This is a genomic window from Mycolicibacterium psychrotolerans (genome assembly GCF_010729305.1).
GTDB lineage: Bacteria > Actinomycetota > Actinomycetes > Mycobacteriales > Mycobacteriaceae > Mycobacterium > Mycobacterium psychrotolerans.
In genome coordinates, this window is sequence record NZ_AP022574.1 from 2486611 (window position 1) to 2544281 (window position 57671).

General features: G+C 67.4%; 50 protein-coding genes, 1 tRNA gene and 3 rRNA genes (1 of these 54 running past the window's edge). 33 read left to right on the forward strand and 21 right to left on the reverse strand.

Annotated features, from left to right (window positions below; translation table 11 throughout):
• Positions 1 to 485: 485 nt before the first annotated feature.
• The 9 genes from G6N45_RS12310 to G6N45_RS12350 form a co-directional block, all read right to left on the reverse strand.
• Positions 486 to 1343 (reverse strand): phage major capsid protein, encoded by an 858-nt coding sequence (locus G6N45_RS12310; RefSeq protein ID WP_163722591.1) that lies wholly within the window; start codon positions 1341 to 1343, stop codon positions 486 to 488.
• A 176-nt stretch (positions 1344 to 1519) separates the two neighbouring features.
• The gene (locus tag G6N45_RS12315; RefSeq protein ID WP_163722592.1) at positions 1520 to 2092 is read right to left on the reverse strand and encodes a hypothetical protein; all 573 of its coding nucleotides are present in this window, start codon (positions 2090 to 2092) and stop codon (positions 1520 to 1522) included.
• Between the two features lie 4 nt (positions 2093 to 2096).
• On the reverse strand, positions 2097 to 2321 hold the full coding sequence (locus tag G6N45_RS12320) for a hypothetical protein (protein WP_163722593.1): 225 nt from the start codon (positions 2319 to 2321) through the stop codon (positions 2097 to 2099).
• A 334-nt stretch (positions 2322 to 2655) separates the two neighbouring features.
• On the reverse strand, positions 2656 to 2943 hold the full coding sequence (locus G6N45_RS12325) for a hypothetical protein (protein WP_163722594.1): 288 nt from the start codon (positions 2941 to 2943) through the stop codon (positions 2656 to 2658).
• Complete coding sequence (locus G6N45_RS12330; protein WP_163722595.1) at positions 2936 to 3106, reverse strand: hypothetical protein; 171 nt, start codon at positions 3104 to 3106, stop codon at positions 2936 to 2938. The genes G6N45_RS12325 and G6N45_RS12330 overlap by 8 nt, the downstream gene beginning before the upstream one ends.
• Positions 3103 to 4470: an AAA family ATPase gene (locus tag G6N45_RS12335; RefSeq protein WP_163722596.1), complete on the reverse strand. Its 1368-nt coding sequence runs from the start codon at positions 4468 to 4470 to the stop codon at positions 3103 to 3105. Before G6N45_RS12335 ends, G6N45_RS12330 begins: the two co-directional genes overlap by 4 nt.
• Complete coding sequence (locus G6N45_RS12340) at positions 4463 to 4855, reverse strand: hypothetical protein (protein ID WP_163722597.1); 393 nt, start codon at positions 4853 to 4855, stop codon at positions 4463 to 4465. The genes G6N45_RS12335 and G6N45_RS12340 overlap by 8 nt, the downstream gene beginning before the upstream one ends.
• Positions 4856 to 5009: 154 nt before the next feature.
• Positions 5010 to 5210, reverse strand: coding sequence for a helix-turn-helix domain-containing protein (locus G6N45_RS12345; RefSeq protein ID WP_163722598.1), 201 nt, complete (start codon positions 5208 to 5210; stop codon positions 5010 to 5012).
• A 429-nt stretch (positions 5211 to 5639) separates the two neighbouring features.
• Positions 5640 to 5712, reverse strand: a tRNA-Arg gene (locus G6N45_RS12350).
• Positions 5713 to 5812: 100 nt separating this feature from the next.
• Between G6N45_RS12350 and argS the strand changes: the two genes are divergently transcribed.
• The 6 genes from argS to rho all read left to right on the forward strand — a co-directional run bounded on the left by argS (position 5813) and on the right by rho (position 14535).
• Positions 5813 to 7465 (forward strand): arginine--tRNA ligase, encoded by a 1653-nt coding sequence (gene argS / locus G6N45_RS12355; RefSeq protein WP_163722599.1) that lies wholly within the window; start codon positions 5813 to 5815, stop codon positions 7463 to 7465.
• Positions 7462 to 8880, forward strand: coding sequence for a diaminopimelate decarboxylase (gene lysA, locus G6N45_RS12360; protein WP_163722600.1), 1419 nt, complete (start codon positions 7462 to 7464; stop codon positions 8878 to 8880). Before argS ends, lysA begins: the two co-directional genes overlap by 4 nt.
• Positions 8881 to 8884: 4 nt before the next feature.
• Complete coding sequence (locus tag G6N45_RS12365) at positions 8885 to 10213, forward strand: homoserine dehydrogenase (protein WP_163722601.1); 1329 nt, start codon at positions 8885 to 8887, stop codon at positions 10211 to 10213.
• The gene (gene thrC / locus G6N45_RS12370) at positions 10210 to 11289 is read left to right on the forward strand and encodes a threonine synthase (RefSeq protein WP_163722602.1); all 1080 of its coding nucleotides are present in this window, start codon (positions 10210 to 10212) and stop codon (positions 11287 to 11289) included. Before G6N45_RS12365 ends, thrC begins: the two co-directional genes overlap by 4 nt.
• Before the next feature lie 11 nt (positions 11290 to 11300).
• On the forward strand, positions 11301 to 12245 hold the full coding sequence (thrB, locus tag G6N45_RS12375; RefSeq protein WP_163722603.1) for a homoserine kinase: 945 nt from the start codon (positions 11301 to 11303) through the stop codon (positions 12243 to 12245).
• Between the two features lie 307 nt (positions 12246 to 12552).
• A complete protein-coding gene (gene rho, locus G6N45_RS12380) occupies positions 12553 to 14535 on the forward strand; it encodes a transcription termination factor Rho (RefSeq protein WP_179965314.1) in 1983 nt (660 codons plus the stop codon).
• Positions 14536 to 14537: 2 nt separating this feature from the next.
• Here the strand turns inward: rho and G6N45_RS12385 are convergent, their stop codons facing one another.
• Positions 14538 to 14972 carry a MarR family winged helix-turn-helix transcriptional regulator gene (locus G6N45_RS12385; RefSeq protein WP_163722604.1) on the reverse strand — a complete coding sequence of 145 codons (435 nt, stop codon included), beginning with the start codon at positions 14970 to 14972 and terminating at the stop codon, positions 14538 to 14540.
• A 64-nt stretch (positions 14973 to 15036) separates the two neighbouring features.
• Between G6N45_RS12385 and G6N45_RS12390 the strand changes: the two genes are divergently transcribed.
• The gene (locus tag G6N45_RS12390) at positions 15037 to 15639 is read left to right on the forward strand and encodes a maleylpyruvate isomerase family mycothiol-dependent enzyme (protein ID WP_163722605.1); all 603 of its coding nucleotides are present in this window, start codon (positions 15037 to 15039) and stop codon (positions 15637 to 15639) included.
• A 1-nt stretch (position 15640) separates the two neighbouring features.
• Here the strand turns inward: G6N45_RS12390 and G6N45_RS12395 are convergent, their stop codons facing one another.
• Complete coding sequence (locus G6N45_RS12395) at positions 15641 to 16288, reverse strand: TetR/AcrR family transcriptional regulator (RefSeq protein ID WP_407664337.1); 648 nt, start codon at positions 16286 to 16288, stop codon at positions 15641 to 15643.
• Positions 16289 to 16393: 105 nt separating this feature from the next.
• Between G6N45_RS12395 and fadD1 the strand changes: the two genes are divergently transcribed.
• From fadD1 to G6N45_RS12475, 16 genes are all read left to right on the forward strand, one after another.
• On the forward strand, positions 16394 to 17974 hold the full coding sequence (fadD1, locus tag G6N45_RS12400; protein WP_163722606.1) for a fatty-acid--CoA ligase FadD1: 1581 nt from the start codon (positions 16394 to 16396) through the stop codon (positions 17972 to 17974).
• A gap of 133 nt (positions 17975 to 18107) precedes the next feature.
• Positions 18108 to 18335 (forward strand): 50S ribosomal protein L31, encoded by a 228-nt coding sequence (rpmE, locus tag G6N45_RS12405; protein ID WP_163722607.1) that lies wholly within the window; start codon positions 18108 to 18110, stop codon positions 18333 to 18335.
• A gap of 90 nt (positions 18336 to 18425) precedes the next feature.
• Positions 18426 to 19502 carry a peptide chain release factor 1 gene (prfA, locus tag G6N45_RS12410; protein ID WP_057148121.1) on the forward strand — a complete coding sequence of 359 codons (1077 nt, stop codon included), beginning with the start codon at positions 18426 to 18428 and terminating at the stop codon, positions 19500 to 19502.
• A 23-nt stretch (positions 19503 to 19525) separates the two neighbouring features.
• A complete protein-coding gene (gene prmC, locus G6N45_RS12415) occupies positions 19526 to 20353 on the forward strand; it encodes a peptide chain release factor N(5)-glutamine methyltransferase (protein WP_179965366.1) in 828 nt (275 codons plus the stop codon).
• A gap of 13 nt (positions 20354 to 20366) precedes the next feature.
• Positions 20367 to 21029 (forward strand): L-threonylcarbamoyladenylate synthase, encoded by a 663-nt coding sequence (locus tag G6N45_RS12420; protein ID WP_163722609.1) that lies wholly within the window; start codon positions 20367 to 20369, stop codon positions 21027 to 21029.
• Positions 21030 to 21031: 2 nt separating this feature from the next.
• Complete coding sequence (locus tag G6N45_RS12425) at positions 21032 to 22222, forward strand: glycosyltransferase family 4 protein (RefSeq protein WP_407664322.1); 1191 nt, start codon at positions 21032 to 21034, stop codon at positions 22220 to 22222.
• Positions 22223 to 22497: 275 nt separating this feature from the next.
• Positions 22498 to 22962 (forward strand): ATP synthase subunit I, encoded by a 465-nt coding sequence (locus G6N45_RS12430; protein WP_057148119.1) that lies wholly within the window; start codon positions 22498 to 22500, stop codon positions 22960 to 22962.
• Positions 22963 to 22981: 19 nt separating this feature from the next.
• Positions 22982 to 23770, forward strand: a complete 789-nt coding sequence (gene atpB, locus G6N45_RS12435; protein WP_057148118.1) for a F0F1 ATP synthase subunit A — start codon at positions 22982 to 22984, stop codon at positions 23768 to 23770.
• Between the two features lie 72 nt (positions 23771 to 23842).
• A complete protein-coding gene (locus G6N45_RS12440; protein WP_011893196.1) occupies positions 23843 to 24088 on the forward strand; it encodes a F0F1 ATP synthase subunit C in 246 nt (81 codons plus the stop codon).
• 9 nt (positions 24089 to 24097) lie between these two features.
• Entirely contained in the window at positions 24098 to 24604 is a 507-nt protein-coding gene (locus G6N45_RS12445; RefSeq protein ID WP_163722610.1) for a F0F1 ATP synthase subunit B, read from the forward strand.
• On the forward strand, positions 24604 to 25941 hold the full coding sequence (locus G6N45_RS12450) for a F0F1 ATP synthase subunit B/delta (RefSeq protein ID WP_163722611.1): 1338 nt from the start codon (positions 24604 to 24606) through the stop codon (positions 25939 to 25941). The genes G6N45_RS12445 and G6N45_RS12450 overlap by 1 nt, the downstream gene beginning before the upstream one ends.
• Positions 25942 to 25990: 49 nt before the next feature.
• Entirely contained in the window at positions 25991 to 27637 is a 1647-nt protein-coding gene (gene atpA / locus G6N45_RS12455) for a F0F1 ATP synthase subunit alpha (protein WP_057148115.1), read from the forward strand.
• Positions 27638 to 27662: 25 nt separating this feature from the next.
• Entirely contained in the window at positions 27663 to 28592 is a 930-nt protein-coding gene (locus tag G6N45_RS12460; RefSeq protein ID WP_057148114.1) for a F0F1 ATP synthase subunit gamma, read from the forward strand.
• Between the two features lie 37 nt (positions 28593 to 28629).
• Entirely contained in the window at positions 28630 to 30063 is a 1434-nt protein-coding gene (gene atpD, locus G6N45_RS12465; protein WP_163722612.1) for a F0F1 ATP synthase subunit beta, read from the forward strand.
• A gap of 33 nt (positions 30064 to 30096) precedes the next feature.
• Positions 30097 to 30462, forward strand: coding sequence for a F0F1 ATP synthase subunit epsilon (locus G6N45_RS12470; RefSeq protein WP_057148112.1), 366 nt, complete (start codon positions 30097 to 30099; stop codon positions 30460 to 30462).
• An 11-nt stretch (positions 30463 to 30473) separates the two neighbouring features.
• On the forward strand, positions 30474 to 30920 hold the full coding sequence (locus G6N45_RS12475) for a DUF2550 domain-containing protein (RefSeq protein WP_057148111.1): 447 nt from the start codon (positions 30474 to 30476) through the stop codon (positions 30918 to 30920).
• Here G6N45_RS12475 and G6N45_RS12480 read toward each other — a convergent pair.
• Positions 30914 to 31489, reverse strand: a complete 576-nt coding sequence (locus G6N45_RS12480; RefSeq protein WP_163722613.1) for a cob(I)yrinic acid a,c-diamide adenosyltransferase — start codon at positions 31487 to 31489, stop codon at positions 30914 to 30916. The genes G6N45_RS12475 and G6N45_RS12480 overlap by 7 nt on opposite strands.
• Positions 31490 to 31569: 80 nt before the next feature.
• Here G6N45_RS12480 and murA point away from each other — a divergent pair, with 80 nt between their 5' ends.
• The 4 genes from murA to rrf all read left to right on the forward strand — a co-directional run bounded on the left by murA (position 31570) and on the right by rrf (position 38458).
• Positions 31570 to 32823 (forward strand): UDP-N-acetylglucosamine 1-carboxyvinyltransferase, encoded by a 1254-nt coding sequence (murA, locus tag G6N45_RS12485; protein ID WP_163722614.1) that lies wholly within the window; start codon positions 31570 to 31572, stop codon positions 32821 to 32823.
• 340 nt (positions 32824 to 33163) lie between these two features.
• Positions 33164 to 34683, forward strand: a 16S ribosomal RNA gene (locus G6N45_RS12490).
• A 433-nt stretch (positions 34684 to 35116) separates the two neighbouring features.
• Positions 35117 to 38240 (forward strand): 23S ribosomal RNA (locus tag G6N45_RS12495).
• 104 nt (positions 38241 to 38344) lie between these two features.
• Positions 38345 to 38458, forward strand: a 5S ribosomal RNA gene (gene rrf, locus G6N45_RS12500).
• Together the 16S, 23S and 5S rRNA genes form the textbook arrangement of a ribosomal RNA operon.
• 63 nt (positions 38459 to 38521) lie before the next feature.
• On the opposite strand, the gene G6N45_RS12505 is transcribed toward rrf, so the two are convergent.
• From G6N45_RS12505 to G6N45_RS12515, 3 genes are all read right to left on the reverse strand, one after another.
• Positions 38522 to 39025 carry a methylated-DNA--[protein]-cysteine S-methyltransferase gene (locus G6N45_RS12505; protein WP_163722615.1) on the reverse strand — a complete coding sequence of 168 codons (504 nt, stop codon included), beginning with the start codon at positions 39023 to 39025 and terminating at the stop codon, positions 38522 to 38524.
• A complete protein-coding gene (locus G6N45_RS12510; RefSeq protein ID WP_163722616.1) occupies positions 39025 to 40506 on the reverse strand; it encodes a DNA-3-methyladenine glycosylase 2 family protein in 1482 nt (493 codons plus the stop codon). The genes G6N45_RS12505 and G6N45_RS12510 overlap by 1 nt, the downstream gene beginning before the upstream one ends.
• 74 nt (positions 40507 to 40580) lie before the next feature.
• The gene (locus G6N45_RS12515) at positions 40581 to 42194 is read right to left on the reverse strand and encodes an adenylate/guanylate cyclase domain-containing protein (protein WP_163722617.1); all 1614 of its coding nucleotides are present in this window, start codon (positions 42192 to 42194) and stop codon (positions 40581 to 40583) included.
• 45 nt (positions 42195 to 42239) lie between these two features.
• On the opposite strand from G6N45_RS12515, the gene nucS reads away from it, so the two are divergent.
• A complete protein-coding gene (gene nucS, locus G6N45_RS12520) occupies positions 42240 to 42902 on the forward strand; it encodes an endonuclease NucS (RefSeq protein WP_163722618.1) in 663 nt (220 codons plus the stop codon).
• Positions 42902 to 43192 carry an Rv1322 family protein gene (locus G6N45_RS12525; protein WP_057147846.1) on the forward strand — a complete coding sequence of 97 codons (291 nt, stop codon included), beginning with the start codon at positions 42902 to 42904 and terminating at the stop codon, positions 43190 to 43192. The genes nucS and G6N45_RS12525 overlap by 1 nt, the downstream gene beginning before the upstream one ends.
• 20 nt (positions 43193 to 43212) lie before the next feature.
• Here G6N45_RS12525 and mce read toward each other — a convergent pair whose 3' ends face one another.
• A complete protein-coding gene (mce, locus tag G6N45_RS12530; protein ID WP_163722619.1) occupies positions 43213 to 43686 on the reverse strand; it encodes a methylmalonyl-CoA epimerase in 474 nt (157 codons plus the stop codon).
• A gap of 93 nt (positions 43687 to 43779) precedes the next feature.
• Here mce and G6N45_RS12535 point away from each other — a divergent pair, with 93 nt between their 5' ends.
• The 3 genes from G6N45_RS12535 to G6N45_RS12545 are packed head-to-tail and all read left to right on the forward strand — an operon-like array spanning position 43780 to position 46298.
• Positions 43780 to 44961, forward strand: coding sequence for an acetyl-CoA C-acetyltransferase (locus G6N45_RS12535; RefSeq protein WP_163722620.1), 1182 nt, complete (start codon positions 43780 to 43782; stop codon positions 44959 to 44961).
• A 52-nt stretch (positions 44962 to 45013) separates the two neighbouring features.
• Positions 45014 to 45388: a DUF3817 domain-containing protein gene (locus G6N45_RS12540; RefSeq protein WP_163722621.1), complete on the forward strand. Its 375-nt coding sequence runs from the start codon at positions 45014 to 45016 to the stop codon at positions 45386 to 45388.
• Positions 45389 to 45401: 13 nt separating this feature from the next.
• Positions 45402 to 46298, forward strand: coding sequence for a tetratricopeptide repeat protein (locus tag G6N45_RS12545; protein WP_163722622.1), 897 nt, complete (start codon positions 45402 to 45404; stop codon positions 46296 to 46298).
• 78 nt (positions 46299 to 46376) lie between these two features.
• On the opposite strand, the gene glgB is transcribed toward G6N45_RS12545, so the two are convergent.
• Together glgB and G6N45_RS12555 are read right to left on the reverse strand one after the other, a co-directional pair.
• Positions 46377 to 48605 (reverse strand): 1,4-alpha-glucan branching protein GlgB, encoded by a 2229-nt coding sequence (gene glgB, locus G6N45_RS12550; RefSeq protein ID WP_163722623.1) that lies wholly within the window; start codon positions 48603 to 48605, stop codon positions 46377 to 46379.
• Between the two features lie 4 nt (positions 48606 to 48609).
• On the reverse strand, positions 48610 to 50700 hold the full coding sequence (locus G6N45_RS12555) for an alpha-1,4-glucan--maltose-1-phosphate maltosyltransferase (protein ID WP_163722624.1): 2091 nt from the start codon (positions 50698 to 50700) through the stop codon (positions 48610 to 48612).
• A gap of 198 nt (positions 50701 to 50898) precedes the next feature.
• Between G6N45_RS12555 and glgP the strand changes: the two genes are divergently transcribed.
• Positions 50899 to 53538 carry an alpha-glucan family phosphorylase gene (glgP, locus tag G6N45_RS12560; RefSeq protein WP_163722625.1) on the forward strand — a complete coding sequence of 880 codons (2640 nt, stop codon included), beginning with the start codon at positions 50899 to 50901 and terminating at the stop codon, positions 53536 to 53538.
• Here the strand turns inward: glgP and G6N45_RS12565 are convergent, their stop codons facing one another.
• The 3 genes from G6N45_RS12565 to G6N45_RS12575 form a co-directional block, all read right to left on the reverse strand.
• Positions 53539 to 54987 (reverse strand): neutral zinc metallopeptidase, encoded by a 1449-nt coding sequence (locus G6N45_RS12565; RefSeq protein WP_163722626.1) that lies wholly within the window; start codon positions 54985 to 54987, stop codon positions 53539 to 53541.
• A 105-nt stretch (positions 54988 to 55092) separates the two neighbouring features.
• Positions 55093 to 57084 carry an ATP-dependent DNA helicase gene (locus G6N45_RS12570; protein ID WP_163722627.1) on the reverse strand — a complete coding sequence of 664 codons (1992 nt, stop codon included), beginning with the start codon at positions 57082 to 57084 and terminating at the stop codon, positions 55093 to 55095.
• Between the two features lie 4 nt (positions 57085 to 57088).
• Positions 57089 to 57671: the end of a nicotinate phosphoribosyltransferase gene (locus G6N45_RS12575; protein WP_163722628.1), read on the reverse strand. Its footprint extends 773 nt past the window's final position; the window shows 583 of its 1356 coding nt (coding positions 774-1356); its start codon lies off the right edge, out of view; it ends in the stop codon at positions 57089 to 57091.

A 57671-nucleotide genomic window follows, 5' to 3' on the forward strand; every position in this document is an offset into this window, starting at 1 on the left:
CAACGGGTTTGCGGAGCCGCTCGACTGCGCCGTCCTTGCGGAGATGGCAACTCACACAACGGGGTTCGTAATGCTCGGGGTGGCAGCAGTAGGGCGGGGAGACCACACGTCCGGCGGCGTCGCGGCGGCGCGGCTTCTCGGCCTCACAACCTGAGAAGCTCCAGTGCTTCGCGGGTTGCTCACAGTCGACGCACGGGTGGTCGCGGGCGCTGCCCCGAGCAGACCGCAGCCGGTAGTGGATCGCGTTGTAGCTGGCGTCGTCGCCTCGCCAGTTCGGGTGCTGCTGGCCGGGCTTGAATCGTGGTCTCGGCATGAGGCTCCTCTCGCGGGGTGCCCCGGCCCCCGGCGTCACAAGGAGAGGAGTGTCGCCGGGGGCCGAGGGCCTGGAGAGCACACCGGCCGGCGCGGAGGATCAGGACGCAGGCTAGGTGCTCTCGGTTCCCGCGAAACAGGCTGCTGCTCCACCAGTCTCGCGGGCTACCGTGCTAGCTGCCGTCGGAACCGATGTGGACCACGGACGCGGCGTGCGGGAAGGCGAAGTCCAGTCGCATCACGCACCGCACGGCGAGGCTGTCGGAGCCGAAGAAGAAGCTCGGGTCGACCTGCAGGTCAACGTCTTTGCGCAGCACCACGAACACCTTCGAGCGGTCGTATGCCCACACCTCGTCGTCGTCGAGCGCGGTGTCCGGTGTGGTCCACAGCCTCACGCCGAGGAGCTGGCGCTCGATGCGCTGCGTCGCGCCGGTCGCCAGGTTCGGGCTCAGCAGGGGCTCGTTGGAGCCGCTGGCCTTCTTCAGCTTGGACAGCGCCAGCACGGTGGAGGCGTTCGCCACGAACGCGGTCGGCGTCGAGCCGGTCTGCTCGATCAGGCTGATGGCCTCGGCGAAGTCGTCGGCGTTGGCGTAGGAGCCGCCCGGCACAGCGCCTGCGGTGCCGATCAGCGACGCCAGGCCTGCCGGGCCCTTCGGTGTCGAGGCGGCGAACCAGGCCTGGTCGATCTTGCGTGCCATGTCGCGGGCCACGCTCGCGCCGACCAGAGCGGTCGCCTCGGGTGAGCTGTCCTCGGCCAGCTCTCGTGACACCTTCGTCAGCGACGCGATCTTCTTCGGGCGGGCGACCAGCTCGTCGACCGTCGGGTCGGTGAGGGTGATGTCCTCGCCCTCGTTGTACCAGGCCGTTCCGGCGTCGTCGGTGACGACAGGGAAGCGGAACTCAGCCGAGCTGGTGGGGACGACGGTCGCCGTCGACATCGCGACCGAGGCTTCCTGGGTGGGTTGAACGATGAGTGCGTGGACCTCTTCAGGCTTGAGAATGCCTGCAGCACTGGAGGATAGAAACGTCATGTGGTGACTCCCGGTGGACCGGGCCCGGCGCATGCACAGGCCCGACGTGTGATTCACGCGAGGGCCACGGGCCGGTCGCGGTGTCCACCAGGGACATTCGTGTCAGCCGGTCGGCCACGGGCCGGTGATCGGGTGACAGATGCCAGTGTGCGGCAGGATTGCCGCGCTCACAACCCTCAACCGGCCTCGACGGTGCCGGTGCGGGCGCGGGTGAACACGTCGCCCCACGTCGTCGTCGAGGCGTCGTCGTCGCCCGAGGTGTCGGGTTTGCGTGCGCCGGGTGTGACGCTGCCCGCCGGGGCTGCGGCGTTCTTGCACCAGTGCGGCCTGGAGGCGGCGAGGTCGCGCACCGCCTGCGCGACGCGGACCGGGTCGACCTGCCCGGCGTCGTTGAGCAGTGAGTCCAGCGTGGCACCGCCCGCCCAGAAGTCGCGGGCGTCGATCAGCCGCGAGGAGGCGAGGCGTTCGACCTCGGCGCGGTGGTAGCTCTCGACCTGGGTGGCCAGCCGGTCCCGTTCGGCCTCGGTGTCGCGAAGCTGCCGCCTGTAGCGAGCCGCTTCGCGGTCGGCCTTCGGCTCCTCGGATTCCTCAGTTGCAGCATCGGTTTCGTCAGCCTCACTGCCGGTGCTGTCGTCGCTGTCCACGCTCGGCTCGGCGGTCGCGGAATCCGTTGCGGCAGTGGCGGTTTCACCCTCGGTCGGTTCGCCGGCGGTTTCGGAATCGGTTGCGCTGTCGGTGTTTACGGTCATGGTGTCAGTGCCTTGCTGTGGCGGTGCGGTGTGAGAGGTCGAGCACTTCGAGGTAGTCGAAGAGCGAGCTGCGGGCGGCGTCGCAGCGCAGGCGCGGCTCGGCGTTCAGGCCGATGCGGGCCATGCCGAGGGCGATGCCGCGCACCTCGGGGTCGTCGGGCAGCAGGGCCAGGGCCCGCGTGATGGCGTCGTCGTCACGGTCGAGGACTGCCAGCCAGAGCATCGTCATGGCGATCTTCGTGCAGAGCGGTGTCGCGGCCCGCAGTGCGGCACGCCTCGATGTAGGCGGCGCGGCGCTGCTGGGCGATGCGGGTGGGGTCGGTGTGTGGCCGTTGGTCGATGACATTTCGCCTTTCGATGATTCGTGGGGTGGGGGGTTCGATGTGCAGGCCGCTGCACGGTGTGCAGGGGGCTTGTCTGAGGTGGCGGGTGCCGGTGGGCCGGTGGTTGTGGAAGCCTCGGCATAGCGGGCACCAGACGCGCCAGATGGTGGCGACTGAGCCGTCGGGCCGCACCCGCACTTCGATGCCGGTGACGGTCGCGGTCGGGTCGCGGCGCATCGGTCAATCGTCCTCCTCGGTGGCGGCGACGGCGGCGATCATGGTGCGGAGCGCACCCACGACGGCGTCCTCCCCGTGGAAACGTGCTTGCTGGTCGAGTTCCCTGTTGAGCAGGAACAGCAGCGCGGCGACGACGTGGGTGGTGCGGTGCTCGGCGGCGGCTTCGTCCAGGACCATGCCGACGCCTGATATGTCCTGGTCCCGGTACAGCAGTACGGCCTCGACGGCGCGTCGCAGGTCTGCCGCCTTGGGCACCTCCAATGAGCTCGGGTCAAATGCGTTGTCAGGCATGGCGTTTCCTCTCGTTAGAACACTGTGAGCTGCAGAACCTGGTGTTGCGGCGCTTCGCGTAGAAGTTGCCGCCGCAGTGCTCGCACGTCAGCAAAGCCGCCGGGGTGCTGGCGGCGAGTCGGATCACTGCGTCGCGGAGGGTGGCGTTCACCTCGTCGGTCACGCGGTGTCTTCCTGCGGGGCGTCGAGCGCGGCCTTGTTGCGGGCGATCACTACGCGGCGGCAACTGATGTGTGTGTCGCCCTGGGCGGCGACGACGGGTTTGCCGCAGACGGAGCATGGAGGGCCGAAGTTGTCCTCGGGGCGGTCGGTGGCGTTGCCCTGAATCGGGCTGACAGAGTGACCGCTTCGGGCTGTGGGAGTGCCAGTGGGGCCAGTACTCATACGTTGGCCCGACTGTGCAGTGGGGCCAATCGGCTCGCCGCGTTCGTCCTGGTCAGACCCAGCTGGGCCAGTTGGGCCAGTTGGGCCAAGCCCTATAGGTGCTGTGGGCTGGTGACCCGACTGTGTATTCGACTGCGGCAGTGACCAATGCGTGCGACGCGGAAAGCCATATGACTCGGCGGCCACACCCAATTTGCTCGCCACCCTCTTGATGGTGCGTTCGGAGAACCCGGCTTTGCGGGCGGCGACCTTCACCTCGGCAGAGGGTGCCCGGCCCTCCTGCTGCAGATAGTCGTGCAGCCACTCCTGCGCCGCGTGGGGTGTGTCGCCCTCGTCTGTAGCGTCGAGCAAATCCCTCGCGCTGTGGTCACTCTCGCCCATCCACTCCACGCGAGCCACGCCACCCTCGGTGCTCACAAGCCGGTAGGTCATCGCGGGGGCGATGGCAGCGAGGTTGTTCTTGACGGTCGCCAGCACGCGCACGTTCTCGTCGTCAGGGTGCGGTGCGACGACCATGCCGACCCGTGACGCGCCGACGATGCCGATGGAGCCGCCGCCGCGATACAGCGGATCGCCCTTGCCCTTGTTGAGGTGGCGCAGAAGCAGGATGGTGCAGCCGGTTTCGTCGGCGAGCCGGGCCAGCGGTGCGAGGATGCGGCGCACGTCCTGGTCCCGGTGAGAGTCGGTCCCTGACGGCAGGTAGGCCATGAGCACGTCGACCACCAGCAACACGGCCCCGGTGTCCTCGATGAGGTCGCGCATGGCACCGATGTCGGTCAGCACCGCCATCCGCAGGTCGCCGTGCTCGCCGGGCAGCGGGACGCCGCGCACCGCGTGGACCCTGGTCGTGTCGGCGTCGGCTGCAATCAGCCTGGGAACGATGGTGTCGGCCAGGCCGTCCTCAGCCGACATCAGGATCACGTCGCCGACGATGGGGCAGCCGGTGCCGTCCGGCCAGCGACCGCCGTTGGTGACGGTCGAGGCGAACGAGAGGGCCAGCGTGGACTTTCCGACGCCGGGGTCGCCATCGAGGGTGACAACCTTGCCCCGTGGAAGATGGTGCGGCCAAAGCCATTCCACCCGTTCGGGTTTGACATTGGAGAGGGTGATGGCGTCGAAGTGAAAGCCGTTGAGGTCACTCACCGGCCTCACCCCGCAGGAGGGCGAGGCGGTGTCCGCACTCGGCGACAGAGGCGGCGATATGGGCGACCATCGGCACCAAGTCGGTCTCGTTCTCGGCGTAAGCGGCCGATTGCATTGCGTGTCCGGCTGATTCGATGCGGCGGCGCAGTGACCGTGCCACCACGGCGGCCCCGAGGTCACGGGCGGCCTCGGGGCACACCCTGCGTGTGGTGGCGTCGCGCAGCGCCGCGAGAACTGCGGTCGTGGGGCCGTTCGCCGGGCGTCGCATCAACTGGTCGCTGACGGTCGCCGGGCTCACGGCGCGCCCGTCGGTGCCCATCTGTCGGATCGTGGCGACGATGCGGTCGGCGGGTGGGTCGAGGTCGTCATCGACGACCAGGCGCAAGACGGCCTGGTCTCCACCCCACAGCAGCGCACAGATTAGGTCGAGGCCTACGTCGAGCCTGGGGGCGTCGGTATGCGGCGGTAGGCTGAGCGCGCTTCGGGGAGAAGCCGGGGCGGCACCGACGCAGGTGCCCCCCCTCAGCGTTTCAGCCGCCCTAGGCGACACCCAGCACCCCGCTGCGCATCAGGTTGTCCAGCTCGTCGAGGTCGACGCGATAGGTCTTGGGGCCGATCCGGTAGACGGGCAGCTTCCCGGCTGCGATGAGGCCGCGCAGCGTGCGCACCGAGCAGCCCGCATACTCGGCTGCCTGTGTGACGTTGACCCGGCGGGGTCGCTGATAGGTGACGGGCGGCATGTGAACTCTCCTCTGGTGTACCGAGCGACCGCCGTGGCCGCTGTTTGCTCTCCAATTGCCAATGACACCAGTGAAATTCGTTGCTCGCAAGGCTCTTCGTGGTCAGCTAGCAGGCATTACCGTGTATGTCACACGGTGTGGGAAGAGAACGGTTATCCACAGGGTGGGGTTAGCTGTAAGGCATTACAGACCGGTCGGGGGAGCGACTGAACGCGAGACGGCTGTGGATAACTGAGGGGTGGCTCGCAGGGCCAGCGGAGCGCAGTGGCGGCCAAATTGGTGGCCCGGCAAAGGGCCGCGTCAGCGCGCCGGTGAGGGTCTCGGGCCAGCAAACATAGGAGGCCGTTTCGGCGGCCATCGTGATCGGTCGCAGATCGTGCAGAGCCCAACGGGATTCAGGAATTGCAGGCTGACCTGCAGGTTCGTGGGTGCCCCCGGCAGGATTCGAACCTGCGGCCTTCTGCTCCGGAGGCAGACGCTCTATCCCCTGAGCTACGGGGGCGCATGATGAGACTGCGCCATTCGGGCGTCGCTAGCGTAGCGCATCCACGAGGGGAAACGGATTCGGGTCGGGAAGGCCCCAGACCATAGGATGGTCCCTCGTGACCCCCGCCGATCTGGCCGAGCTGCTCCGCAGCACCGCTGCCGCGGTGCTCGACGCGCACGGCCTAGACTCCTCCGCGCTGCCGGCCACCGTGACCGTGGAGCGCCCGCGCAATCCCGAGCACGGCGACTACGCCACCAACCTGGCTCTGCAGCTCGGCAAGAAGGTCGGCGCCAACCCCCGCGAGCTGGCCGACTGGCTGGCCGCCGCGCTGGCCGAGCAGGCCGGCATCGCGGCGGCCGAGACCGCCGGGCCCGGGTTCGTCAATCTGCGCATCGAGGCCTCGGCGCAGAACGTCCTGGTCGGCGACGTCATCGCCGCCGGTACGGGCTACGGCACGTCCGCCGAGCTGAGCGGGCGCAAGGTCAACCTGGAGTTCGTCTCGGCCAATCCGACCGGTCCCATCCACATCGGCGGCACCCGGTGGGCGGCGGTCGGCGACGCGCTGGGCCGGCTGCTCAGCACGCAGGGCGCCGAGGTGGTACGGGAGTACTACTTCAACGACCACGGCGCGCAGATCGACCGGTTCACGAATTCGTTGATCGCCGCCGCGAAGGGCGAACCGGCACCCGAGGACGGCTACGCCGGCTCCTACATCGGCGACATCGCCGCGCAGGTGCTCGCCAAGGAACCCGACGCGCTGAGTCTTCCCGCCGAGCAGATGCGGGAGACCTTCCGCGCGATCGGCGTGAACCTGATGTTCGACCACATCAAGGCTTCGCTGCACGAGTTCGGCACCGACTTCGACGTCTACACCCACGAAGACTCGATGCACACCTCCGGCCGGGTGGATCAGGCCATCGCGAAGCTGCGGGAGAACGGCTCCATCTACGAAGCCGACGGCGCGGTGTGGCTGCGCACCACCGACTACGGCGACGACAAGGACCGCGTGGTCATCAAGAGCGACGGCCAGCCGGCCTACATCGCCGGTGACCTCGCCTACTTCCTGGACAAGCGCCAGCGCGGCTTCGATCTGTGCATCTACATGCTCGGCGCCGACCACCACGGCTACATCGCGCGGCTCAAGGCCGCCGCGGCGGCGCTCGGCGACGATCCCGACACCGTCGAGGTGCTCATCGGCCAGATGGTCAACCTCGTCCGTGACGGCCAGCCCGTCCGGATGAGCAAGCGGGCCGGCACCGTGATCACCCTCGACGACCTGGTCGAGGCGATCGGCGTCGACGCCGCTCGTTATGCCCTGATCCGCAGTTCGGTCGACACCCCGATCGACATCGACCTCGCGCTGTGGTCGTCGGCATCAGCCGAAAACCCGGTCTACTACGTGCAATACGCGCACGCCCGGCTCTGCGCGCTGGCCCGCAACGCCGCCGAGCTGGGCATCGCGCCCGACACCGCGCACCTCGACCTGCTGACCCACGACAAGGAAGGCACGCTGATCCGAAACATCGGCGAGTTCCCGCGGGTGCTCGCCACCGCCGCGGCCTTGCGTGAACCGCACCGGGTGTCGCGCTATCTCGAGGATCTCGCAGGCGACTATCACCGCTTCTACGACTCCTGCCGTGTCCTTCCGCAGGGCGACGAGGAGCCCGGTGAGCTGCATGCGGCGCGGCTGGCATTGTGCACGGCCACCCGCCAGGTCATCGCCAACGGACTGGGCATCCTCGGCGTCAGCGCCCCGGAGCGGATGTGATCGCACATCCCGCCGGCCCCCGCCACGCCGAAGAGGCGTACCACGCCGGCGCCCCCGATCGCCCGCAGACCGCTGCGGAGGTGGCCGCCCTCGCCCCGAATGTGTGGCCCCGCAACGCCCTTCGCCGTGACGACGGTGTCGTGACGATCGCCGGTGTGCCGGTGTCCGACATCGCCGCCCAGTACGGCACCCCGGTGTTCGTCATCGACGAGGACGACTTCCGCACCCGCTGCCGGCAGATCTCGGCGGCGTTCGGCGGCGGCGATCACGTGCGGTACGCGGCCAAGGCGTTCCTGTGCACCGAGGTGGCGCAGTGGATCGCGGAGGAGGGCCTGTCCCTCGACGTGGCCAGTGGCGGCGAGCTGGCGGTGGCACTGCACTCGGGTTTCCCCGCGGAGCGAATCGCCCTGCACGGCAACAACAAATCGGTCGACGAGCTCACCGCCGCGGTGAAGGCGGGCATCGAGCACGTCGTGGTCGACTCGATGACCGAGATCGAGCGGTTGGACACGATCGCGCGTGAGGCCGGCGTCGTGCAGGACGTGCTGATCCGTGTCACGGTCGGGGTGGAGGCGCACACCCACGAGTTCATCTCGACCGCGCACGAGGATCAGAAGTTCGGGCTGTCACTGGCCAGTGGCGCGGCAATGGCGGCGGTACGCAAGGTGTTCGAGGCCGACCACCTGCGCCTGGTCGGGTTGCACAGCCACATCGGCTCCCAGATCTTCGACGTCGCCGGCTTCGAACTGGCCGCGCACCGCGTGATCGGACTACTGCGCGACGTCGTCGCCGAGTTCGGTGTCGACAAGACCGCCCAGATGTCGATCGTCGACCTCGGCGGCGGTCTGGGTATCTCGTATCTGCCCTCCGACGACCCGCCGCCGATGGAGGACCTCGCGGCCAAGATCGGGTCCATCGTCGAGCAGGAGTCGGCCGCCGTGGGTCTGCCCGCGCCCAAGCTGGTGGTCGAACCGGGGCGCGCCATCGCCGGCCCTGGCACCATCACCCTGTACGAGGTGGGCACCGTCAAGGACGTGGCCGTCGCCGCGGACCGCCAGCGCCGCTACGTCAGCGTGGACGGCGGGATGAGCGACAACATCAGGACCTCGCTGTACGGGGCCGAGTACGACGTCCGGCTGCTCTCCCGCGCCGGTGACGCCGCCCCGGCGCTGTGCCGGGTCGTCGGCAAGCACTGTGAAAGCGGCGACATCGTGGTGCGCGACGCATGGCTGCCCGACGACGTGCGCCCAGGCGACCTGCTCGGCGTCGCCGCCACAGGCGCATACTGCTATTCGATGTCGAGCCGGTACAACCTGATCGGCCGGCCGGCCGTGGTGGCCGTGCGCGACGGGCGAACCCGCCTGATCCTGCGCCGGGAGACGGTCGACGATCTGTTGAGTCTGGAAGTGAGGTGACGCGGTGAGCGACGACAAGGACCGCGAAATCGGTGTGGCCGTGCTCGGGCTGGGCAACGTCGGCAGCGAGGTGGTGCGCATCATCGAGCAGAGCGCAGCCGACCTGACCGCGCGTATCGGGGCGCCACTGGCGCTGCGCGGCATCGGGGTCCGCCGGGTCGCCGACGATCGCGGCGTGCCGGTGGAGCTGCTCACCGACGACATCGACGAGCTCGTCTCCCGCGACGACGTCGACATCGTGGTCGAACTGATGGGGCCCGTCGAGCCGGCGCGCAAGGCGATCCTGGCCGCGCTGGAGCGGGGCAAGTCGGTGGTCACCGCGAACAAGGCGCTGATGGCCGTGTCGGCAGGCGAGCTGGCGCAGGCCGCCGAGCACGCCCACGTGGACCTCTACTTCGAGGCCGCGGTGGCCGGCGCGATCCCGGTCATCCGGCCACTGACCCAGTCGCTGGCCGGCGACACGGTGCTGCGGGTGGCCGGCATCGTCAACGGCACCACGAACTACATCCTCTCCGAGATGGACAGCACAGGCGCCGATTACGGCAGCGCCCTGGCCGATGCCAGCGCGCTGGGCTACGCCGAGGCGGACCCGACCGCCGACGTCGAGGGCTACGACGCTGCCGCCAAGGCGGCCATCCTGGCCTCGATCGCGTTCCACACCCGGGTCACCGCCGACGACGTCTACCGCGAGGGCATCACGAAGGTGACGTCGGCCGACTTCGCGTCGGCGCGCGCGCTGGGCTGCACCATCAAGCTGTTGGCCATCTGCGAGCGGCTCACCAACGACGAAGGGCAGCAGCGGGTTTCGGCACGGGTGTACCCGGCCCTGGTGCCGTTGGACCATCCGCTGGCGTCGGTCAACGGCGCCTTCAACGCCGTCGTGGTGGAAGCCGAGGCGGCCGGCCGACTGATGTTCTACGGCCAGGGCGCCGGGGGAGCGCCCACCGCGTCGGCCGTGCTGGGCGATCTGGTGATGGCCGCCCGCAACCGCGTTCAGGGCGGCCGGGGACCCCGAGAGTCCAAGTACGCGAAGCTGCCCGTCGCGCCCATCGGCTTCATCCCGACCCGCTACTACGTCAACATGAACGTGACCGACCGCCCCGGCGTGCTGTCAGCCGTCGCGGCGGAGTTCTCCAAGCACGAGGTGAGCATCGCCGAGGTGCGCCAGGAGGGCATGGTCGACGAGGGTGGCCAGCGTTGCGGCGCGCGCATCGTCGTGGTGACCCACCAGGCCACCGACGCCGCACTGTCGGAAACCGTTGCGGCACTGGCTGATCTGGAGGTCGTGTCGAGCATCAACAGCGTCCTGCGGATGGAAGGGACCACCGAGTGAGCACCACACGTGCCGTGCACCAGCCCTGGCCGGGCCTGATCGAGGCCTACCGCGAGCGGCTGCCCATCGACGACGCCTGGACCCCGATCACCCTTCGCGAGGGCGGCACTCCGCTGCTGCCGGCGCCGCGATTGAGTGAATACACCGGGTGCACCGTGCATCTGAAGGTCGAGGGCCTCAACCCCACCGGGTCGTTCAAGGACCGGGGGATGACGATGGCGGTCACCGAGGCGGTGGCGCGCGGTCAGCAGGCGGTGTTGTGTGCGTCGACGGGCAACACGTCGGCCTCGGCCGCGGCGTACGCCGCGCGTGCGGGCATCACCTGTGCGGTGCTGGTGCCGCAGGGCAAGATCGCGATGGGCAAGCTCGCCCAGGCGGTCATGCACGGCGCCAAGATCATCCAGATCGACGGGAACTTCGACGACTGCCTGGAATTGGCGCGCAAGCTGACCTCCGACTTCCCCACGGTGTCACTGGTCAACTCCGTCAACCCGTTCCGGATCGAAGGCCAGAAGACCGCCGCGTTCGAGATCGTCGACGCACTCGGTGACGCGCCGGACGTGCACGCGCTGCCGGTCGGTAACGCCGGCAACATCACCGCGTACTGGAAGGGCTACACCGAGTACCACCGCGACGGCTTGGCCGGCCGGCTGCCGCGGATGCTCGGCACCCAGGCCGCCGGCGCCGCCCCGCTGGTCCTCGGTGAGCCGGTCAGCGACCCGGAGACCATCGCCACCGCGATCCGCATCGGCTCGCCCGCGTCGTGGACCCAGGCGGTCGAAGCTCAGCAGCAGTCCGACGGGCGCTTCCTGGCGGCCACCGACGAGGAGATCCTCGCCGCCTACCACCTCGTCGCCCGCGCCGAGGGCGTCTTCGTCGAGCCCGCGTCGGCGGCGAGCATCGCCGGCCTACTGAAGTCGATCGAAGACGGTTGGGTCGCCAGGGGTTCCACGGTGGTGTGCACCGTCACCGGAAACGGTCTGAAGGATCCTGACACCGCGCTCAAGGGCATGCCCGCCGTCATCCCGGTGCCCGTCGACCCGGTCGCCGTGGTGGCGAAGCTCGGTCTGGTCTAGAGGCGTCGCCCGTGACTCGCACTCTGCCTCCTGGGCTGACGGCCACCGCGGTGGTCGCGGCGTCCAGTGCCAACCTCGGCCCCGGTTTCGACAGCATGGGCCTGGCGGTCAGCCTGTACGACGAGATCGTCGTCGAGACAACCAGTTCCGGCCTGATCGTCGAGGTCCGCGGGGAGGGTGAAGGTCAGGTGCCGCTGGACCGCACCCACCTCGTCGTGCGCGCCATCGAGCGGGGCCTGCAGGAGACCTCGGTGTCCGCCGCCGGGCTGATCGTCCGCTGCACCAACGCCATTCCGCACTCCCGCGGCCTCGGATCGTCGGCGGCTGCGGTGGTCGGTGGTCTCGCGGCGGCCAATGGTCTTGCCGCACAGGCAGGTTCAGTTCCGATGAGCGTCGAGGCGTTGGTGCAGGTCTCCTCGGAGTTCGAAGGGCACCCCGACAATGCGTCGGCCGCCGTACTGGGCGGGGCGGTGGTCTCGTGGACGCAGAACACCGCAGGCACGCCACGCTATGCGGCCGCCCCGATCCGGTTGCATCCCGACATCACTCTGTTCACCGCGATCCCCGCAGTGCGGTCCTCGACGGCCGAAACCCGGATCCTGCTGCCGGAACAGGTCAGCCACGTCGATGCCCGCTTCAACGTGAGCCGCGCGGCCCTGCTCGTGGTCGCCCTGACCGAACGGCCCGACCTGCTGATGGCGGCCACCGAGGACCTGCTGCACCAGCCGCAGCGCGCGCCGGCCATGCCGGCCTCGGCGGAATACCTCGCGGTGCTGCGGCGTTGTGGAGTGGCGGCAGTGCTGTCAGGCGCCGGGCCCGCAGTACTGGCACTGAGCACCCGCACCGAACTGCCGGGCGAAGCCCTGGAGTCCGGCCGGAAGCTCGGGTTCTCGGTCGCGAGGACACCCGTCGGACAGGGCGTGAAGTGGTCGTCCGGGGTGGCCGTCCGGCCCTGACCATCGTTCACCCGGTCAGTCACACACGCAACAGGCGGATCACGGTGTTTCTTGCTTCCGGCCCAGATGCGGGTTATCCTCGCTCTCGTCCAGCAATCGCAGCGTCTCTACCTGCGCCGACTGCGGAGACCTCAGGACGACCCATTCTTTCAGGTGCTCAATTTGTGGACTGACGGTTGCGCCGTATCCCGGCGAACCCCGGCGATCACCGTTGCAGTGGCAATGGCGTGACCTCAGCGTTCAGCGGATCGACTGGACGCACAGAACCCTCGAATGACGAAGTTCAGCGGGGGAAGAAAGGAAATCCGTGACTGATACGGACCTCATCACGGCTGGCGGCGGCTCCGACAGCGATGCGATGCCCACCGCCGTGGCCACAGACACCCCGGCCGCGCCCGCCGCGGCCCCAGCGCGCCGCGGCGCGCTGACCAGCCTCGTACTGCCTGAACTGCGTGCGATGGCCAAGGAGATCGGCATCGAGGGCGCGTCCGGGATGCGCAAGAGCGAGCTGATCGCGGCGATCCGCGAACGGCGCGGCGAGAAGAACAGCGGCGCTCCGGCCGCCGAGGCCGCTCCGAGCCAGCCGGCTCCGGCGGCCGACCGTGCCGTCGAGCAGGCGCCGGCCGCCGCCCCGCCGCGTCGCGAGCGACGCTCCGCCTCCCGCGAGCAGGGCGGTCCCGATTCTCCCGACCAGCCCAAGGGCCGCGACGATGCCCGCCCGGAGGCCGCCGAACCGGCGGCCGACTCCGCGGTGCGCAAGACCGACCAGGGTCGCGGCCAGGGTCGCCAGGACAATCAGGGTCGCCAAGACAACCAGGGTCGCCAGGACAACCAGGGTCGCCAGGACCAGTCCGAGAAGACCGAAAGGCCCGCCCGCAGCCAGAACGACGGCGGCGGCCGCGGTCAGGACAATCAGCGCAGCGGCGGTCAGAACGACAACCAGCGCGCTCAGAACGACAACCAGCGCGGCGGCGGTCAGAACGACAACCAGCGCGGCGGCGGGCAGAACGACAACGACGACGACGGTGGCGACCGGCAGGGTCGTCGCGGCCGCCGGTTCCGTGATCGCCGGCGCCGTGAGCGCGGCGGTGAAGGCGGCGGCGGGAACGACCGCGACACCGAGCTGCGCGAGGACGACGTCGTTCAGCCGGTGGCCGGCATCCTCGACGTGCTCGACAACTACGCGTTCGTCCGTACCTCCGGGTACCTGGCGGGGCCGAACGACGTGTACGTGTCGATGAACATGGTGCGCAAGAACGGTCTGCGCCGCGGCGACGCGGTGACCGGTGCGGTGCGCGTCCCCAAGGACGGCGATGGCGGGGGACAGAACGCCCGGCAGAAGTTCAACCCGCTGGTGCGGCTCGACTCGGTCAACGGCAAGCCGGTGGACGAAGCCCGGAAGCGGCCCGAGTTCCAGAAGCTCACTCCGCTGTACCCGAACACGCGTCTGCGCCTGGAGACCACTCCCGACAAGCTGACCACCCGCGTGATCGACCTGATCATGCCGATCGGCAAGGGCCAGCGAGCCCTGATCGTGTCGCCGCCCAAGGCCGGTAAGACCACGATCATGCAGGACATCGCCAACGCGATCACCCGCAACAATCCCGAATGCCACCTGATGGTCGTGCTCGTCGACGAGCGACCAGAAGAGGTCACCGACATGCAGCGCTCGGTGAAGGGTGAGGTCATCGCCTCGACCTTCGACCGGCCGCCGTCAGACCACACGCAGGCCGCCGAGCTGGCCATCGAACGGGCCAAGCGCTTGGTCGAGGACGGCAAGGACGTCGTCGTGCTTTTGGACTCGATCACCCGCCTGGGTCGCGCCTACAACAACGCCTCCCCGGCGTCGGGCCGTATCCTCTCCGGCGGTGTCGACTCGACCGCGCTGTACCCGCCGAAGCGATTCCTCGGCGCGGCACGCAACATCGAGGAGGGTGGCTCGCTGACGATCATCGCCACGGCCATGGTCGAGACGGGCTCCACGGGCGACACGGTCATCTTCGAGGAGTTCAAAGGCACGGGTAACGCCGAGCTCAAGCTGGACCGAAAGATCTCCGAGCGCCGGGTGTTCCCCGCGGTCGACGTCAACCCGTCGGGCACCCGCAAGGACGAGCTGCTGCTCTCCAGCGACGAGTTCGCCGTCGTGCACAAGCTGCGTCGGGTGCTGTCGGGGCTGGATCCGCATCAGGCCATCGACCTGCTGATGAGTCAGCTGCGCAAGACCAAGAACAACTACGAGTTCCTGGTTCAGGTGTCGAAGAACACCCCCGGCGGCAACGACCACGACTGACGTCATCGGTAGGGGTCGCTGATCTCACGCAACGAGATCAGCGCGTCCCGCAGCGCCTCGAAGGACTGCGGGCCGAGATGTTCGCGCCACTGGTGTTCCACCCGCGCGACTTCCTCGGCGGCCGTCCGGCAGAGGTCGGCGCCCTTGTCGCTGAGCGTCACTAGCCGCGCCCTCGCGTCACTCGGATCGGGCCGGCGGATGACGTAGCCGCCCCGTTCGAGCTGGTCGACCAGCGAGCCGGCGGTCTGCTTGGTCACCCGCGCCTCCTCGGCGAGGTCGGTGAGCCTGGACCCGCCGGGGCTCAGCCTCTGGAGCAGCCGCGACTGCGCGACGGTCACGTCGGTGACGCCCGATCGCTCCAGCGCGGCCATCACCCGGCTCTCGGCATCGCGATGGGCGATGAACATCAACACCGCGGTCCCGGGCTGCTCTGTCATACCCGTTGACTTTAGTACGAGGACCTGACTAAATTAGTCAGTAATCCTGACTATCGGAGGGCGCATGGACGAGCAGACCGTCTGGCGGCACATCGGAACGCAGCGCCGTGAACTCGCCGACCTCATCGAAGCCGTCGACGCCGGCGCCCCGGACGTGTGGGACACCCCGTCGCTGTGCGACGGCTGGACGGTGCGCGACGTGGCGGCGCACCTCACCCATGGCACCCTTCCGTTGCCCCGGATGCTGTTCGAGGCCGCGCGCAGCGGCTTCCGGTTCAACGCCGTGGTCGATCGCATGGCTCGCGCCGACCGCAGCACTCCCGCCGAGATCGCGTCGACCTTGCGTACCGTCGCCGACTCGCGGCGCCACCCGCCGGGCACTTCAGCGGTCGAACCGCTGATCGACGTGCTGGTGCACGGGCAGGACCTGTGCGTCCCGCTGGGTATCGACCGCCCGATGCCCACCGACGCGGCGGTCACCGCCGCACAGCGGGCGTGGGACATGGGCTTCCCGTTCCGGGCCCGCCAACGCTGCGCGGGTCGGCGACTGGTGGCTACGGATGCCGACTTCGCGGTCGGGGAGGGGCGGGAGGTGGCCGCGCCGATCCGCGATCTGCTCCTGCTGCTCACCGGCAGGCAGGCCACAATCGCCTCGGCGGCCGAATAGGTCAGTTCGCCGGTTCGGTCCGCAGCCCGGCGACGATGTAGCGGCGTGCGTGCCGAAGGACGGAGGCGTGGTCGTCGAGGTCGCACTGCTCACCCGGCACGGTCGCGAGGCTCATCATGATGCGAGCGATCCACTCGGCCGCTTCGGCGCAGTCGGTGTCCGGATGGATCTCCGCGCTGTCGACGGCCGCCTGCACGTAGGGCACCCAGAAAGCGGCGATCTCCGGGATGAGCCCCCGCACGCCCAGTCCCACACACGCGGTGAAGGCTTCCGGCTCCTCCTGCCGGAGCTTGAGCACCAGCGCCCCGGGCGTCTCGGACTCCCGGCGCGCCAGCGCAACGCCCACGGCGATTCGCTGGTCGAGTCCGGTGACCGCGTCCAGACGGGTGCGCGATTCGGTCCAGAAGGCTTCGTTGAGACGCACGATGGCGGCGCCGAGCAGCTCTGACTTGTCCGGGAAGTGCCGATAGAGCCAGCCGCGGCTGACGCCGGCCACCTCGGCGACCTCCGAGACGGTCGTCGCGCGGATTCCCTTCGCGGTCAGGCACTGTTCTGCCGCGTCGATCAGTCGGTCCCGAACGGACCGCGGGCCGGGTCCGCCGGCCGGGGCGGCCGCGGAATCGGTCGCTGATTCTCTCCCGGTGTCCACGCTCACCGCCTTATCTTCGCAGATGACGGGTTCGTCTTCGGTGATGTACGCTGCGCGCGGTCGATCCAGAAGACATATCGCAAAATCTGTTCACAAGGGGGTCGGGTGGCCGAGACGGTGCAGCAGCTGCTCCGGACACGCAGAAGCGACGACGGTGTGGCCGTCACCTACGACGGGCAGAGCTGGACCTGGCGCGAGCACCTCGGCGAGGCGGAGGCACAGGCGGCCGCGCTGATCGCGATCGCCGATCCCGACCGCCCCCTGCACGTCGGCGTGCTGTTGGGCAACACCCCCGACATGCTCACCGCGATGGCGGCCGCCGGTCTCGGCGGCTATGTGGTGTGCGGCATCAACGACACCCGCCGAGGAGAGGCGCTCCTCCGGGATGTCCGCCGGGCCGACTGTCAGATCCTTCTCACCGACGACGCCCATGTCGGGCTGCTGGACGGTCTTGACCTCGGCGGGGTGCGGCTCCTCGTGGTGGGCGGCGGTGAGTGGAAGGAACTCCTGACCCGAGCCGGCCCGCTGACGCCGCATCGCGAGGTCAGCGCCACCGACACCTTCATGCTGATCTTCACGTCCGGCACCAGCGGCGATCCGAAGGCCGTCAAGATGATGCACGCGATGGTGCTGCTTGCCGGGGCGGCGCTGGCGGGCCGCTACGACCTCACTCCCGCCGATGTCTGCTACCTGTCCATGCCGCTGTTCCACAGCAACGCGGTGCTCGCCGGCTGGTCGGTGGCGCTGAATTCCGGTGCGGCGATGGCGCCCGCGCACTTCAGCGCCTCACGCTTCCTCGACGACGTCCGCCGCTACGGCGTCACCTACATGAACTACGTCGGCAAGCCGCTGGCCTACATCCTCGCCGGCCCCGAGCGGCCTGACGACCACGACAACCCGCTGCGGGTCGCCTTCGGCAACGAGGCCGGTGACCGGGACATCGCTGAGTTCGCGCGCCGCTTCGGATGCGAGGTGTGGGACGGCTTCGGGTCCACCGAGAACGCGGTCACCGTGACCCGCGAGGACGGCTGCCCGCCCGGCTCGATCGGCAAGGGCTTCCCGGGCGTGGCGATCTACGACTCGGAGACGCTGACCGAATGCGCCGTCGCCGAATTCGACGAACACGGCGCGCTGGTCAACGGCGACGCCGCCATCGGGGAACTGGTCAACACGCAGGGCGCTGGCATGTTCGCCGGCTACTACAACGATCGGGACGCCACCGACGAGAGGATGCGGCACGGCATGTTCTGGTCCGGCGACCTGGCCTACCGGGACGCGGACGGCTGGATCTACCTGGCCGGCCGGACCGACGACTGGATGCGGGTGGACGGCGAGAACATGACCGCCGCGCCGATCGAACGCATCCTGATCCGCCAGCCCGCGATCAACCAGGTCGCCGTCTACCCGGTGCCCGACGAGCACGTCGGAGACCAGGTGATGGCCGCACTCGTGCTGGGCGTAGGTGCCACGCTGACGCCCGAGGAGTTCGGCGCGTTCCTCGCCGCGCAGCCGGATCTGTCACCGAAGGCGTGGCCGCGCCATGTGTGGATCGCCGATGCACTCCCCAGCACCGCCACCAACAAGGTGCTCAAGCGCGAACTGGTCGCGTTGGGCATCGAATCCGCGGGCAGGCGGCTCTGGCGCCGCGACGGCCGCACCTACTCGGGGGTCGGCGAGCGGGAATAGGGGCCGCCGGGTGCGTGTTTAGGCTGTTGGCGGTTGACCTGGCATAATGGACCGCCGACACCTCGGTTCCGGTTCACGCCGCAGCATCCCGGCACGGGAGGGCGACCCGGATCCCACGATCGAAGAGGAAACCATGAAATCAGGCATTCACCCTGACTATGTCGAGACCACCGTGCTGTGCGGCTGTGGTGCCAGCTTCACCACCCGCAGCACGAAGAAGAGCGGCAACATCACCGTCGAGGTCTGCTCGCAGTGCCACCCGTTCTACACCGGCAAGCAGAAGATCCTCGACAGCGGCGGCCGCGTCGCGCGCTTCGAGAAGCGCTACGGCAAGCGGACCAAAGCTTCCGAGGGCAACTAGCTGACCGATCGGCGCCCGCTCTGCGCTGCTTGCGCAGGCCGGGCGCCGTTTCGTGGGTAGGGTTCGACGTCGCGAGGCCAAGGAGGCGAGATGAGCGACACCGCATCGGCGATCGACGCCATCGTCGCCGAGCATGCCGAGCTGGAACTGCGCCTGTCCGAACCCGAACTGCATGCCGATCCGGCCGCCGCCCGCAAGGTCGGCCGCCGGTTCGCCCAGATTTCGCCGATCGTGGCCACCTACCGCAAGCTCGAGACCGCGCGCGGTGATCTCGAGGCGGCACGCGAACTCGCCGCCGACGACGCTTCGTTCGCCGCAGAGGTCGACGAATTGACCGCGACGGTGGAGCGGCTCGAGACGGCGCTGACCGATCTGCTGGCGCCACGTGACCCGCATGACGCCGATGACATCGTGCTCGAGGTGAAGTCCGGCGAGGGCGGCGAGGAGTCCGCGTTGTTCGCGGCCGACCTCGCCCGCATGTACACCCGGTACGCCGAACGGCACGGCTGGACTGTGACCGTGCTCGACGAGACCGGGTCCGACCTCGGCGGATACAAGGACGCGACGCTCTCCATCCGCAGCAAGGGCGATTCCGCCGACGGGGTGTGGTCGCGGCTGAAGTTCGAAGGCGGGGTGCACCGCGTCCAGCGAGTGCCGGTCACCGAGTCCCAGGGGCGCGTCCACACGTCCGCGGCGGGCGTACTGGTGTATCCCGAGCCCGAGGAAGTCGAACAGGTGCAGATCGACGAGTCCGATCTGCGCATCGACGTCTACCGGTCCTCGGGCAAGGGCGGTCAGGGCGTGAACACCACCGACTCCGCCGTGCGCATCACGCATCTGCCCACCGGCATCGTCGTCACCTGCCAGAACGAACGCTCGCAGCTGCAGAACAAGGCGCGGGCGATGCAGGTCCTCGCGGCCCGGCTGCAGTCGCTGGCCGAGGAGCAGGCCCAGGCCGACGCGTCGGCCGACCGCGCGAGCCAGATCCGCACCGTGGACCGCAGCGAACGCATCCGGACGTACAACTTCCCGGAGAACCGGATCGCCGACCACCGGATCAACTTCAAGGCCCACAACCTCGACCAGGTCCTCGACGGGGACCTGGATCCCTTGTTCGACGCGCTGGCCGCGGCCGACCGGCAGGCCCGGCTGCAGAGCGCGTCGTGAGCGTCGCCGACAGGCCCGTGACGATGCGTCAGCTGATCGACGCCGCCGCGGACCAGTTGGCCGCCGCGGGAGTCGGGTCGCCGCGCGTCGACGCCGAACTGCTCGCCGCCCACGTGGCGGGGACCGACCGCGGCCGGCTCGCCTTCACCGTCCCCGAGGACGGCTTCGCCGAACGCTTCGGCCGGGTGGTCGCCCGGCGCGCCGAGCGCGTGCCGCTGCAGCACCTCACGGGTACCGCGGCCTTCGGTCCGGTCGACCTGCACGTCGGCCCGGGAGTGTTCATCCCGCGACCAGAGACCGAAGCGCTGCTCGAGTGGGCGCTGGCCCAGCCCCTGCCGCCCCAAGCGGTGATCGTCGACCTGTGCACGGGCTCGGGCGCGCTGGCGGTCGCGCTGGCGGCCGGGTGCCCCGCCGCTCGGGTGATCGGTGTCGACGACTCCGCCGAGGCCCTGACCTACGCACGCCGCAACGCCGCCGGTACGGCGGTGGAACTGGTGCGCGCCGACGCCACCGCGGCCGACCTTCTCGCCGACCTCGACGGCGCCGTCGACCTGCTGGTCGCCAACCCGCCCTACATTCCCACCGATGCTGCGCTGGAACCTGAAGTGGCACAGCATGATCCGGCGCACGCATTGTACGGCGGCCCGGACGGGATGGCGGTGATCGACCGGATCGTCGACGTCGCCGCCCGGTTGCTGCGACCAGGCGGGCTCTGTGCCGTGGAGCACGACGACACCACATCGCAGCGCACCGTCGACGCGTTCGCCGGCACCGGACACTTCGCCGGCGTCACGGCGCGACGCGACCTCACCGGGCGGCCCCGCTTCGCGACCGCCGTGCGGAGCGAGTGAGAGGCTGGCAGACGTGAGCGAACAGTTCGATTGCGCCATGCCCGGCGAGCGCGAAACGGGCATCGCGTCGGCGATCAGCGCACTCAAGGGCGGCCGCCTGGTCGTGATGCCCACCGACACCGTCTACGGCATCGGCGCCGACGCGTTCGACAACGAAGCCGTCGCCGCGCTGCTCGCGGCCAAAGGCCGCGGTCGGGACATGCCGGTGCCCGTGCTGGTGGGGTCCTGGGACACCATCGGCGGCCTGGTGTACTCGGTGCCGCAGAGCGCCCGGGAGCTGATCCGCGCGTTCTGGCCCGGCGCCCTCAGCCTCGTCGTGCGGCAGGCCCCGTCGCTGCAGTGGGACCTCGGCGACGCGAACGGCACCGTCATGTTGCGCATGCCGCTGCATCCCGTGGCGATCGAACTGCTGCGCGAGGTGGGCCCGTTGGCCGTGTCGAGCGCCAACATCTCCGGCCGGCCCGCGGCGATCACCGTCGCGCAGGCCCGCGAGCAACTCGGCGACCTGGTCGAGGTCTACCTCGACGGCGGTCCCGCCGAGCAGCAGGCCGCGTCGACGATCGTCGACCTCACCGGCACGCATCCCCGGGTGCTGCGGCAGGGACCGGTGACCGTGGACGCCATCGCCGGTGTGCTGGGCGTCGAGGCCACGAGCCTGACCGCCACGACGGACTGACCGTGTCGTCGACACTGCTGGCACTCACCGACCGAGGGGCGGGCGTACCGCTGCGGGAACTGGCGCTCGTCGGCCTGACCGCGGCGATCATCACCTACCTCGCCACCGGGTGGGTGCGGGTGCTGGCGACCCGCTGGGGTGCGGTGGCCTACCCGCGGGAACGCGATGTCCACCTGCAACCGACACCGCGCATGGGCGGGCTCGCGATGTACGTGGGCGTCGTGTTCGCGGTGCTGCTCGCCTCCCAGCTGCCGGCGTTGACGCGCGGTTTCGTCTACTCCTCGGGGCTCCCGGCGGTCGTCGTCGCCGGCGGGCTGATCATGGTGGTCGGTCTCATCGACGACCGCTGGGGGCTCGACGCACTGACCAAATTCGCCGGCCAGATCACCGCAGCCAGCGTGATGGTCACGATGGGCGTGGCGTGGAGCGTGCTCTACATCCCGATCGGCGGAGTCGGCACCATCGTGCTCGACCAGGTCGCGTCGATCCTGCTGACGCTTGCGCTGACCGTGGCGATCGTGAATGCGATGAACTTCGTGGACGGGCTGGACGGGCTGGCGGCCGGCCTGGGGCTCATCACCGCGTCCGCGATCTGCATCTTCTCGGTCGGGCTGCTGCGCGACCACGGCGGCGACGTGCTGTTCTATCCACCCGCGGTGATCTCCGTGGTACTCGCCGGCGCGTGTCTGGGGTTCCTACCGCACAACTTCCACAAGGCCCGCATCTTCATGGGCGACTCCGGGTCGATGCTGATCGGCCTCATGCTGGCGGCCGCATCGACCACCGCCGCCGGACCGATCTCGCAGACCGCCTATGGCGCGCGCGACGTGTTCGCGCTGCTGTCACCGTTCCTGCTCGTGGTCGCGGTGATGTTCGTGCCGGCCCTCGACATGCTGCTCGCGATCATCCGCCGCACCCGCGCGGGGCTGAGCCCGTTCAGCCCGGACAAGATGCACCTGCACCACCGATTGCTCGAGATCGGGCACTCTCATCGCCGCGTCGTGCTGCTCATCTACCTGTGGGTCGGCATCGTGGCCCTCGGCGCCGCGAGCACCATCTTCTTCGATCCCCGGCACACCGGGGCGGTGATGGCAGGGGCGATCGTGATCGCCGTCGTGGTCACGCTGATTCCGTTGCGCAGACGTCGGGACGACCCTGTCGACGACGCGACGGACGAGGTGTACGACAAATAGTAGTAGGTCGCATTTTGTGGCTCTCACCATGTGTTAGGGTTTGGTGAGAACCCGAAATCAACCTCGCGGGTTGCCGGCCCCCGGGCCGTCGGTGTCAGCCTTTCGGACACCGCTCGGAACGGACAAACGACCGACAGATCGACCGACCACAGGAGCTGCCCCTTGGGTGATTCCCGCGCGCCCGTCGCCCTCCGATACGCTACGGACGCTCACAGGAATCATCGGGACCGGCTCCTTCGAACTCCATACGACGACCGCGGGATTGAGGTGAAGCAGTGACGACGCCAGCGCAGGACGCGCCGTTGGTGTTCCCGTCCGTGGCCTTCCGGCCGCTGCGCCTGCTTCTCATCTGCGCGGCCGTGTCGGGCCTGATCACGGTCGCCGCCGCACTCGTCGGATATCCGCTGTTCGGCCTGTTCTTCGCGATCGGCATGGCGCTCGGTCTCACCAATGCGCTGCTGGTCCGGCGGGCGGTGGATTCCATCACCGCCGGCGATCACCCGCTGAAGAAGAAGATGGCGCTCAACTCGGCCTCCCGGCTGCTGGCGATCACCGTCGTCGGCCTGACCATCGCGTTCGTATTCCGTCCGATGGGCCTCGGCGTGCTCTTCGGTCTGGCACTGTTCCAGGTGGTCCTCGTCCTCAGCACCTCTCTGCCGGTTCTCAAGAAGCTCCGCGCAGGTGACGGTGATCAGGTCGCGGGCCCCGCTCCCGACGCTTCGACATCCAACGACGGATAGCTCAAGGACTGATTCGTAGATGACTGAAAGTGTGCTCGCCCTCGAGGTTGGTCACCACATCGAACAGAAGTGGTTCGGCCTGACGGTCAACGTGGACACCGTCCTGTCCACCGCGATCGCCGGCGCCATCGTCATCGCCCTGGCGTTCTTCCTGCGCGCCAAGGTCACCTCCACCGGCGTGCCCGGCGGCGTCCAGCTGTTCTTCGAGGCGATCACCATCCAGATGCGCAACCAGGTGGAGAGCGCGATCGGCATGCGCATCGCACCGTTCGTGCTGCCGCTGGCGGTCTCGCTGTTCTGCTTCATCCTGTTCGCGAACTGGTTGTCGGTGCTTCCGGTGCAGTACACCGACTCCGAGGGCGTCACCACCGAGCTGATCAAGCCGCCCGCCTCGGACATCAACTTCGTGCTCGCGCTCGCACTGTTCGTGTTCATCTGTTACCACCTCGCCGGCATCTGGCGGCGCGGCGTCATCGGTCACCCCATCAAGGTCGCCAAGGGTCACGTCGCCTTCCTCGCGCCGATCAACATCGTCGAGGAGATCGCCAAGCCGATCTCGCTGTCGCTGCGACTCTTCGGCAACATCTTCGCCGGCGGCATCATGGTCGGATTGATCGCGCTATTCCCGGCGTGGATCCTGTGGCTGCCCAACGCGATCTGGAAGTCGTTCGACCTCTTCATCGGCCTGATCCAGGCCTTCATCTTCGCTCTGCTGACGATCCTGTACTTCGGGCAGTCGATGGAGCTCGACCACGACAGCGATCACGCCTCAGACCATGCGGAACAGGGCGCGGCCGACAAGCACTAGAACCAGCAGTATCCGTTAGACCCACACAGAACCTGGCGACAACCAACAGCCAGTTATCAAGGAGGATAAGGAATGGATCCCACTATCGCTGCAGGCGCGCTCATCGGCGGTGGTCTGATCATGGCCGGCGGCGCGATCGGCGCGGGTATCGGTGACGGTATCGCCGGTAACGCCCTGATCTCGGGCATTGCCCGGCAGCCGGAGGCCCAGGGTCGACTCTTCACTCCGTTCTTCATCACCGTCGGCCTGGTCGAGGCGGCCTACTTCATCAACCTCGCCTTCATGGCGCTGTTCGTCTTCGCCACCCCGGTCGGCTAATTCGTCGTCATGGGTGAACTGACCGTAACCGTCCTGGCGGCCGAAGAGGGTGGGGGGACCAGTAACTTCCTGGTCCCCAACGGCACCTTCTTCTTCGTGCTGCTCATCTTCCTGATCGTGCTCGGCGTGATCGGGAAATGGGTGGTGCCACCGGTCAGCAAGGTGTTGGCCGAGCGCGAGGCGATGCTCGCGAAGACGGCAGCCGACAACAAGAAGGCGGCAGAACAGATGGCCAGGGCCCAGGCTGACTACGACGAGACGATGGCCGCTGCGCGCGGCGAGGCGTCGTCGATTCGTGACGAAGCCCGGTCCGAAGGCCGCAAGGTCGTCGACGGGGCGCGGGCCGAGGCCGGCGGCGAGGTGTCCGACAAGCTGCAGTCCGCCAACGCGGAACTGGAGCAGACCGCGTCGAGGACGACGAGCGAGCTCGAGTCTTCGGTGGACGGCCTGTCGAGCACACTGGCGAGCCGCATCCTGGGCGTCGACGTCAACGACACGTCGAGCGGGAGGCGTTGATGTCCACATTCATCGGACAGCTGGTCGGGTTCGCGCTCATCATCTACATCGCGGTCCGGTGGGTCGTACCGCCGGTTCGCACGATGATGAAGAACCAGCAGGAAGCGGTCCGCGCGGCGCTCGAGGAGAGCAAAGCTGCGGCCGACAAGCTGGCCAGCGCCGACCAGCGGCACGCCAAGGCCGTCGAGGACGCCAAGGCAGCCGGCGTCAAGCTGACCGAAGAGGCCCGCACCGACTCGACCCGCATCGCCGAGCAGCTGCGCGAGCAGGCCGAGGTCGAGGCTGAACGCATCAAAGTCCAAGGCGAGCAACAGATCCACCTGCTTCGTCAGCAGACCATCCGCAACCTACGGCAGCATCTGGGCCTCGAGTCGGTGCAGAAGGCCGAGGAGATCGTTCGCAACTACGTGGCCGACCCGGGCGCGCAGTCGCAGACGGTCGACCGGTTCCTCGACCAGCTCGACGAGATGGCGCCGTCGCCGGCGGTGCTGGAAGCCGGTGCGACGCTCAACCTTCGGGCGGCCAGCCGCGAGGCGCTGGCCGAACTGGTCAAGAAGTTCGACTCGGTCACCGAGGGGGCCGATGCCGCGGCCCTGACCACGTTGGCCGACGAGATCGCCGCGGTGGCCAGGCTGCTCCTCACCGAGCCGGCGCTGAACAGCCACCTCGCCGAGCCGACCGACGAATCGGACGCCAAGATGCGCCTACTGGAGCGTCTGTTCGGCGGCAAGGTCGGCGACACCTCGTACGACCTCCTCAAAACGGCTGTCTCGCAACGGTGGTCGAATGAGGGCAACCTCGTCGATGCGCTCGAGCATGTGGCACGGCTCGCCCTGCTGGCTCGTGCCGAGCGGGACGGCCAGAGCGAAGAGGTCGAAGAGCAGCTGTTCCGGGTCGGTCGTGTCCTCGACACGGAGTCGCGGTTCAACCGGCTGCTGTCCGACCCGACGGTGCCGGCCGACAAGCGGATCGAGTTGCTGGACAAAGTGCTCGAGGCCGGCGGGGGAGTCAACGACACCGCCGCAGCGCTGCTGCGGCTGACGATCGGACTGCTGCGTGGCGAGCTCGCCGACGCGGCGGTGGCCGACCTGGCCGAGCTTGCGGTGACACGGCGCGGTGAAGCCGTCGCCGAGGTGACCGCCGCAGCCGAGCTGTCCGACGAGCAGCGCACCCGCCTGACCGAGGTGCTCAGCCGGATCTACGGCACCGCGGTGTCGGTCCAGCTGAATGTCGACCCCGACATCCTCGGCGGGCTTCTGATCACCGTCGGTGACGAGGTCATCGACGGATCCATCTCCTCCCGGTTGGCCGCCGCCCGCAGTGGGCTGCCGGACTGACCCACGAACTCGCGCAGTAACAAACACAAAGGCAGGAAGACGAAAAGCCATGGCAGAGTTGACAATCTCGGCTTCTGACATCGAAGGGGCGATCGAGGACTACGTCTCCTCCTTCACCGCCGACTCCGACCGCGAAGAGGTCGGCGTCGTCATCGATGCCGGTGACGGTATCGCGCACGTCGAGGGCCTGCCCTCGGTGATGACCCAGGAGTTGCTGGAGTTCCCCGGCGGTGTCCTCGGAGTCGCGCTGAATCTCGACGAGCACAACATCGGCGCGGTGATCCTGGGCGACTTCGAGAAGATCGAAGAGGGCCAGCAGGTCAAGCGCACCGGCGAGGTGCTCTCCGTGCCGGTGGGCGACGGCTTCCTCGGCCGGGTGATCAACCCGCTCGGTCAGCCACTCGACGGGCAGGGCGACATCGAGTCCGAGACGCGCCGGGCGCTCGAGCTGCAGGCCCCCTCGGTGGTGCAGCGGCAGGGCGTGTCCGAGCCGCTGCAGACCGGTATCAAGGCCATCGACAGCCAGACGCCGATCGGCCGCGGCCAGCGCCAGCTGATCATCGGTGACCGCAAGACGGGCAAGACCGCGGTCTGCGTGGACACCATCCTCAACCAGCGCCAGGCCTGGGAGACCGGTGACCCCAAGCAGCAGGTGCGTTGCGTGTACGTCGCGATCGGCCAGAAGGGCACCACGATCGCATCGGTCAAGCGGGCCCTCGAAGAGGGTGGCGCGATGGAGTACACCACCATCGTCGCGGCGCCGGCCTCTGACGCCGCCGGCTTCAAATGGCTTGCGCCCTACACCGGTTCGGCCATCGGTCAGCACTGGATGTACGACGGCAAGCACGTGCTGATCGTGTTCGACGACCTGTCCAAGCAGGCCGACGCCTACCGCGCGATCTCGCTGCTGCTGCGTCGTCCGCCGGGCCGCGAAGCCTTCCCCGGCGACGTGTTCTACCTGCACTCGCGCCTGCTGGAGCGCTGCGCGAAGCTGTCCGATGAGCTCGGCGGCGGATCGATGACGGGGCTGCCGATCATCGAGACCAAGGCGAACGACATCTCGGCGTTCATTCCCACCAACGTCATCTCGATCACCGACGGTCAGTGCTTCCTGGAGTCCGACCTGTTCAACCAGGGCGTCCGGCCGGCCATCAACGTCGGTGTGTCGGTGTCGCGCGTCGGTGGCGCCGCACAGATCAAAGCCATGAAAGAGGTGGCCGGCTCGCTGCGTCTGGAGCTCTCGCAGTACCGCGAGCTGGAGTCCTTCGCGGCATTCGCCTCGGACCTCGATCCCGCATCCAAGGCGCAGCTGGACCGCGGTGCACGCCTCGTGGAGCTGCTCAAGCAGCCGGCCTACACCCCGTACCCGGTCGAGGATCAGGTGATCGCGATCTTCCTCGGCACCAAGGGCCACCTGGATTCGGTGCCGGTGGAGGATGTTTCGCGTTTCGAGCGTGAGATCCTCGAGCATGTCAAGGGTTCTCACGGGGAGATCCTCGACGAGATCCGCGAGACCAAGAAGCTCTCCGAGGAGACCGCGGACAAGCTCACCGACGTCATCAACGAGTTCAAGAAGGGGTTCTCGGCCTCTGACGGAAGCTCGGTGGCGGTGAACGAGCACGAGGCCGAGGCGATGGACGAAGAGGACGTCGAGAAGGAGTCGGTCAAGGTCCGCAAGCCGGCGCCCAAGAAGTAGGACCGGAAAGGTTCTGGAGAGCTAGATGGCTGCAACACTGCGTGAGCTACGCGGGCGGATCAGGTCCGCCGGGTCGATCAAGAAGATCACCAAGGCCCAGGAGATGATCGCCACCTCGCGGATCGCGAAGGCCCAGGCTCGAGTCGAAGCGGCTCGGCCGTACAGCACCGAGATCACCAACATGCTCACCGAGCTGGCAAGCGCGAGCGCGCTGGATCATCCGCTGCTCGTCGCGCGGGAGAACCCGAGGCGCGCCGCGGTGCTGGTGGTGTCGTCCGACCGCGGGTTGTGCGGTGCCTACAACGCCAACGTGCTTCGGCAGGCCGAGGAGCTCTTCTCCCTTCTCCGTGAAGAGGGCAAGGACCCGGTGGTGTACGCCGTCGGCCGGAAAGCGCTCGGGTTCTACAACTTCCGCCAGCGCGACGTCATCGAGTCGTGGACCGGCTTCTCGGAGCGGCCCACCTACGAACAGGCCAAGGAGATCGCTGAGACGCTGGTGGCCTCCTTCATGTCGGGCGTGGACGACGAGGGCGACGACCCGGGCGACGACGGCATCCTCGGTGTCGACGAACTGCACATCGTCTTCACCGAGTTCAAGTCGATGCTGTCGCAGTCGGCGGTGGCCCGCCGGATCGCACCGATGGTGGTCGAGTACGTCGGCGACGAGGAGCCCGAGGACGGACCGCGCACGCTGTTCTCCTTCGAACCCAACGCCGAAACGCTGTTCGACGCACTGCTTCCGCGCTACGTCGCCACCCGGGTGTACGCGGCGCTGCTCGAAGCGGCCGCGTCGGAGTCCGCTGCCCGACGGCGCGCGATGAAGTCGGCCACCGACAACGCCGACGATCTGATCAAGTCCCTGACGCTGGCGGCCAACCGCGAACGTCAGGCTCAGATCACCCAGGAAATCAGCGAGATCGTCGGCGGCGCCAACGCGCTGGCCGACGCCAAGTGACCTTCAGCAGAACGCCCCGTTAGGAAGCGAAGAGAAAATGAGTGCACCAGCCAAAGACAGGGACACCACGGGTCGCGTGGTCCGCATCACCGGCCCCGTGGTCGACGTGGAGTTCCCGCGTGGTTCCGTTCCCGAGTTGTTCAACGCGCTGCACGCCGACATCTCCTACAAGGAGCTGTCCAAGAAGCTGACCCTCGAGGTCGCGCAGCACCTCGGCGACAACCTGGTGCGCACCATCTCGATGCAGCCGACGGACGGTCTCGTTCGCGGCGTCGAGGTGACCGACACCGGCGACTCGATCTCGGTGCCCGTCGGTGACGGCGTCAAGGGGCACGTGTTCAACGCGCTCGGTGACTGCCTCGACGAGCCCGGCTACGGCAAGGACTTCGAGCACTGGTCGATCCACCGCAAGCCGCCGCCCTTCTCGGAGCTGGAGCCCCGCACCGAGATGCTGGAGACCGGTCTGAAGGTCGTCGACCTGCTGACTCCGTACGTGCGCGGCGGCAAGATCGCGCTGTTCGGTGGCGCCGGTGTGGGCAAGACGGTGCTCATCCAGGAGATGATCAACCGCATCGCCCGCAACTTCGGTGGCACCTCCGTGTTCGCCGGCGTCGGCGAGCGCACCCGCGAAGGCAACGACCTGTGGGTCGAGCTCGAGGACGCCAACGTGCTCAAGGACACCGCGTTGGTGTTCGGTCAGATGGACGAGCCCCCGGGCACCCGTATGCGCGTCGCGCTCTCCGCGCTGACCATGGCGGAGTACTTCCGCGACGAGCAGGGCCAGGACGTGCTGCTGTTCATCGACAACATCTTCCGGTTCACCCAGGCCGGCTCCGAGGTGTCCACGCTGCTCGGCCGTATGCCGTCCGCCGTGGGCTACCAGCCGACGCTGGCCGACGAGATGGGCGAGCTGCAGGAGCGCATCACCTCGACGCGTGGCAAGTCGATCACCTCGATGCAGGCCGTCTACGTGCCCGCCGACGACTACACCGACCCGGCTCCGGCCACCACGTTCGCGCACCTCGACGCGACCACCGAGCTGTCTCGTACCGTGTTCTCGAAGGGCATCTTCCCGGCCGTGGACCCGCTGGCATCGTCCTCGACGATTCTCGATCCGTCCGTGGTCGGCGACGAGCACTACCGCGTCGCTCAGGAAGTCATCCGTATCCTGCAGCGTTACAAGGATCTTCAGGACATCATCGCGATCCTCGGTATCGACGAGCTGGCCGAGGAGGACAAGCAGCTGGTGCAGCGCGCCCGCCGCATCGAGCGCTTCCTGAGCCAGAACATGATGGCCGCCGAGCAGTTCACCGGTCAGCCCGGTTCGACGGTGCCGCTCAAGGAGACCATCGAGGCGTTCGACAAGCTGACCAAGGGCGACTTCGACCACCTGCCCGAGCAGGCGTTCTTCCTCATCGGTGGACTCGACGATCTGGCGAAGAAGGCCGAAAGCCTCGGCGCCAAGCTGTGACCGGCGCAGTGGCATCGAGGAAGGTGGTGTGACGTGGCGGAGATGAACGTCGAGATCGTCGCCGTGGAACGCGAACTGTGGGCCGGCGAGGCCACCTTCGTGTTCACCCGCACCACCGCCGGTGAGATCGGGATCCTGCCGCGGCACATCCCGCTGGTGGCCCAACTCGTCGACGACGCGATGGTGCGTGTCGAGCGCGACGGCGAGGACGATCTGCGCATCGCCGTCGACGGCGGGTTCCTGTCCGTCACGGAGGAGGCCGTGCGCATTCTCGTCGAGAACGCGCAGTTCGAGTCCGAGATCAACGCCGACGAAGCCAAGCAGGACTCCGAGTCCGACGATCCCAGGAAAGCTGCCTGGGGACGTGCGCGACTGCGGGCACTGGGCCAGATCGACTAGCGGGTCAGCCGATGAGCGCGTCCATGCTGTTCATGGTCGCGCTGGTCAGCGTGCTGCTACTGATCGTCGTCGCGCTGAGTTACCGGCTGTGGAAGCTGCGGCAGGTCGGCGGCACGGCGGCGATTCTGCGCGACGTGCCCGCGGTCGGCGGCCACGGGTGGCGCCACGGCGTCATGCGCTACCGCGGCGGTGACGCGCAGTTCTACCGGTTGTCGAGCCTGCGGTGGTGGCCCGACCGGACTCTGAGCCGGCGCGGCCTGGAAGTGGTGTCCCGGCGGTCGCCGCGCGGCGATGAGTTCGACATCATGACCGACGAGATCGTCGTGCTCGAATTGCGCGATGTCGACCCTGATCGTGGGCGGGGCTACGAGATCGCCCTCGACCGCGGCGCCCTCACCGCGTTCACCTCCTGGGTGGAGTCGCGGCCCTCGCCGCGCGCGCGGCGCCGCAGTTACTGACTTCCGCCGCCCGGCTTCCAGAGCACGTCTCCGTCGGGGTTGGCCACCCGCGACAGGATGAACAGCAGGTCGGACAGCCGGTTGAGGTACTTCGCCGGCAACACGCTGATCGAATCCCCGTGCGTCTCGACCGCATGCCAGGCGGACCGTTCCGCGCGGCGCGCCACGGTACGTGCGACGTGCAGGAGCGCCGACAGGCCGGTGCCGCCGGGCAGGATGAACGAGTTGAGCGCAGGCAGCTGCTCGTTGAACTCGTCGCACCACTGCTCCAGCCGGTCGATGTAGCTCTGCCGGATGCGCAGCGGCGGGTATTCGGGGTTCTCCACCACGGGAGTCGACAGGTCGGCACCCGCGTCGAACAGGTCGTTCTGGATCTGGCGCAGCACCGCGAGGATGCGCTGATCAGGCTGTCCCAGCGCCACCGCGACACCGATCGCGGCGTTGGTCTCGTCACAATCGGCGTAGGCCACCAGCCGCGCGTCACTCTTCGATACCCGGCTGAAATCACTGAGTCCTGTGGTGCCGTCGTCGCCGGTCCGGGTGTAGATCCGCGTGAGGTGCACTGCCATGCCCAAACGGTACGGGACGCGTGCGCCGGCGGGCGCGCGGGAAACTGACATGACCAGAAGCGCTGTTTACACTGACCGGCGTGGGCGAGCGTTTCGTGGTGACCGGCGGCAGTCGGTTGGCGGGCGAAGTGACCGTCGGTGGTGCCAAGAACAGCGTTCTGAAGTTGATGGCCGCATCTCTGCTGGCCGAGGGCACCAGCACGATCACGAACTGTCCGGACATCCTCGACGTACCGCTGATGGCCGAGGTCCTCCGCGGGCTCGGGGCCACCGTCGAACTCGACGGTGACGTCGTCCGGATCACCTCGCCGGACGAGCCCAAGTACGACGCCGACTTCGCCGCCGTGCGTCAGTTCCGCGCGTCGGTCTGTGTGCTGGGCCCGCTGGTCGGTCGCTGCAAGCGGGCGAAGGTGGCATTGCCCGGCGGTGACGCGATCGGCTCCCGTCCGCTCGACATGCATCAGGCCGGTCTGCGCCAGCTCGGCGCCCGGTGCAACATCGAACACGGCTGCGTGGTCGCCGAGGCGGACCACCTGCACGGCGCCGAGATCCAGCTGGAGTTCCCGTCGGTCGGCGCCACCGAGAACATTTTGATGGCCGCCGTGCTGGCCGACGGCGTGACCACGATCCACAACGCCGCCCGCGAACCCGACGTCGTGGATCTGTGCACGATGCTCAACCAGATGGGCGCGCAGATCTCGGGTGCGGGTTCCTCGACCCTGACGATCAACGGCGTCGACAAGCTCTATCCGACCGAACATCGCGTCATCGGGGACCGGATCGTCGCCGCGACGTGGGGGATCGCCGCGGCGATGACGCGCGGCGACATCTCGGTCACAGGGGTGGACCCGGCGCATCTGCAGCTGGTCCTGCACAAGCTGCACGACGCCGGTGCGACGGTGACGCAGTCCGACGACGGCTTCCGCGTCGTCCAGTACGAGCGGCCCAAGGCGGTCAACGTCGCCACGCTGCCGTTCCCCGGTTTCCCGACGGACCTGCAGCCGATGGCGATCGGGTTGGCTGCGATCGCCGACGGTACGTCGATGATCACCGAGAACGTATTCGAGGCGAGGTTCCGCTTCGTCGAGGAGATGATCCGGCTCGGCGCCGACGCTCGCACCGACGGTCACCATGCGGTGGTGCGGGGGATCCCGCAGTTGTCGAGCGCCCCGGTGTGGTCCTCGGACATCCGTGCCGGCGCCGGCCTCGTGCTCGCCGGCCTCGTTGCCGATGGTGACACCGAGGTGCACGACGTCTTTCACATCGACCGCGGGTATCCGAAGTTCGTGGAAAATCTGACCAGTCTGGGTGCGGAGATCGAGCGCGTCGAGTAGCGTGCGCGGCCCGGATCAGGGTCGTGTGCAGGGCATTTGGGCGTCTGGCCGACAGCGCGTAGTATTTCCAACAGAAGCGCACGGCCCCGGTCGAAAGATTCGGGGCTGAGCCTTGACCGCCCTGATCGCATGCAGTACAGTGGCAGGGTTGCCTGAAAACGGCGGTGTTGTTTGAGAACTCAATAGTGTGTTTGGTGGTTTTTGTTTGTTGTTTTTGTTGTGTCCGCATTTTCCCGTTTGGGGGCGCAACGTTTTTTACAGATGCCAGTTTTGGTGTCTTTTGTTTTGTGATCGGATTTTTCTGATTCGAATTCTGCCTGGGTTTGGTCCTGGGGGTTTTTGTTTGGAGAGTTTGATCCTGGCTCAGGACGAACGCTGGCGGCGTGCTTAACACATGCAAGTCGAACGGAAAGGCCCTTCGGGGTACTCGAGTGGCGAACGGGTGAGTAACACGTGGGTGATCTGCCCTGCACTTTGGGATAAGCCTGGGAAACTGGGTCTAATACCGAATATGACCGCGCGTTTCATGGCGTGTGGTGGAAAGCTTTTGCGGTGTGGGATGGGCCCGCGGCCTATCAGCTTGTTGGTGGGGTAATGGCCTACCAAGGCGACGACGGGTAGCCGGCCTGAGAGGGTGTCCGGCCACACTGGGACTGAGATACGGCCCAGACTCCTACGGGAGGCAGCAGTGGGGAATATTGCACAATGGGCGCAAGCCTGATGCAGCGACGCCGCGTGAGGGATGACGGCCTTCGGGTTGTAAACCTCTTTCGCCAGGGACGAAGCGCAAGTGACGGTACCTGGAGAAGAAGCACCGGCCAACTACGTGCCAGCAGCCGCGGTAATACGTAGGGTGCGAGCGTTGTCCGGAATTACTGGGCGTAAAGAGCTCGTAGGTGGTTTGTCGCGTTGTTCGTGAAAACTCACAGCTTAACTGTGGGCGTGCGGGCGATACGGGCAGACTGGAGTACTGCAGGGGAGACTGGAATTCCTGGTGTAGCGGTGGAATGCGCAGATATCAGGAGGAACACCGGTGGCGAAGGCGGGTCTCTGGGCAGTAACTGACGCTGAGGAGCGAAAGCGTGGGGAGCGAACAGGATTAGATACCCTGGTAGTCCACGCCGTAAACGGTGGGTACTAGGTGTGGGTTTCCTTCCTTGGGATCCGTGCCGTAGCTAACGCATTAAGTACCCCGCCTGGGGAGTACGGCCGCAAGGCTAAAACTCAAAGGAATTGACGGGGGCCCGCACAAGCGGCGGAGCATGTGGATTAATTCGATGCAACGCGAAGAACCTTACCTGGGTTTGACATGCACAGGACGCCGGCAGAGATGTCGGTTCCCTTGTGGCCTGTGTGCAGGTGGTGCATGGCTGTCGTCAGCTCGTGTCGTGAGATGTTGGGTTAAGTCCCGCAACGAGCGCAACCCTTGTCTCATGTTGCCAGCACGTTATGGTGGGGACTCGTGAGAGACTGCCGGGGTCAACTCGGAGGAAGGTGGGGATGACGTCAAGTCATCATGCCCCTTATGTCCAGGGCTTCACACATGCTACAATGGCCGGTACAAAGGGCTGCGATGCCGTGAGGTGGAGCGAATCCTTTCAAAGCCGGTCTCAGTTCGGATCGGGGTCTGCAACTCGACCCCGTGAAGTCGGAGTCGCTAGTAATCGCAGATCAGCAACGCTGCGGTGAATACGTTCCCGGGCCTTGTACACACCGCCCGTCACGTCATGAAAGTCGGTAACACCCGAAGCCGGTGGCCTAACCCCTTGTGGGAGGGAGCCGTCGAAGGTGGGATCGGCGATTGGGACGAAGTCGTAACAAGGTAGCCGTACCGGAAGGTGCGGCTGGATCACCTCCTTTCTAAGGAGCACCACGAGACCTGGGCCCGCCCGCATCGTGTGGGAGTTCGGGAGTGTCAGGCGATTCGTTGGATGGCGGGTCTCTGTAGTGGAGGCGCGTCGGGTGCACTCGACAAACATTTATGTGCCGGAACGGGATTCAGCTTCGGCTGGGTTTTTCGGTGCGCGGCCATCAGACACACTATTGGGCTTTGAGACAACAGCCCGTTGGTTCCCTGTCTCGCCTGTTGTGGGCGGGGGCTGGGATTGGGTCGTGTTGTTGCCCTGCTTTGGTGGTGGGGTGTGGTGTTTGATTTGTGGATAGTGGTTGCGAGCATCTGGATGCGCTGGCTTTTGTGGGCTGGTGTGTCCGGTTGTAATGCAAATTTTTCTGATACCTGCGCGCGTCCCTTTGTGGGTGTGTGTGGGTGATGACTCATTTTTTTGGTTTTGTGTTGTAAGTGTTTAAGGGCGCATGGTGGATGCCTTGGCACTGAGAGCCGATGAAGGACGTGGGAGGCTGCGATATGCCTCGGGGAGCTGCCAACCGAGCGTGGATCCGAGGATGTCCGAATGGGGAAACCCGGCACGAGTGATGTCGTGTCACCCGGCACTGAATACATAGGTGTCGGGGGGGAACGCGGGGAAGTGAAACATCTCAGTACCCGTAGGAAGAGAAAACAAAAGTGATTCCGTGAGTAGTGGCGAGCGAAAGCGGAGGATGGCTAAACCGTGTGCATGTGATACCCGGCGGGGGTTGTGTGTGCGGTGTTGTGGGGCGTTTCTTCTCATCACCGCCGTGATGGGCGACAGTGAGAAAATGGTGGGTTAGGTGAAGTGGCCTGGGATGGTCTGCCGGAGCGGGTGAGAGCCCCGTAACCGAAAACCCGTCATCTGTTGTGGAATGTTTTCCCCGAGTAGCAGCGGGCCCGTGGAATCTGCTGTGAATCTGCCGGGACCACCCGGTAAGCCTGAATACTTCTCAGTGACCGATAGCGGATTAGTACCGTGAGGGAATGGTGAAAAGTACCCCGGGAGGGGAGTGAAAGAGTACCTGAAACCGTGCGCTTACAATCCGTCAGAGCCTTCGACTTGTCGTGGGGTGATGGCGTGCCTTTTGAAGAATGAGCCTGCGAGTCAGGGACATGTCGCGAGGTTAACCCGGGTGGGGTAGCCGTAGCGAAAGCGAGTCTGAATAGGGCGTATCCACACAACAGTGTGTGGTGTAGTGGTGTGTTCTGGACCCGAAGCGGAGTGATCTACCCATGGCCAGGGTGAAGCGCGGGTAAGACCGCGTGGAGGCCCGAACCCACTTAGGTTGAAGACTGAGGGGATGAGTTGTGGGTAGGGGTGAAAGGCCAATCAAACTCCGTGATAGCTGGTTCTCCCGAAATGCATTTAGGTGCAGCGTCGCAGTGTTCGTGTCGGAGGTAGAGCTACTGGATGGCCGATGGGCCTCACAAGGTTACTGACGTCAGCCAAACTCCGAATGCCGACACGGTGTAATGCGGCAGTGAGACGGCGGGGGATAAGCTCCGTGCGTCGAGAGGGAAACAGCCCAGATCGCCGGCTAAGGCCCCTAAGCGTGTGCTAAGTGGAAAAGGATGTGCAGTCGCGAAGACAACCAGGAGGTTGGCTTAGAAGCAGCCACCCTTGAAAGAGTGCGTAATAGCTCACTGGTCAAGTGATTGTGCGCCGATAATGTAGCGGGGCTCAAGCACACCGCCGAAGCCGCAGCACACCTTGTGTGTGCTGGGTAGGGGAGCGTCCTGCATCCGGTGAAGCCGCCGAGTGATCGAGTGGTGGAGGGTGTGGGAGTGAGAATGCAGGCATGAGTAGCGATAAGGCAAGTGAGAACCTTGCCCGCCGAAAGACCAAGGGTTCCTGGGCCAGGCCAGTCCGCCCAGGGTGAGTCGGGACCTAAGGCGAGGCCGACAGGCGTAGTCGATGGACAACGGGTTGATATTCCCGTACCCGTGTGTGAGCGTCCCTGATGAATCACCGGTACTAACCGCCCAAAACCAGAATCACCGGCGACCTTCGGGTCAAAGGGTTTCTGGGGCTGCGCGGGACCTTCGGTGGTAGTAGTCAAGCGATGGGGTGACACAGGAAGGCAGCCGTACCAGTCAGTGGTAATACTGGGGCAAACCTGTAGGGAGAAACCTAGGCAAATCCGGGTTTCACATATCCTGAGAGGTGATGCATAGCCGAGTGAGGCGAATTCGGTGATCCTATGCTGTCGAGAAAAGCCTCTAGCGAGCGCACACACGGCCCGTACCCCAAACCAACACAGGTGGTCAGGTAGAGAATACCGAGGCGTACGAGTGAACTATGGTTAAGGAACTCGGCAAAATGCCCCCGTAACTTCGGGAGAAGGGGGACCCCTGTACCGTGTAAGCCCTTGCGGCCCAAGCGGAGTGGGGTGGCACAAACCAGTGAGAAGCGACTGTTTACTAAAAACACAGGTCCGTGCGAAGTCGCAAGACGATGTATACGGACTGACGCCTGCCCGGTGCTGGAAGGTTAAGAGGACCTGTTAACCCCTTCGGGGGTGAAGCGGAGAATTTAAGCCCCAGTAAACGGCGGTGGTAACTATAACCATCCTAAGGTAGCGAAATTCCTTGTCGGGTAAGTTCCGACCTGCACGAATGGCGTAACGACTTCTCAACTGTCTCAACCATAGACTCGGCGAAATTGCATTACGAGTAAAGATGCTCGTTACGCGCGGCAGGACGAAAAGACCCCGGGACCTTCACTACAACTTGGTATTGGTGCTCGATACGGTTTGTGTAGGATAGGTGGGAGACTGTGAAGCGGTCACGCCAGTGATTGTGGAGTCGTTGTTGAAATACCACTCTGATCGTATTGGGCCTCTAACCTCGAACCGTCTATCCGGTTCAGGGACAGTGCCTGGTGGGTAGTTTAACTGGGGCGGTTGCCTCCTAAAAAGTAACGGAGGCGCCCAAAGGTTCCCTCAACCTGGACGGCAATCAGGTGTTGAGTGTAAGTGCACAAGGGAGCTTGACTGCGAGACTGACACGTCAAGCAGGGACGAAAGTCGGGACTAGTGATCCGGCACCTCTGAGTGGAAGGGGTGTCGCTCAACGGATAAAAGGTACCCCGGGGATAACAGGCTGATCTTCCCCAAGAGTCCATATCGACGGGATGGTTTGGCACCTCGATGTCGGCTCGTCGCATCCTGGGGCTGGAGCAGGTCCCAAGGGTTGGGCTGTTCGCCCATTAAAGCGGCACGCGAGCTGGGTTTAGAACGTCGTGAGACAGTTCGGTCTCTATCCGCCGCGCGCGTCAGAAGCTTGAGGAAATCTGTCCCTAGTACGAGAGGACCGGGACGGACGAACCTCTGGTCCACCAGTTGTCCCACCAGGGCACCGCTGGATAGCCACGTTCGGACAGGATAACCGCTGAAAGCATCTAAGCGGGAAACCCCCTCCAAGACCAGGCTTCTCACCCATTCAAGTGGGATAAGGCCCCCCGCAGACCACGGGATCGATAGACCAGACCTACAAGACCAGCAATGGTCGCAGGGAACTGGCACTAACCGGCCGAAAACTTACAACAACAACAAAACCTCGCAACCACACCACAAACAACCCACACCCCACCACCAATAACACCAAAAACGGGGCCCAAAAGTTTCACACTCAAAAACGAGTGAATAAAGTTACGGCGGTCCATAGCGGCAGGGAAACGCCCGGACCCATCCCGAACCCGGAAGCTAAGCCTGCCAGCGCCGATGATACTACCCACACGGGTGGAAAAGTAGGACACCGCCGAACACTATTTAAGTCCTGTGCCCCCCAATTCTGTTGGGGGGCACAGGCATTTGTGCGTCAAGCCGCTCAGGAGAACAGCGTCGGCACGGCCGGCGCGTAGCGCTTCTCCATTCCCAGCAGCAACTTCTTCCGGTCCAGGCCGCCACCGTATCCGGTCAGACTTCCGTTGGCGCCGATCACGCGATGGCACGGCACGATGATCCCGACCGGGTTGTGCCCGTTGGCCAGCCCGACTGCGCGGGAGGCCCCGGGCGAACCGATCTGCGCAGCGATCTCTCCGTAGGAACGGGTCTCGCCGTAGGGGATCGTCCGCAACGCCTCCCACACCCTGCGCTGAAAGGCGGTACCGACCATCTCCAACTCGAGGTCGAAGTCGACGCGCTCACCACGGAAGTACTCCCCGAGTTGCGCCACCGCGTCAGCGAAGGCCTCGTCATCGGATTCCCAGCCCTCGCGACTGGGCTCATAGGTCTGGTCGACCATCCGCAGATGCCGGAGCCGATTGCCGACACCGGCCAGCGTGAGTATTCCGACGGGACTGTCCATGGTCCGATAACGCATGCTTTCCATCATCTCTCCTTCGGGGGCCATTGGTTGACGGAGTGCTCGAGGGTGGTCCAAAGATGTTGTGTCACATACGAACGCCACGGCCGCCAACGTTCGCTGCGTGCGGCGAGCGCTTTCGGTTCCGCCGGCAGACCGAGTCGGCCGGCAGCAGCCACCACGCCGAGATCGGTCGCAGGAAACGCGTCGGGGTCGCCCAGGCCGCGCATGGCGATCATCTCGGCGGTCCACGGCCCGATGCCCGGCAACGCCAGCAGTTGCGCTCGGGCGCGGTTCCAGTCGCACCCGGAGTCGAGAACCAACTCACCGGCGTCGACGGCCTCGACCAGGGCCATCACCGTGCGCTGGCGCGCCTTCGGCAGGGCCAGATGCCGCAGGTCGATCTCGGTCAGGGCGGCCGCGGACGGGAAGAGGTGGGCCAACCCCCCGCCGGGATCGTCGATGGCGTCACCGTAGGCAGTCGCCAGCCGTGCCGCGTGCGTGCGTGCGGCAGCCGTCGACACCTGCTGACCCAGCACCACCCGGATCGCCAGTTCGTGCTCGTCGACGGTACGAGGGATGCGTTGGCCGGGCGACTTGGCGATCACCGAGGCGAGTTCGTCGTCGGCGCTGAGGGATTCGACGATGGCCTCCGGGTCGGCGTCGAGATCGAGCAGGCGCCGGCAACGCGCGATCGCCGCGGGCAGGTCGCGGAAGTCGTCGATGGACAGTTGGCAGGTGACGTGATCGGGACGCGGAGTGAGTCCGACTGTCCCGCTGCCGTGGGGGAGCCGCAATGTGCGCCGGTAGGTTTCCCCACGCACCTCCTCGACGCCGGGTACGCCCGTGGCGGCCAGGTGCCCGAACACTCCGTCGTAGGCGAACGGGGTGCGCACCGCCAGCCGCAGCGTCATCACCCCGCTGGTCGGGACGTCGTGCAATCGTTCGCGGACCCGCCGCCGCAACTGGGTGGGCGTCAGGTCGCAGACCGCGCGGACCGTGTCGTTGAACTGTCGGATGCTGGCGAATCCCGCGGCGAAAGCGACGTCACTGAACGGCATTTCGGTCGTCTCGATGAGTACCCGGGCCATGTGTGAGCGCTGCGCCTGGGCCAGCGCCAGCGGCGTGGCCCCGACCTCCGCCTGCATCAGACGTTCGAGCTGGCGCACGGTGTAGCCCAGCCGGGCGGCCAGTCCGGTGACCCCGTCCCGGTCCACGGTGCCGTCGGCGATCAGGCGCATGGCACGTGCGACGACGTCACTCCGGACGTTCCACTCCGGTGACCCCGGGGAGGCGTCGGGCCTGCACCGTTTGCAGGCGCGGAAGCCCGCTCGCTGCGCGGCCGCCGCGGTGGGATAGAAGCGGATGTTGCGGGCGAACGGGGGACGTACGGGGCAGCTCGGCCGGCAATAGATCTTGGTGGTCAGCACCGCGGTGACGAACCAGCCGTCGAACCGAGCGTCCTTGGCCTGGACGGCGCGGTAGCAGCGGTCGAAGTCGGTGTGCATACAGTCGACCCTGTCACGGCGCCCGGGCCATTACTAGCGGAAAAGCGACATCGCAGCAGCCCGTCGCCGCGACGTCAGCGCGCAGTTACCGGCGAGGCCAGCCTCGTGGGTCCGTCGTGCCCGCGCAACGTCACCGTGTCACCCAGCCGCCAGTGCGTCTGCTCGGATTCGGTTGCGCTGTCCACCGTTTCAGACGATGCGACCAGTCGCGACGGCTGGTTCTTGGCCAGTTCGCACAGCCGGGCGGCCTCGTTGACCGGTTCACCGATCACGGTGTACTCGAAGCGTTCCCGGGCGCCGACATTACCGGCGACCACGGTGCCCGCCGCCACTCCGATGCCGGCTTCGCATTCGGGTACCTCGTCGCACAGGCGCCGGGCGATCTCCCGCGCGGCGGCCAGCGCCTCGTCCTCGGGATGCTCCAGCGACACCGGTGCGCCGAACACGGCCAGCACCGCGTCGCCCTCGAACTTGTTGACCAGGCCGTGATGCCGGTCGACCTCCTCGACGATCACCGCGAAGAAGCGGTTGAGCAGTTCGACGACCTCCACGGCCGGCAGGCTGGTGACCAACTTCGTCGATCCGATGATGTCGACGAAGATGACTGCGGCGTAACGCTCTTCGCCGCCGAGCTGAGGCCGTTCCTGTTCGGCCAGCAGCGCCACCTCCCGGCCCACGTGACGGCCGAACAGGTCGCGCACCCGTTCCCGCTCCTGCAGCCCGTGCACCATCGAGTTGAAGCCACGTTGCAACTGACCCAGTTCGGTGCCGTCGAACACCACGAGATTGGTGTCCAAGTCGCCGCGCTCCACCCGGTTGAGGGCCTCGCGCACCACCCGCACCGGGGTGACCGTCAGCCACGCGAGGATGAACATCAGGATGGCGCCGAACGCGAGGGCGAACAGCGCGAGGATCATCACCGCGACGGTGAACTGCGTAGGGGTGAGGTTGCGCTGCATCAGCGTGATCGCCGCGGCCAGGAAGATGCCGAGGACCGGAACGCCCGAACCGAGTACCCACACCAGCATGGTGCGGCCCATCAGGCCGTCGGCGATCCGCCGTGGTGGCTTGCCGGCCTCGAGCGCCTGAGCCGCCACCGGACGCAGCGCGAATTCGGTGAACAGATAGCAGCTCGCCGAGACGACGATGCCCGGAAAGCTCACGCCCAGCAGCCACTTGGGGATGAAGTCGGTGTCCTGCAGCCCGTAGAGGGTGGTCAGCAACACCGTCCCCAGGCCCCACAGCACCAGCAGCACGCGGGTCAGCCGCCACGGCGCCAGAAAGGTGTTGCGTTGATCGTCGCGGGTGGGCAAGCGTTCCTCGATGGCCCACCGCACGTTGTTCATCACCCGCCGGGTGGCCCAGAACACCCCGACGACGAGCGCGGCCACCAGATACGCCGGGACCACGATGAACGTGATCCAGGCGACCGAGGAGTCGAACACGCTCGGGATCGGGAACGCGACGGTCACCACCAGCGTCGCGACGCCGATCCCGATCAGGTTCGCGACCACGACGAACGTCGTCAGGATGATCTGGATGCGCACGCGGCGGCGGCGCTGGCTCTCCGAGACCCTCCCGAGAATCCACGATCCGTACTCCGGGGTGCCCGCGACTCTGCCGCTCTGGTGTGTCACACGCTCCAGCACGCGACCCAGCCGCTGTGCCGCCGTCCTGTTCGCGCTCATCGAGGCGTCAGCCTAGTGACCGCGGGTGGCGTTTAAGGTGGTTCGGTGCGTCTCGTGATAGCCCAGTGCACCGTCGACTACGTCGGCCGCCTCACGGCGCATCTGCCGACCGCCCGCCGTCTGTTGTTGATCAAGGCCGACGGTTCGGTCAGCGTGCACGCCGACGACCGTGCCTACAAGCCGTTGAACTGGATGAGCCCGCCCTGCTGGATGGTCGAGGAAGCCGACGGCCTCTGGGTGGTGCAGAACAAGGCGGGCGAGCAACTGCGCATCACCATCGAGGCCATCGAGCACGACTCCAGCCACGAACTCGGCGTCGACCCCGGTCTGGTCAAAGACGGCGTGGAGGCGCACCTGCAGGCGCTGCTGGCCGAACACGTCGAGCTGCTCGGCGCCGGCTATACCCTGGTGCGGCGGGAGTACATGACCCCGATCGGACCGGTGGATCTGCTGTGCCGTGACGATCAGGGCCGTTCGGTCGCCGTGGAGATCAAGCGGCGTGGTGAGATCGACGGCGTCGAGCAGCTCACCCGCTACCTCGAGTTGCTCAACCGCGACAGCGTGCTCGCCCCTGTCGCGGGGGTGTTCGCCGCCCAGCAGATCAAGCCGCAGGCGCGCACGCTCGCCCTGGATCGCGGAATCCGCTGCCTGATACTGGATTACGACAAGATGCGGGGCATGGACAGCGACGAGTTCCGGCTGTTCTGATGGCGAGGCGACCGGCTAGGAAGCGCCGGCAGCATGGTCCGCTTCCTCTGCCGCGGCGGATCGAGACCGGGCCGGACGGCGACGACTACGAGGTTCGGCCGGTGTCGGGTGCCCGCGCGGTCAAGGTGTACCGGTGCCCCGGCTGCGATCACGAGATCAGGCCGGGGGTCGCCCACGTGGTGGTGTGGCGGGCCGACGCGGGGGAGGCCGGCCTCGATGACCGCAGGCACTGGCACACGCCGTGCTGGGAGAACCGCGCGACGCGAGGGCCGACGCGGCGCTGGTCGTGAGGCCGCGCTGGTGCGCGGGATCAGTGTGAATCGGAGGCAGGCTCGACGAGCTCGATGAGCACGCCACCGCCGTCCTTGGGATGGATGAAGTTGATGCGGGAGTTGGCGGTGCCGCGCCGCGGCGCGTCGTAGATCAACCGGACACCCTGCTCGTGCAGCCGGTCGGTGAGTGCATCGAGGTCGCTGACGCGGTAGGCGAACTGCTGCAGACCGGGGCCGCGCTTGTCGAGGAACTTCGCGATCGTCGAATCGTCGTCGATCGGAGCCATCAGCTGCACCTGGGTGCTGCCGACCGGCGCGCCGCGCACCGTCAGCATCGCCTCGCGGATGCCCTGCTCCTCGTTGACCTCTTCGTGCAGCACGATCATGCCGAGGTGGTCGTGGTACCACTTGATCGCCGCGTCCAGGTCGGGCACCGCGATGCCGACGTGGTCGATGGCGGTGACCAGCGCGGTGGCCAGCACAGGACGGGCGTCAGTCTGCTCGGCGGTCATAACAGCGAAGTTACCTAACAAGATCGGTTTCGAATAGATCGGTTCCGATGTATAGCCTCATGGGAGCCGCTCGAAACTCAGCTGGAGGTTGTCATGACGACGTCGGTGATCGTTGCTGGAGCCCGCACTCCTGTGGGCAAGCTGATGGGTTCGCTGAAGGATTTCTCCGGAAGCGATCTCGGTGCCGTCGCGATTGCCGGCGCCCTGGAGAAAGCCGGAGTGCCGGCGTCTGCTGTCGACTACGTGATCATGGGCCAGGTGCTCACCGCGGGCGCCGGACAGATGCCCGCGCGCCAGGCCGCGGTCGCGGCCGGTATCGACTGGGACGTGCCGTCGCTGACCATCAACAAGATGTGCCTGTCGGGCATCGACGCGATCGCGCTGGCCGACCAGCTGATCCGGGCCGGCGAGTTCGACGTCGTCGTCGCCGGCGGCCAGGAGTCCATGACCAGGGCGCCGCACCTGCTGATGAACAGCAGGTCGGGGTACAAATACGGCGACGTCACGGTCCTCGACCACATGGCCTACGACGGCCTCCACGACGTGTTCACCGACCAGCCGATGGGCGCGCTGACCGAACAGCGCAACGACGCCGACCAGTTCACCCGCGCCGAGCAGGACGAGTTCGCGGCGAACTCGCATCAGAAGGCTGCGCGCGCCTGGAAGGACGGCGTCTTCGCCGACGAGGTCGTGCCGGTGAAGATCCCGCAGCGCAAGGGCGACCCGATCGAGTTCACCGAGGACGAGGGCATCCGCGCCGACACCACTGCCGAGTCGCTGTCCGGCCTGAAGCCGGCGTTCCGCAAGGACGGCACCATCACCGCCGGGTCGGCGTCGCAGATCTCCGACGGCGCCTGCGCGGTCGTCGTGATGAGCAAGGCGAAGGCCGAGGAGCTGGGCCTGAGCTGGCTGTGCGAGATCGGCGCCCACGGCGTGGTCGCCGGCCCGGACTCCACGTTGCAGAGCCAGCCCGCTAACGCGATCAAGAAGGCCGTCGCCAAGGAGGGCATCTCGCTCGACCAGCTCGACGTCATCGAGATCAACGAGGCGTTCGCCGCCGTCGCGCTGGCGTCGACGAAGGAGCTCGGTGTCGATCCGGACAGGGTCAACACCAACGGTGGCGCGATCGCGGTCGGTCACCCGATCGGCATGTCCGGTGCACGGATCACGCTGCATGCGGCGCTCGAGTTGGCGCGGCGCGGCTCGGGTTACGCGGTGGCCGCACTCTGCGGTGCCGGTGGCCAGGGGGATGCGCTGATCCTGCGCCGGTCCTGAGCGTCAACGACACTGCGTAGTAGCTGACGCGCCGTTGCGGCACAATGGGGCCATGACACGCGCATTCGACGTCCGCAACGCCGCGGCGTGGTTCCGTCTGATCGCTTTCGCCGAGGCGCTCAGTTGGATCGGACTGCTGACCGGCATGTACTTCAAGTACCTCGGCACCCCGCGTACCGAGGTCGGCGTCAAGATCTTCGGCCCGGTGCACGGAGGGGTGTTCATCGCCTTCCTCGTCGCGGCGGTGCTCACCGGTATGGCCCTCAAGTGGGGGGCCGGCACGTGGTTGCTGGCGTTGCTGGGCAGCATCGTGCCGCTGGGCAGTGTGATCTTCCTCCTATTGGCTGATCGGACGGGTCGGATGGGGTCGGATCCGGTCGCCGCGGGGGCCGGGCAACCGGGACGGACGGCACCCGAAACGACGTGACAGACTTGTTCACGTGACACGTCCTGGACCCCGCATATCGCCCGCCCTGGCGGGCGCCGTCGATCTGTCAGCTCTCAAGCAGCGACCGGCCTCCTCCGGTGCCGGCCCGACCGGCGGCGCCCCGGGTGGGCTGGCGGTCACGGAGGCGAACTTCGAAGCCGAGGTGCTGGTCCGCTCGAACGAGGTCCCGGTCGTCGTGCTGCTCTGGTCCCCGCGCAGCGACTCCAGTGTGCAGCTCGCAGAGGTGCTCTCGGGGCTCGCCCAGGGCGACGGCGGGAAGTGGTCGCTGGCGACCGTGAACGTCGACACGACACCGCGGGTGGCGCAGATGTTCGGTGTCCAGGCCGTGCCGACCGTGGTCGCTCTGGCGGCCGGGCAGCCGCTGTCGAGCTTCGAGGGCATGCAGCCCCCGGAGCAGCTGCGGCGCTGGGTCGATTCGTTGCTCGAGGCCACGGCCGGAAAGCTGAGTGGCGGCGGCCAGGACGAGCAGGGCGAGCAGGCCGACCCCGAGGTCGAACGGGCGCGCACGTTGCTCGACGAGGGAGACTTCGACGGGGCGCGCGCCGCCTACCAGTCCATCCTCGATGCCGACCCGGACCACCAGGAGGCCAAGGGAGCCGTCCGTCAGATCGGGTTCCTGCAGCGCGCGACGACGCATCCGCAGGACGCGGTCGCGATCGCCGACGCGTCTCCAGACGACCTGGACGCCGCGCTCGCCGCCGCCGATGTCGAGATCTTGCAACAGAACATCGAGGCTGCCTTCAACCGGCTGATCGCTCTGGTCAAGCGAACCGCCGGTGATGACCGCAGTGCCGTGCGCACGCGGCTGATCGAGCTGTTCGAGCTGTTCGACCCGGCCGATCCCGAGGTCATCGCCGGGCGCCGCAACCTCGCCAACGCGCTCTATTGACCGGAGCGAACAGACACGAACTCGCGGAGATCCGCCCCGAAACGGGTGAGTTCGCGTCTGCTCGCGGGCCTGCTGCGGTTAGGTCTGTTGCTCCGGCTCGAACCACAGCGCCGCCAGCGGCGGCAATACCATGACGGCCGACGCCGGACGCCCGTGCCAGGGTTCGTCGGTGGCCTCGACGGCGCCGTAGTTGCCGATCCCCGACCCGTGGTAGGTGTCGCTGTCGGTGTTGAGCACCTCGCGCCAGGTTCCGGCGTGCGGCAGGCCCAGCCGGTAGCTGCTGTGCTCGGAACCGGAGAAGTTGAACACGCACGCCATCATCGATCCGTCGTCGCCGAACCGCATGAAGCTCAACACGTTGTTGGCCGAGTCGTTGGCGTCGATCCACGAGTAGCCCTCGGGCTTGGTGTCTCGCGACCACAGCGCGCGCCTGCTCGTGTAGATGCTGTTGGCGTCGGTCATCATCCGCAGGATGCCGTTCGAGAAGCCGTGCTCGTCGAGCTGGAACCAGTCCACTCCGCGTTCCTCGGACCACTCGGCCCGTTGGCCGAACTCCTGGCCCATGAACAGCAGCTGCTTGCCCGGATGTGCCCACTGATACGCGAGCAGGCTCCGAATGCCGGCGGCCTTCATGTGGTCGTTGCCCGGCATGCGGCCCCACAGAGTGCCCTTGCCGTGCACCACCTCGTCGTGGCTGATCGGCAGCACGAAGTTCTCGCTGAACGCGTACAGCAGCGAGAAGGTCAGCTCGTGGTGGTGGTAGCTGCGGTGGATGGGGTCACGCTTGATGAACTCCAGCGTGTCGTTCATCCAGCCCATGTTCCACTTCATCGAAAACCCAAGGCCGCCAAGGTTGGTCGGACGGGTGACGCCCGGCCACGACGTGGATTCCTCGGCGATCGTCACGATGCCCGGGTTGATCTTGTGGACGGTGGCGTTCATCTCCTGCATGAACTGCACGGCCTCGAGATTCTCCCGCCCGCCGTAGATGTTCGGCGTCCAGCCGCCCTCGGGCCTGGAGTAATCGAGGTAGAGCATCGAGGCCACGGCATCCACCCGTAGTCCGTCGACATGGTACTCCTGCAGCCAGTAAAGCGCGTTGGCGACCAGGAAGTTGCGCACCTCCGAGCGGCCGAAGTCGAAAACGTAGGTGCCCCAGTCCAATTGCTCGCCACGGCGCGGGTCACCGTGCTCGTAGAGTGCGGTGCCGTCGAACCGGCCCAACGCCCACGCGTCCTTGGGGAAGTGGGCCGGAACCCAGTCCACGATGACGCCGATGCCCGCGCGGTGCAGCGCGTCGACGAGGTAGCGGAACTCGTCGGGGGTCCCGAACCGGGAGGACGGGGCGTAGTACGAGGTGACCTGGTAGCCCCAGGACCCGCCGAACGGATGCTCGGCGACGGGCAGCATCTCGACGTGGGTGAACCCGTGCTCGACCAGGTAATCGGTGAGCTGCTCGGCGAGTTCGGTGTAGCTCAGCCCCGGCCGCCACGAGCCCAGGTGCACCTCGTAGGTGCTCATCGGCTCGAAGACCGGATTGCGCAGCGCGCGGCCCGTCATCCATTCGTCGTCGGACCAGGTGTAGTCGCTGGCGAACACCCGCGAGGCGGTCTGCGGGGGCACCTCGGTGGCGAACGCCATCGGGTCGGCGCGTTCGGTCACCGCGCAGTCGGCGCCGTGTACGCGGAACTTGTAGAGGCCGCCCTCGGGGAAGTTCGGCCAGAACAGCTCCCACACCCCCGTCGAGCCCAGCACCCGCATCTGGGCTTCGTTGCCCCAGTGGTTGAAGTCGCCGATCACGCTGACGCCCTTGGCGTTCGGCGCCCACACGGCAAAGGACACCCCTTCGACGTCACCGTCGGCGGTGTGGAAACAGCGCGGATGGGCGCCCAGAACCTCCCAGAGGCGCTCGTGACGGCCCTCGGAGAACAGGTGCAGGTCGATCTCGCCCAGCGTCGGCAGGAACCGGTACGGATCGGCCACGGTGTGGACGAAGCCGGATTCCTCGCCGGAGTAGTCCACTTCGAGCCGGTAATCGATCAGGTTGGTGATCGGCACCGCGACGGCGAACACGCCGGCCTCGATGTGTTGGAGCGGGTACCGCACGCCGCCGATCAGGGCGGCCACCTCGATCGCGTGCGGCCGGTACGCCCGGATCACGGTGTGGTCGTCGTACTCGTGGGCGCCGAGCACCGAGTGCGGATCGTGGTGCTCGCCGGCGAGCAGTCGGTTCAGATCGGCGGTGTGCGGCCGCAGGTGCGGGCTGTCGATCTGTTTCGTCAGGTTCGACGTCTTCGCTTTCGCCATGTCGTCACTCCCTACGCAGTAGGTTCATTCGTTGGTCGGCCGGGATCTGGGGCATGTTGAGCACGTGCGCCACCGCACGGGCGGGCTCGAGGCGCACGTAGTTGCCCTGCCCCCACTGGTATTCCTCTCCGGTGATCTCGTCGCGCACCCAGAAACGCTCTTGCTGGTCCATTCCCACTGCGGCCATGTCCAACCACACCGTGCCCTCTTCGGCCCCGAACGGGTTGAGGGTCACCACGACGAGCACCTGGTCGCCGGAGATCGGGTCGAACTTGCTGTAGGCGAGCAGCGCGTCGTTGTCGACGTGGTGGAACGTGATCGTCCGCATCTGTTGCAGCGCCGGATGCAGCCGGCGGATCTCGTTCAGACGGGTCAGGAAGGGCTCGAGGGATTCGCCGTCCGCCAGTGCGGCGTCGAAGTCGCGCGGGCGCAGTTCGTATTTCTCGGAGTTCAGATACTCCTCGGTGCCCTCCCGTACCGCACGGTGTTCGAACAGCTCGAAGCCGGAGTACACCCCCCACGTCGGGCTCAGCGTCGCGGCCAGTGCCGCACGGATCGCGAACATGCCGGGCCCGCCGTGCTGAAGGCTCTCGTGCAGGATGTCGGGAGTGTTGGGCCACAGGCTCTGCCGGGCGTAGTCGGCGTGTTCGGCGATCTGGCGGCCGAACTCGGTGATCTCCCATTTGGCGGTGCGCCAGGTGAAGTACGTGTAGGACTGCGTGAAGCCGAGCTTGGCGAGCCCGAACAGCCGGGCCGGCCGGGTGAACGCCTCGGAGAGGAACAAAACGTCCGGATCGGTGTTCTTGGCCTCGCCGATCAGCCAGGCCCAGAAGTTCGGTGGTTTGGTGTGCGGGTTGTCGACCCGAAACACCTTGACCCCGTGGGAAATCCAGAAGCGGACGACGCGCAGCACCTCTTCGTACAGTCCCGCCGGGTCGTTGTCGAAGTTGAGCGGGTAGATGTCCTGGTACTTCTTCGGCGGATTCTCCGCGTAGGCGATCGTGCCGTCCGGCAGCACGGTGAACCACTCGGGGTGGGCCTTTGCCCAGGGGTGGTCGGGGGCGCACTGCAGCGCCAGGTCGAGCGCGACTTCGAGGCCTTCGTCCCGGGCGGCCGCGACGAACTCGTCGAAGTCGTCGATCGTGCCCAGGTCGGGGTGGACGGCGTCGTGGCCGCCCTCGTCGCTGCCGATCGCCCATGGCGAGCCGACGTCGTGCGGGCCTGCGGTGACGCTGTTGTTGCGGCCCTTGCGGTGCACCTTGCCGATCGGGTGGATGGGCGGCAGGTACGCGATGTCGAAGCCCATCCGCCCGATGCGCGGCAGCGCCTTGGTGGCTGTCGCGAACGTTCCGTGCACCGGGTTGCCGGAGCTGTCCCAGCCTCCGGTGGAGCGGGGGAAGAACTCGTACCAGGAGCTGAACCGTGCCAGCGGCCGGTCCACCCAGATGCCGTACACCTCGCCGCGGGTGATCAGTTCCCGCAGCGGATACTGGTCGACCAGTTCGGTGACCTCGGGCGACAGCGCCGCCCCTGCCCGATAGAACGGATCGCCAGGGGTTCGCAGCCGCTCGGCGGCCTCGATCAGCGGGTAGCGGTCCTGGCGGGGCACCCCCGCCGACGCCCGCTCCAGCAGTTTTGCCCCCACCAGCAGGTCGTTCGACAGCTCGCCTTCACTCTGGCCCGCGTCGAGTTTGGCGATCACGTGATGGCGCCACGTTGCGATGGGGTCGCTCCAGCCGTCGACGCGGTAGGTCCACAGGCCGACGGTGTCGGGGGAGAACTGGCCGTGGAACACATCGGGGGTACGTCCCGTGGCCATGGGCAGCGCCATCGGCCGGATCCGCTGGCTGGGGCTCACGACCTCTTGGATCGGCACGGCCTCGGTCGTGCGGACCCGGCCGGGCGGCTCGTCGGCCAAGGCCGGATACGTGGTGCCGTGATAGCGGACGACCAACGTGGCCGCGACCGCATCGTGGCCCTCCCGCCATACGGTCGCGGTCACCGGAACCACCTCGCCGACCACCGCCTTGGCGGGGAACCGCCCTCCGGACACCACGGGCTGGACGTCGTCGATTTCGATCCGACCGGTGGTCACGTGAGAACTCCCTAACCCTTCGCACTGGACATGCGGCGGTTGCCGCCCGTCGTCGTTGTCGGTCTCGTTCACAACTCGGTTGTGCAACCTCGTCGCGGCCTATACCCACCGTAGTGTCAGCCTCAACCAACCGGGCGGCATCGGAAGTCACCGAAGCGCCGCCCACGACGCGGCCGCACAGCAGTAAGGTGAGCACGCGTGAAAGCTCTCCGTCGGTTCACCGTCCGCGCTCACCTTCCGCAGCGTCTGGCCGCGCTCGAGCGGCTGTCCGTCAATCTGCGGTGGTCGTGGGACAAACCGACCCAGGATCTGTTCGAATCCATCGACCCGCAGCTGTGGAAACTCGTCGACGCGGACCCGGTGGCCATCATGGGACAGGTGAGCCCCGCGCGGCTCGAGGCGCTCGCCGACGACGAATCGTTCGTTGACCGGCTGGAGGCGCTCGCCGCGGATCTGGACAATTACCTGACCCGTTCCCTCTGGTATCAGCAGCTCGGTGCTGAGGGCGGCGAGGGCGGCAAGGACCCGGTGCTGCCCAACGGCATCGCGTACTTCTCGATGGAGTTCGGCGTGGCCGAGGTGCTGCCCAACTACTCCGGAGGCCTGGGCATCCTCGCCGGCGACCACCTGAAGTCGGCCTCGGATCTGGGCCTGCCGCTGATCGCGGTCGGCCTGTACTACCGGTCCGGCTACTTCCGGCAGTCCCTGAGCGCGGATGGATGGCAGCACGAGAACTATCCCTCGCTCGACGCCCAGGGTCTTCCGTTGCGTCTGCTCACCGACGCCTCGGGCGAGGCGGTGCTGATCAGCCTCGCACTGCCGGACGGCGCGCAGCTGTCGGCACGGATCTGGATCGCCCAGGTCGGGCGAATCCCGTTGCTGCTCTTGGATTCCGACATCCCCGAGAACGATCACGACCTGCGGTCGGTGACCGACCGACTGTACGGCGGAGATCAGGATCACCGCATCAAACAGGAGATCCTCGCCGGCATCGGCGGTGTCCGCGCGATTCGCGCCTTCACCGAGATCGAGGGACTGCCCGCGCCCGAGGTCTTTCACATGAACGAGGGACACGCAGGTTTCCTGGGGACCGAACGCATCCGCGAGCTCATCGAGGCCGGATTCGACTTCGACACCGCGCTGACGGTGGTCCGATCCTCGACGGTGTTCACCACCCACACGCCGGTGCCTGCGGGCATCGACCGGTTCCCGGTCGAGATGGTGGAGCGCTATTTCGGGCCGGACCCGGGCGGGGTGGGGTCCCGGCTGCTGCCGGGGGTGCCGTTGGAGCGCATCCTCGCGTTCGGCGCCGAGGACGACGCGACGAAGTTCAACATGGCGCACATGGGGCTGCGCCTCGCCCAGCGCGCCAACGGGGTGTCGCTGCTGCACGGCCGCGTCAGCCGGGAGATGTTCAACGACCTGTGGCCGGGCTTCGACCCGGCCGAAGTGCCCATCGGCTCGATCACCAACGGTGTGCACGCACCCACCTGGGCCGCCCCGCAGTGGCTGGAACTGGGCCGCGAGTTGATCGGCAGTGAGGACCTGAGCTCCCTGCAGGAGCCCGAGACGTGGGAGCGGCTGCACGAGGTCGACCCCGGGCATCTGTGGTGGATCCGCTCGCAGCTGCGCGAGGCGCTGGTGCACGACGTCCGCGACCGGTTGCGCCGCTCGTGGCTCGAACGCGGCGCCGCTGAAGCCGAACTGGGCTGGATCCCAACGGCTTTCGACCCCAACGTGCTCACCATCGGGTTCGCCCGCCGCGTGCCGACGTACAAGCGGTTGACGTTGATGCTGCGTGATCCGGAACGGTTGACCAAGCTGCTCCTCGACAAGGAGCGTCCCGTGCAGCTGATCGTGGCGGGCAAGTCGCATCCCGCCGACGAGGGCGGCAAGGCACTGATCCAGCAGGTGGTCCGCTTCGCCGACCGCGCCGAGGTCCGGCATCGCATCGCGTTCCTGCCCGACTACGACATGTCGATGGCCCGCACGCTGTATCACGGGTGCGACGTGTGGCTGAACAACCCGTTGCGCCCGCTGGAAGCCTGCGGCACCTCGGGGATGAAGAGCGCGCTCAACGGTGGGCTTAACCTGTCGATCCGCGACGGGTGGTGGGACGAGTGGTTCGACGGCGAGAACGGGTGGGAGATCCCGACCGCCGACGGGCTGGCCGACGAGAACCGCCGCGACGACCTGGAGGCCGCCGCGCTCTACGACCTGCTCGAGCGTGCGGTCGCACCGAAGTTCTACGACCGCGACGAGCGGGGAGTGCCCACCCGCTGGGTGGAGATGGTGCGCCACACCCTGCAGGTGCTGGGCCCCAAGGTGCTGGCCTCGAGGATGGTGCGCGACTACACGCAGACCTACTATCTGCCCGCGGCGCGGGCGCTGCGGCAGTCGATCGAGCCGGGCTCCTCCGGAGCCGCCGAGTACGACACGGCGTTCGGCGCAGCGCGGGAACTGGCGGAGTATCGGCAACGGGTCGAGAAGGTGTGGCCGCAGATCCGGATCCTCGAGGTCGACAGCTCCGGTCTGCCCGACACTCCGCTGCTGGGTTCGGAGCTGACCCTGACCGCGCGGGTGTGTCTCGAGGGGTTGCGGCCCGACGAGGTGACGGTGCAGGCGGTGCTCGGCCGCGTCGACGCCGGCGACGCGCTGGTCGATCCGGTGACGGTGCCGATGACGCACGTCGGCGCCGCCGAGGGCGGGCAGGACGTCTTCACCGCCAGCACACCGCTGCCGGTCACCGGTCCCGTCGGCTACACCGTCCGGGTGCTGCCGCACCACCGGCTGCTGGCCGGCGACAACGAGTGGGGGCTGGTCGCGCTCGCCGGGTGATCAGCGGAAGCGTTTGAAGCAGCGCTCCGTGTCGCCGAGGACGCCGACGCGGAAGGCGTCGATGCGGGAGAACCCCGACGGCACCGATTCGCCGTTGACGTCGCTGGCCGCCAGCCCGTTGGTCAGCATCCCCGACACCGCCTCGTCGACGTCGCCCGCGGTCAGCGCGATCGTTTCGCCGTCCGGCGTGGTGACCTGTTTGGACATCTTGACCGTCGCCACCCCGGTGAGGCATGCGGTGCGCAGGGCGGCCTCGGCGTTGTCGAGCGCCACCCCGCCGTGCGCGTGCTGAATGGCCTGCATGTAGCGCGACACCAGCACCGAGTAGGCGACGTTGTCGCCGGCGGCCAGGCCGCCGTTGTCGTCCTGGGCCCCGAGCTCCTGCAGCGCGGGCAGGTCGACGACGATGGTGTTGGTGGCCGGACAGTACGACGCGGGCGGGCTGGGCCGGGCGTCGGCACAGCTGTCCGCGGCCTCGGCCTCGAAGCTCAGCGCCGGCGGATCCGCAGGCGAGAACAGGATGCCCATCGCGTCGACGATCGAGCGCACCGACTCCTCGGTGACCTCGAGCTCCCCGGTCTGGTCCTCGGGCAGCAACACCGGCAGGTCGCCGCGGCGCTGACCGATCTCGCGCAGGTCGATGCCGGCGCACGCCGCCGGGCCGTCGGTGAAGCCGAACTGGAACGCCGAGATCCGTTCGAACGCCGAGCCGTGCTCGTCGTAACCGACATCGGGGTCGCCCTCCTGCAGCACCGGATCGCGGAACGAGATCACGCCGGCCAGCACGTTGTTCAGGCCGTCGCCCGTGCTCAGAGAGAACCGCTGGGAGTTGTCCTCGGCCACCCAGCGCATGTAGGCGCCGCCGAAGCAGTCGGCCTGCTGCTCGGCCACGAGCGTCGGCGTGTTGTCATTGGACAGCCCGGCCGCGCGCGACACCGCGTGACCGTATTCGTGGGCCAACACCATGGCCACGCCGATGTCGCCGTGAGCCCTGCGCAAGCCGGGCAGAAGCTCCCCGCGGTCCCAGCCGATGGTCTTGTCGGGGTAGCAGTAGGCGGCGTTGACCAGCCCGTAGGTGTCCTCGTCACAGAATGTGCCGCCGAAGTCGTTCGCATCCCAGGAGATCAGGGCCTTGGCGGGAGTGAACCCGTCGTCGAACGTCTCCGGATATGCGGTCTCCCAGTACTGCTCGACGTCGCTGACCGCGCTCGCCGCGAGGTTGTCGATGTCGCCGCCGTCGCCGCCGTCGACCTCGCGGCTCGGGCCCTCGGCGCCCGGCCGCAGTCCGGTCGGACCGTCCGTGGCGGGCATGCCTGCGACGGAGAACGGGTCGTCGAACACCGATACGGCGTTGCCCTGCAACGTCGTCGAGCATGCGGCGACGATCAGCAGTGAGCACACCCCGATCGTCACCCCCAGCACCCGCCTGGGACTGGTCGACGGACCCATGTCGCCGCCTTTCGGGTCATTCCGCGGCTCGACACCGCACATGTGCGGTGTCGACAATAGTGATCCGGTGCCCACTGTGCCGGGCAGACGAGGAACCTCGGCCCGTCAGCGCGGCGCACACAGGCGCCGCAGCGCGGCGCGGACGGCGTCCCCGTCGGTGGTCGCCCAGAACGGCGGCAGCGAGGACCGCAGGAACCCGCTGTAGCGGGCGGTGGCCATCCGCGAGTCCAGCACCGCCACCACCCCGCGGTCGTCGACGCGGCGCAGCAGCCTGCCGGTGCCCTGGGCCAGCAGCAGCGCGGCGTGACTGGCCGCCACCGCCATGAAACCGTTGCCACCCCGCGCGGCGACCGCGCGTTGCCGCGCGGTCAGCAACGGGTCGTCGGGACGGGGAAACGGGATCCGGTCGATCAGCACCAGCGACAGCGAGGGGCCGGGCACGTCGACGCCCTGCCACAGGGACAGGGTGCCGAACAGCGACGTCGACGCGTCCTCGGCGAAGCGTGCCACCAGCGCGGCGGTGTTGTCGTCGCCCTGGCACAGCACGGGCGTGTCGAGCCGTTCTCGCATGATCTCTGCGGTGGCTTTGGCCGCGCGCATCGAGGAGAACAGGCCCAGCGTGCGCCCGCCGGCCGCGGTGATCAGCGCGGCGATCTCGTCGAGCTGCTCGGCCGATCCGGTGCCGTCCCGCCCGGGCGGGGGCAGATGCGCGGCGACGTAGAGGATCGCGGCGCGGGCGTGGTCGAACGGGGAGCCGACGTCCAGGCCGCGCCAGCGGATGGTCGCCTCCGGCTCGCCGGTGAGCCCCCAGGCCGACGCCATCGCGTCGAAGTCGCCTCCGACGGTCAGCGTCGCCGAGGTCAGCACCGCGGTGGTGTGGCCGAACAGCCGGGTGCGCAGCAGCCCGGACACCGAGAGCGGGGCGACCCGCAGCACCGTGCGGCTGCCGGAGCGGCCGTCGTCGGTGTGCTCCAGCCAGACGACGTCGGTGCGGTCGGGGATCGCGGGGACGAACGACGCCAGGACCCGGGCTGCGGTGTCGGCGACATCGCCGAGCGCCGTCGCGGCCTCCGCCCGCGCCGAAGCCGTCTTCGGATCGCTCGGCGCGGTCTCGACCGCGCTGCGCGCCCGGCTCGCGCTGTCGCGCAGCACGCTCAGATAGCTGCCCAGCTCGTCGTCGAGCACGTCGATGCGGCCCGGCCGCGCGTCGAAGATCGCGGAGGTGAACGTCGCGGCGGCCGCCTCGAACCGCTGCGCGAGCTCGGGCTCGACGACGCGGGCCGCGCGTCGCTGCGCCACGCCCAGCGACGCGGCCGACAGTTCCGCGGTCGCCACCCCGGTCACCCGGTCCACCAGTTCGTGGGCTTCGTCGACGATCAGCAGGTCGTGTTCGGGCAGCACGTTGGCCTCACCGATGGCGTCGATGGCCAGCAGCGCATGGTTGGTGACCACCACGTCGGCGTCGGCGGCGCGGTCGCGTGCCCGCTCGGCGAAGCAGTCGGTGCCGAACGGGCACCGGGAGACGCCGATGCACTCGCGTGCCGACACGCTGACCTGCGACCAGGACCGGTCGGGCACTCCTGGCGCCAGCTCGTCGCGGTCACCGGTCTGCGTTTCCGACGACCACTCGGTGAGCCGGACCACGTCGCGACCCAGCGCGCTGGAGGCAGCGGGCGCGAACAGCTGCTCCTGGGGCCGGTCGTCCGAGGATTCGCCGGCTCCGTTGTGAATCTTGTTCAGGCACAGATAGTTTCCGCGGCCCTTGAGGAGAGCGAACGTGGGTTTGCGGGGCAGGTGCGGGGTCAGCGAGTCGGCCAGCCGCGGCAGGTCCCGATCGACGAGCTGACGTTGCAGCGCGATGGTGGCGGTCGACACGACGACGGGCCGCTCGTCGGCCACCGCGTGGGCGATCGCCGGGACCAGATAGGCCAGTGACTTGCCGGTGCCCGTCCCGGCCTGCACGGCGAGATGCTCGCCGCTCGAGAACGCCGCCGCGACGGCCTCGGCCATCGCGACCTGACCGGCGCGGCCGGTGCCGCCGAGGGCGGCGACTGCGGTGGCGAGCAGATCGGTGACCTCGCCCGGCCGGGTGCTCACCCGGCTACCGCCCGCGGCGGGGAGTGATCATCCGGGTCGGCACCGCCGGATCGCCCTTCGAGAGCTTCAGGCCGTCCCAGGGCAGGCTGAGCAGACCCTGCTGGACACGTTCACGGGCGGCGTCGAGGCTCAAGTCGGCGACGGGTCGCCCGTCGCGCATCATGGGCACGGTCACCGGACGGCTGACGAGGTCCTGCGGGATCTCGGGCGCCCGGCCGGCGGGGTGGACGATCTCCTCGACGATGGTGCCCGACTCCTTGGCGAGCCGGACGGCCTGCTTGCGCCCCCCGTGAGACTCCTTGTGGCTGCTGCGCTTCTCCACCGGGAGACCGTCCACCTCGACGAGCTTGTAGACCATGCTCGCGGTCGGCGCCCCCGAGCCGGTGACCACGGAGGTTCCTACGCCGTACAGGTCGACCGGTTCGGCCCGCAGGGCGGCGATCGCGAACTCGTCGAGATCGCCGGACACGACGATCTTGGTACCGGTGGCGCCCAGACCGTCGAGCTGGTCGCGGACCTGCCGGGCCAGCACGCCGAGGTCGCCCGAGTCGATCCGCACCGCCCCCAGGCCGGGTCCGGCGACGTCG

Bases quoted from the DNA above. Each gene is read 5' to 3' on its own strand.
- G6N45_RS12390 (WP_163722605.1), top strand. From the start codon at position 15,037: ATGGACGAGCAGACCGTCTGGCGGCACATCGGAACGCAGCGCCGTGAA.
- G6N45_RS12565 (WP_163722626.1), bottom strand. From the start codon at position 54,987: ATGGGTCCGTCGACCAGTCCCAGGCGGGTGCTGGGGGTGACGATCGGG.
- G6N45_RS12460 (WP_057148114.1), top strand. From the start codon at position 27,663: ATGGCTGCAACACTGCGTGAGCTACGCGGGCGGATCAGGTCCGCCGGG.
- glgB (WP_163722623.1), bottom strand. From the start codon at position 48,605: ATGGCGAAAGCGAAGACGTCGAACCTGACGAAACAGATCGACAGCCCG.
- G6N45_RS12475 (WP_057148111.1), top strand. From the start codon at position 30,474: ATGAGCGCGTCCATGCTGTTCATGGTCGCGCTGGTCAGCGTGCTGCTA.
- G6N45_RS12320 (WP_163722593.1), bottom strand. From the start codon at position 2,321: ATGACGATGCTCTGGCTGGCAGTCCTCGACCGTGACGACGACGCCATC.
- G6N45_RS12540 (WP_163722621.1), top strand. From the start codon at position 45,014: ATGACACGCGCATTCGACGTCCGCAACGCCGCGGCGTGGTTCCGTCTG.
- G6N45_RS12450 (WP_163722611.1), top strand. From the start codon at position 24,604: ATGTCCACATTCATCGGACAGCTGGTCGGGTTCGCGCTCATCATCTAC.
- G6N45_RS12535 (WP_163722620.1), top strand. From the start codon at position 43,780: ATGACGACGTCGGTGATCGTTGCTGGAGCCCGCACTCCTGTGGGCAAG.
- atpA (WP_057148115.1), top strand. From the start codon at position 25,991: ATGGCAGAGTTGACAATCTCGGCTTCTGACATCGAAGGGGCGATCGAG.
- G6N45_RS12345 (WP_163722598.1), bottom strand. From the start codon at position 5,210: ATGCCGCCCGTCACCTATCAGCGACCCCGCCGGGTCAACGTCACACAG.
- prfA (WP_057148121.1), top strand. From the start codon at position 18,426: ATGAGCGACACCGCATCGGCGATCGACGCCATCGTCGCCGAGCATGCC.
- G6N45_RS12445 (WP_163722610.1), top strand. From the start codon at position 24,098: ATGGGTGAACTGACCGTAACCGTCCTGGCGGCCGAAGAGGGTGGGGGG.
- prmC (WP_179965366.1), top strand. From the start codon at position 19,526: ATGCGTCAGCTGATCGACGCCGCCGCGGACCAGTTGGCCGCCGCGGGA.
- G6N45_RS12325 (WP_163722594.1), bottom strand. From the start codon at position 2,943: ATGCCTGACAACGCATTTGACCCGAGCTCATTGGAGGTGCCCAAGGCG.
- G6N45_RS12525 (WP_057147846.1), top strand. From the start codon at position 42,902: ATGGCGAGGCGACCGGCTAGGAAGCGCCGGCAGCATGGTCCGCTTCCT.
- mce (WP_163722619.1), bottom strand. From the start codon at position 43,686: ATGACCGCCGAGCAGACTGACGCCCGTCCTGTGCTGGCCACCGCGCTG.
- G6N45_RS12505 (WP_163722615.1), bottom strand. From the start codon at position 39,025: ATGGAAAGCATGCGTTATCGGACCATGGACAGTCCCGTCGGAATACTC.
- G6N45_RS12510 (WP_163722616.1), bottom strand. From the start codon at position 40,506: ATGCACACCGACTTCGACCGCTGCTACCGCGCCGTCCAGGCCAAGGAC.
- atpD (WP_163722612.1), top strand. From the start codon at position 28,630: ATGAGTGCACCAGCCAAAGACAGGGACACCACGGGTCGCGTGGTCCGC.
- G6N45_RS12385 (WP_163722604.1), bottom strand. From the start codon at position 14,972: ATGACAGAGCAGCCCGGGACCGCGGTGTTGATGTTCATCGCCCATCGC.
- G6N45_RS12515 (WP_163722617.1), bottom strand. From the start codon at position 42,194: ATGAGCGCGAACAGGACGGCGGCACAGCGGCTGGGTCGCGTGCTGGAG.
- G6N45_RS12480 (WP_163722613.1), bottom strand. From the start codon at position 31,489: ATGGCAGTGCACCTCACGCGGATCTACACCCGGACCGGCGACGACGGC.
- rpmE (WP_163722607.1), top strand. From the start codon at position 18,108: ATGAAATCAGGCATTCACCCTGACTATGTCGAGACCACCGTGCTGTGC.
- G6N45_RS12440 (WP_011893196.1), top strand. From the start codon at position 23,843: ATGGATCCCACTATCGCTGCAGGCGCGCTCATCGGCGGTGGTCTGATC.
- atpB (WP_057148118.1), top strand. From the start codon at position 22,982: ATGACTGAAAGTGTGCTCGCCCTCGAGGTTGGTCACCACATCGAACAG.
- G6N45_RS12310 (WP_163722591.1), bottom strand. From the start codon at position 1,343: ATGACGTTTCTATCCTCCAGTGCTGCAGGCATTCTCAAGCCTGAAGAG.
- G6N45_RS12315 (WP_163722592.1), bottom strand. From the start codon at position 2,092: ATGACCGTAAACACCGACAGCGCAACCGATTCCGAAACCGCCGGCGAA.